The 55700-nt window shown below is 68.8% G+C and carries 54 protein-coding genes and 1 pseudogene (1 of these 55 running past the window's edge); 25 read left to right on the plus strand and 30 right to left on the minus strand.

Annotation, left to right across the window (positions count from 1 at the left end; all coding sequences use genetic code 11):
* Window positions 1–765: 765 nt before the first annotated feature.
* Entirely contained in the window at window positions 766–3228 is a 2463-nt protein-coding gene (locus AQI94_RS33435) for a SpoIIE family protein phosphatase (RefSeq protein WP_062230073.1), read from the plus strand.
* Between the two features lie 68 nt (window positions 3229–3296).
* On the opposite strand, the gene AQI94_RS33440 is transcribed toward AQI94_RS33435, so the two are convergent.
* Window positions 3297–4829 (minus strand): S1 RNA-binding domain-containing protein, encoded by a 1533-nt coding sequence (locus AQI94_RS33440; protein ID WP_225890357.1) that lies wholly within the window; start codon window positions 4827–4829, stop codon window positions 3297–3299.
* Window positions 4830–5245: 416 nt separating this feature from the next.
* Here AQI94_RS33440 and AQI94_RS33445 point away from each other — a divergent pair, with 416 nt between their 5' ends.
* Window positions 5246–6595 (plus strand): hypothetical protein, encoded by a 1350-nt coding sequence (locus AQI94_RS33445; protein ID WP_031055598.1) that lies wholly within the window; start codon window positions 5246–5248, stop codon window positions 6593–6595.
* Between the two features lie 27 nt (window positions 6596–6622).
* On the opposite strand, the gene AQI94_RS33450 is transcribed toward AQI94_RS33445, so the two are convergent.
* On the minus strand, window positions 6623–7528 hold the full coding sequence (locus AQI94_RS33450; protein ID WP_031055599.1) for an alpha/beta fold hydrolase: 906 nt from the start codon (window positions 7526–7528) through the stop codon (window positions 6623–6625).
* A 57-nt stretch (window positions 7529–7585) separates the two neighbouring features.
* Between AQI94_RS33450 and AQI94_RS33455 the strand changes: the two genes are divergently transcribed.
* Window positions 7586–8176 carry a TetR/AcrR family transcriptional regulator gene (locus AQI94_RS33455; protein WP_031055600.1) on the plus strand — a complete coding sequence of 197 codons (591 nt, stop codon included), beginning with the start codon at window positions 7586–7588 and terminating at the stop codon, window positions 8174–8176.
* Window positions 8177–8596: 420 nt separating this feature from the next.
* Window positions 8597–9208 carry a hypothetical protein gene (locus tag AQI94_RS33460; protein WP_051832686.1) on the plus strand — a complete coding sequence of 204 codons (612 nt, stop codon included), beginning with the start codon at window positions 8597–8599 and terminating at the stop codon, window positions 9206–9208.
* 395 nt (window positions 9209–9603) lie between these two features.
* Here the strand turns inward: AQI94_RS33460 and AQI94_RS33465 are convergent, their stop codons facing one another.
* The 4 genes from AQI94_RS33465 to AQI94_RS33480 all read right to left on the minus strand — a co-directional run bounded on the left by AQI94_RS33465 (window position 9604) and on the right by AQI94_RS33480 (window position 13045).
* Complete coding sequence (locus AQI94_RS33465) at window positions 9604–9915, minus strand: SCO5918 family protein (protein ID WP_031055602.1); 312 nt, start codon at window positions 9913–9915, stop codon at window positions 9604–9606.
* Window positions 9916–9957: 42 nt separating this feature from the next.
* Window positions 9958–11472 carry a DEAD/DEAH box helicase gene (locus AQI94_RS33470; RefSeq protein ID WP_031055604.1) on the minus strand — a complete coding sequence of 505 codons (1515 nt, stop codon included), beginning with the start codon at window positions 11470–11472 and terminating at the stop codon, window positions 9958–9960.
* Between the two features lie 301 nt (window positions 11473–11773).
* A complete protein-coding gene (locus AQI94_RS33475) occupies window positions 11774–11977 on the minus strand; it encodes a cold-shock protein (RefSeq protein WP_031055606.1) in 204 nt (67 codons plus the stop codon).
* Between the two features lie 636 nt (window positions 11978–12613).
* Complete coding sequence (locus AQI94_RS33480; protein WP_031055608.1) at window positions 12614–13045, minus strand: hypothetical protein; 432 nt, start codon at window positions 13043–13045, stop codon at window positions 12614–12616.
* Between the two features lie 338 nt (window positions 13046–13383).
* Between AQI94_RS33480 and AQI94_RS33485 the strand changes: the two genes are divergently transcribed.
* The 3 genes from AQI94_RS33485 to AQI94_RS33495 all read left to right on the plus strand — a co-directional run bounded on the left by AQI94_RS33485 (window position 13384) and on the right by AQI94_RS33495 (window position 16220).
* Window positions 13384–13905 carry a mycothiol transferase gene (locus AQI94_RS33485; protein WP_391289763.1) on the plus strand — a complete coding sequence of 174 codons (522 nt, stop codon included), beginning with the start codon at window positions 13384–13386 and terminating at the stop codon, window positions 13903–13905.
* A gap of 224 nt (window positions 13906–14129) precedes the next feature.
* Window positions 14130–14477, plus strand: a complete 348-nt coding sequence (locus AQI94_RS33490) for a VOC family protein (protein ID WP_031055614.1) — start codon at window positions 14130–14132, stop codon at window positions 14475–14477.
* 585 nt (window positions 14478–15062) lie between these two features.
* Complete coding sequence (locus AQI94_RS33495) at window positions 15063–16220, plus strand: serine hydrolase domain-containing protein (RefSeq protein WP_078902882.1); 1158 nt, start codon at window positions 15063–15065, stop codon at window positions 16218–16220.
* Window positions 16221–16535: 315 nt separating this feature from the next.
* Here the strand turns inward: AQI94_RS33495 and AQI94_RS33500 are convergent, their stop codons facing one another.
* The 5 genes from AQI94_RS33500 to AQI94_RS33515 all read right to left on the minus strand — a co-directional run bounded on the left by AQI94_RS33500 (window position 16536) and on the right by AQI94_RS33515 (window position 19293).
* Window positions 16536–16757, minus strand: coding sequence for a hypothetical protein (locus AQI94_RS33500; RefSeq protein ID WP_031055618.1), 222 nt, complete (start codon window positions 16755–16757; stop codon window positions 16536–16538).
* 92 nt (window positions 16758–16849) lie between these two features.
* The gene (locus AQI94_RS33505; RefSeq protein WP_031055619.1) at window positions 16850–17626 is read right to left on the minus strand and encodes an SAM-dependent methyltransferase; all 777 of its coding nucleotides are present in this window, start codon (window positions 17624–17626) and stop codon (window positions 16850–16852) included.
* A gap of 88 nt (window positions 17627–17714) precedes the next feature.
* Window positions 17715–18518: a hypothetical protein gene (locus AQI94_RS33510; protein WP_158806379.1), complete on the minus strand. Its 804-nt coding sequence runs from the start codon at window positions 18516–18518 to the stop codon at window positions 17715–17717.
* 5 nt (window positions 18519–18523) lie between these two features.
* On the minus strand, window positions 18524–18676 hold the full coding sequence (locus tag AQI94_RS44830; protein ID WP_158806381.1) for a hypothetical protein: 153 nt from the start codon (window positions 18674–18676) through the stop codon (window positions 18524–18526).
* Between the two features lie 80 nt (window positions 18677–18756).
* Entirely contained in the window at window positions 18757–19293 is a 537-nt protein-coding gene (locus tag AQI94_RS33515; RefSeq protein WP_063801642.1) for a hypothetical protein, read from the minus strand.
* Window positions 19294–19533: 240 nt separating this feature from the next.
* Here AQI94_RS33515 and AQI94_RS33520 point away from each other — a divergent pair, with 240 nt between their 5' ends.
* On the plus strand, window positions 19534–20592 hold the full coding sequence (locus AQI94_RS33520; protein ID WP_031055627.1) for a PucR family transcriptional regulator: 1059 nt from the start codon (window positions 19534–19536) through the stop codon (window positions 20590–20592).
* Window positions 20593–20786: 194 nt separating this feature from the next.
* On the opposite strand, the gene AQI94_RS33525 is transcribed toward AQI94_RS33520, so the two are convergent.
* Complete coding sequence (locus tag AQI94_RS33525) at window positions 20787–21254, minus strand: MarR family winged helix-turn-helix transcriptional regulator (RefSeq protein ID WP_031055630.1); 468 nt, start codon at window positions 21252–21254, stop codon at window positions 20787–20789.
* 113 nt (window positions 21255–21367) lie between these two features.
* Here AQI94_RS33525 and AQI94_RS33530 point away from each other — a divergent pair, with 113 nt between their 5' ends.
* Together AQI94_RS33530 and AQI94_RS33535 are read left to right on the plus strand one after the other, a co-directional pair.
* Complete coding sequence (locus AQI94_RS33530) at window positions 21368–22348, plus strand: LLM class flavin-dependent oxidoreductase (RefSeq protein WP_051832690.1); 981 nt, start codon at window positions 21368–21370, stop codon at window positions 22346–22348.
* Window positions 22349–22385: 37 nt separating this feature from the next.
* Window positions 22386–23780: a GNAT family N-acetyltransferase gene (locus AQI94_RS33535; protein ID WP_051832724.1), complete on the plus strand. Its 1395-nt coding sequence runs from the start codon at window positions 22386–22388 to the stop codon at window positions 23778–23780.
* Between the two features lie 66 nt (window positions 23781–23846).
* Here the strand turns inward: AQI94_RS33535 and AQI94_RS33540 are convergent, their stop codons facing one another.
* From AQI94_RS33540 to AQI94_RS33560, 5 genes are all read right to left on the minus strand, one after another.
* A complete protein-coding gene (locus AQI94_RS33540; protein WP_031055639.1) occupies window positions 23847–24578 on the minus strand; it encodes a flavodoxin family protein in 732 nt (243 codons plus the stop codon).
* A 282-nt stretch (window positions 24579–24860) separates the two neighbouring features.
* Window positions 24861–26414, minus strand: coding sequence for an alpha/beta hydrolase (locus AQI94_RS33545; protein WP_031055640.1), 1554 nt, complete (start codon window positions 26412–26414; stop codon window positions 24861–24863).
* 281 nt (window positions 26415–26695) lie between these two features.
* The gene (locus AQI94_RS33550; protein WP_031055643.1) at window positions 26696–27187 is read right to left on the minus strand and encodes a hypothetical protein; all 492 of its coding nucleotides are present in this window, start codon (window positions 27185–27187) and stop codon (window positions 26696–26698) included.
* A 69-nt stretch (window positions 27188–27256) separates the two neighbouring features.
* Entirely contained in the window at window positions 27257–28237 is a 981-nt protein-coding gene (locus AQI94_RS33555) for a hypothetical protein (RefSeq protein WP_031055645.1), read from the minus strand.
* Between the two features lie 326 nt (window positions 28238–28563).
* Window positions 28564–29100: a 2'-5' RNA ligase family protein gene (locus AQI94_RS33560; protein ID WP_031055648.1), complete on the minus strand. Its 537-nt coding sequence runs from the start codon at window positions 29098–29100 to the stop codon at window positions 28564–28566.
* 505 nt (window positions 29101–29605) lie between these two features.
* Here AQI94_RS33560 and AQI94_RS33565 point away from each other — a divergent pair.
* Both AQI94_RS33565 and AQI94_RS33570 read left to right on the plus strand, forming a co-directional pair.
* Window positions 29606–30376 carry an NPP1 family protein gene (locus AQI94_RS33565; RefSeq protein ID WP_031055650.1) on the plus strand — a complete coding sequence of 257 codons (771 nt, stop codon included), beginning with the start codon at window positions 29606–29608 and terminating at the stop codon, window positions 30374–30376.
* Between the two features lie 308 nt (window positions 30377–30684).
* Window positions 30685–31614: a L,D-transpeptidase gene (locus AQI94_RS33570; protein WP_225890358.1), complete on the plus strand. Its 930-nt coding sequence runs from the start codon at window positions 30685–30687 to the stop codon at window positions 31612–31614.
* Between the two features lie 239 nt (window positions 31615–31853).
* Here AQI94_RS33570 and AQI94_RS33575 read toward each other — a convergent pair whose 3' ends face one another.
* Both AQI94_RS33575 and AQI94_RS33580 read right to left on the minus strand, forming a co-directional pair.
* Window positions 31854–32666, minus strand: a complete 813-nt coding sequence (locus tag AQI94_RS33575) for a LolA-like protein (RefSeq protein WP_031055656.1) — start codon at window positions 32664–32666, stop codon at window positions 31854–31856.
* Between the two features lie 396 nt (window positions 32667–33062).
* Window positions 33063–33656: a TetR/AcrR family transcriptional regulator gene (locus AQI94_RS33580; protein WP_031055659.1), complete on the minus strand. Its 594-nt coding sequence runs from the start codon at window positions 33654–33656 to the stop codon at window positions 33063–33065.
* A gap of 134 nt (window positions 33657–33790) precedes the next feature.
* Here AQI94_RS33580 and AQI94_RS33585 point away from each other — a divergent pair, with 134 nt between their 5' ends.
* From AQI94_RS33585 to AQI94_RS33595, 3 genes are all read left to right on the plus strand, one after another.
* Window positions 33791–35365: a carboxylesterase/lipase family protein gene (locus AQI94_RS33585; protein ID WP_051832716.1), complete on the plus strand. Its 1575-nt coding sequence runs from the start codon at window positions 33791–33793 to the stop codon at window positions 35363–35365.
* Between the two features lie 59 nt (window positions 35366–35424).
* Window positions 35425–35835 (plus strand): hypothetical protein, encoded by a 411-nt coding sequence (locus AQI94_RS33590; RefSeq protein WP_051832718.1) that lies wholly within the window; start codon window positions 35425–35427, stop codon window positions 35833–35835.
* 138 nt (window positions 35836–35973) lie between these two features.
* On the plus strand, window positions 35974–36825 hold the full coding sequence (locus tag AQI94_RS33595; protein ID WP_031055665.1) for a phosphotransferase enzyme family protein: 852 nt from the start codon (window positions 35974–35976) through the stop codon (window positions 36823–36825).
* A 224-nt stretch (window positions 36826–37049) separates the two neighbouring features.
* Here the strand turns inward: AQI94_RS33595 and AQI94_RS33600 are convergent, their stop codons facing one another.
* From AQI94_RS33600 to AQI94_RS33615, 4 genes are all read right to left on the minus strand, one after another.
* Window positions 37050–37469 (minus strand): hypothetical protein, encoded by a 420-nt coding sequence (locus AQI94_RS33600; protein WP_051832720.1) that lies wholly within the window; start codon window positions 37467–37469, stop codon window positions 37050–37052.
* Window positions 37470–37538: 69 nt separating this feature from the next.
* Window positions 37539–37838, minus strand: a complete 300-nt coding sequence (locus AQI94_RS33605; RefSeq protein WP_031055670.1) for a putative quinol monooxygenase — start codon at window positions 37836–37838, stop codon at window positions 37539–37541.
* Window positions 37839–37928: 90 nt separating this feature from the next.
* Complete coding sequence (locus AQI94_RS33610) at window positions 37929–38348, minus strand: VOC family protein (RefSeq protein WP_031055673.1); 420 nt, start codon at window positions 38346–38348, stop codon at window positions 37929–37931.
* A 175-nt stretch (window positions 38349–38523) separates the two neighbouring features.
* A complete protein-coding gene (locus tag AQI94_RS33615; RefSeq protein ID WP_031055676.1) occupies window positions 38524–39954 on the minus strand; it encodes an endo-1,4-beta-xylanase in 1431 nt (476 codons plus the stop codon).
* Between the two features lie 891 nt (window positions 39955–40845).
* On the opposite strand from AQI94_RS33615, the gene AQI94_RS33620 reads away from it, so the two are divergent.
* On the plus strand, window positions 40846–41979 hold the full coding sequence (locus tag AQI94_RS33620) for a non-reducing end alpha-L-arabinofuranosidase family hydrolase (protein WP_031055679.1): 1134 nt from the start codon (window positions 40846–40848) through the stop codon (window positions 41977–41979).
* A gap of 157 nt (window positions 41980–42136) precedes the next feature.
* Here AQI94_RS33620 and AQI94_RS33625 read toward each other — a convergent pair whose 3' ends face one another.
* A complete protein-coding gene (locus AQI94_RS33625) occupies window positions 42137–43276 on the minus strand; it encodes a PucR family transcriptional regulator (protein ID WP_031055682.1) in 1140 nt (379 codons plus the stop codon).
* A gap of 86 nt (window positions 43277–43362) precedes the next feature.
* On the opposite strand from AQI94_RS33625, the gene AQI94_RS33630 reads away from it, so the two are divergent.
* Together AQI94_RS33630 and AQI94_RS33635 are read left to right on the plus strand one after the other, a co-directional pair.
* A complete protein-coding gene (locus AQI94_RS33630; protein ID WP_031055685.1) occupies window positions 43363–44418 on the plus strand; it encodes a ferredoxin reductase in 1056 nt (351 codons plus the stop codon).
* A 7-nt stretch (window positions 44419–44425) separates the two neighbouring features.
* Window positions 44426–45544 (plus strand): fatty acid desaturase family protein, encoded by a 1119-nt coding sequence (locus AQI94_RS33635; RefSeq protein ID WP_031055688.1) that lies wholly within the window; start codon window positions 44426–44428, stop codon window positions 45542–45544.
* Window positions 45545–45690: 146 nt separating this feature from the next.
* Here the strand turns inward: AQI94_RS33635 and AQI94_RS33640 are convergent, their stop codons facing one another.
* Window positions 45691–46056 carry a VOC family protein gene (locus AQI94_RS33640; RefSeq protein ID WP_031055692.1) on the minus strand — a complete coding sequence of 122 codons (366 nt, stop codon included), beginning with the start codon at window positions 46054–46056 and terminating at the stop codon, window positions 45691–45693.
* 106 nt (window positions 46057–46162) lie between these two features.
* Here AQI94_RS33640 and AQI94_RS33645 point away from each other — a divergent pair, with 106 nt between their 5' ends.
* From AQI94_RS33645 to bdeA, 3 genes are all read left to right on the plus strand, one after another.
* On the plus strand, window positions 46163–47125 hold the full coding sequence (locus AQI94_RS33645; RefSeq protein WP_031055696.1) for a helix-turn-helix transcriptional regulator: 963 nt from the start codon (window positions 46163–46165) through the stop codon (window positions 47123–47125).
* 161 nt (window positions 47126–47286) lie between these two features.
* On the plus strand, window positions 47287–48819 hold the full coding sequence (locus AQI94_RS33650; protein WP_158806383.1) for a helix-turn-helix transcriptional regulator: 1533 nt from the start codon (window positions 47287–47289) through the stop codon (window positions 48817–48819).
* 208 nt (window positions 48820–49027) lie between these two features.
* Complete coding sequence (bdeA, locus tag AQI94_RS33655; protein ID WP_031055702.1) at window positions 49028–49960, plus strand: bis(hydroxyethyl) terephthalate hydrolase; 933 nt, start codon at window positions 49028–49030, stop codon at window positions 49958–49960.
* 176 nt (window positions 49961–50136) lie between these two features.
* On the opposite strand, the gene AQI94_RS33660 is transcribed toward bdeA, so the two are convergent.
* The gene (locus AQI94_RS33660) at window positions 50137–50715 is read right to left on the minus strand and encodes a GNAT family N-acetyltransferase (RefSeq protein ID WP_031055704.1); all 579 of its coding nucleotides are present in this window, start codon (window positions 50713–50715) and stop codon (window positions 50137–50139) included.
* Entirely contained in the window at window positions 50708–51394 is a 687-nt protein-coding gene (locus AQI94_RS33665) for an alpha/beta fold hydrolase (RefSeq protein WP_031055708.1), read from the minus strand. Before AQI94_RS33665 ends, AQI94_RS33660 begins: the two co-directional genes overlap by 8 nt.
* A gap of 133 nt (window positions 51395–51527) precedes the next feature.
* On the opposite strand from AQI94_RS33665, the gene AQI94_RS33670 reads away from it, so the two are divergent.
* Window positions 51528–52499, plus strand: a complete 972-nt coding sequence (locus tag AQI94_RS33670; RefSeq protein ID WP_031055710.1) for a helix-turn-helix transcriptional regulator — start codon at window positions 51528–51530, stop codon at window positions 52497–52499.
* Window positions 52500–52620: 121 nt separating this feature from the next.
* On the opposite strand, the gene ykgO is transcribed toward AQI94_RS33670, so the two are convergent.
* From ykgO to rpmG, 3 genes are read right to left on the minus strand one after another with little or no spacing between them, the layout of a single operon-like run.
* Complete coding sequence (gene ykgO / locus AQI94_RS33675; protein WP_014669332.1) at window positions 52621–52743, minus strand: type B 50S ribosomal protein L36; 123 nt, start codon at window positions 52741–52743, stop codon at window positions 52621–52623.
* 55 nt (window positions 52744–52798) lie between these two features.
* Window positions 52799–53059, minus strand: coding sequence for a type B 50S ribosomal protein L31 (locus AQI94_RS33680; RefSeq protein ID WP_031055712.1), 261 nt, complete (start codon window positions 53057–53059; stop codon window positions 52799–52801).
* Between the two features lie 46 nt (window positions 53060–53105).
* On the minus strand, window positions 53106–53270 hold the full coding sequence (gene rpmG, locus AQI94_RS33685) for a 50S ribosomal protein L33 (protein WP_031055715.1): 165 nt from the start codon (window positions 53268–53270) through the stop codon (window positions 53106–53108).
* A gap of 260 nt (window positions 53271–53530) precedes the next feature.
* Here rpmG and AQI94_RS46310 point away from each other — a divergent pair, with 260 nt between their 5' ends.
* The 3 genes and pseudogenes from AQI94_RS46310 to AQI94_RS33695 form a co-directional block, all read left to right on the plus strand.
* Entirely contained in the window at window positions 53531–55054 is a 1524-nt protein-coding gene (locus tag AQI94_RS46310) for a hypothetical protein (protein ID WP_263973323.1), read from the plus strand.
* 40 nt (window positions 55055–55094) lie between these two features.
* Window positions 55095–55190 (plus strand): annotated as a pseudogene (locus tag AQI94_RS46760) (IS5/IS1182 family transposase); the annotation flags it as partial.
* A 175-nt stretch (window positions 55191–55365) separates the two neighbouring features.
* Window positions 55366–55700, plus strand: partial view of a LysR family transcriptional regulator gene (locus AQI94_RS33695; protein WP_031055719.1) — the beginning only. It continues 565 nt past the right edge of the window; the window shows 335 of its 900 coding nt (coding positions 1–335); the start codon lies at window positions 55366–55368; its stop codon lies off the right edge, out of view.

The following is a 55700-nucleotide window of genomic DNA, read 5'->3' on the forward strand; positions in this document are numbered from 1 at the left end:
CAACCCACCAAGGCAGCGCGTCCTGTGGGCCCCGGACACGTCCGGGGCCCACAGACATGTCTCGGCCCGCCCACAACATCTCCCGTCGAACGTTCGCACCGACCCGAAGCGCGCGCCCCCGCCGTGCTGACCGGGCGTCCGCCACGAGGCGAGCTGGTCATGATCGGCAAGACCAAGGACACCCGGTCCCGTGACGTCCTCTAGCCGATGCCGCAAGAGCCTCCACGACTCGGTGACCACGCCCGCGCTCGGCCCTCGGGCTACGTCCTTCACCCCTCACACGCCTGGGCGACGACGACCGCAGTCAGACGCGGTACGGGGCACCCGCAGCCGCCGACGCGCCGTCGATGCCCGCCGGACCGGCCCCGAACAAGCCTGTGCAGTGCGCACCCGCCGATGGGCTGCCCGGTCGGCGCGTTCCCTAGCTGCAGGCCGCCGCCGTCCCACACGACCAGGTCCAGCGCGTTCACCCGTCAGGACGGTGGACGGGCGACAGTGTCGTCGGCCGCGAGCAGCCCTCCGTCGGGGCGGAGAGCCGGACCGTGCGACGGGCCGGTCCGACCCGAACCGGGACCAGTGACAGACCTGTGCCCCTGAAGCCCCGCACCGGCGCGTGTGCCCGTCTCGGCGTGACGACCGAGGCGCCGGGCCCGGCGCCCCCGGACGCGCCAGTCGGCACGCCTCGTAGCGGTGGCGGTTCTAGGCTGGAAAGGCAGCTGGCAACCAGCCCCGGCAGGCACCGATGTCCGGACGGAGGTGTGGCGCGTGGCAACGGCCGACAACCAGGACGCTCCGCCCGCCGTCGTCGTGGTCGGTCCGGACGGCCGGGTCAGCGGCTGGAGCGAGGGAGGGTGTCGGCTGCTGGGCTGGACGGCGGACGACGTCGTCGGGCGGCCCGTGACCGACCTGCTGGCCGCGCCACCGCCGCCCGGGTTCCCCGAGAGCGACGACACCGCCCCCTCCGGGCCCGTAGCCCTGCGGCACCGGGACGGGCACACGGTGGACGCCGTGGTGACGACACAAGCGTTGCGCGGCCCCCACGGACTCGTACAGGGTCACGTGGTGACCGTCCAGCGCTGGGACCGCCGGCCGGTCATCGCCGACCGGGCCTTCGAGCAGTGTCCCTTCGCACTGGGCGTCTACGACCCCGAACTGCGATTCCTGTGGATCAACGCCTCCTCGGGCCGGGTCATCGCACACACCGAGGAGCAGGTGCTGGGCAGGCACTACCGCGAGGTGCTGCCCGAGTTCGACCGCTCGCTGTTCCCCGAACGGGACGACAAGCCCTACACCGACCAGCTCGCCGAGGTGGCGAGGACCGGTCGGCCCGCGCGTCTCATCACCGTCTTCCGCCCGCTGGGCAGCAACTACGCCAACGCCTGGGCCACCAGCATCTGGCCCGTCCGCGACGCCGAGGGCAAGGTCCGCGCCGTCGCCAACTGGGGTTTCGACATGAGCGCCGAGTACTGGGCCCGGCAGCGGCTGCTCATCCTCAACGAGGCGGGCCGAGACATCGGCCGGACGCTCGACGTCATCGGAACGTCCCGGGAGCTGGCCATGAGTGCCGTGCCCGGGTTCACCGACCTCGTCACCGTGGATCTGTGGGAGGAGGTGCTGCGCGGCGAGGAACCGCCCTCGCCGTCGACTCTCACGGGCGGGGACGCCCTCAGGCTCAGCCGCGCCGCTCGGCACAGCGCCGACGAGGACACGGGCGGAGGCGCTGGGCAGCCGGTCACGTTCGCCGCCGACTCCGTCGCCGCTCGCTGCATGGCCACGGGCACCTCCATGGTCCAGCTCGCCGAGGAGCCCGGACCCGGTGGTGAATGGGCCTTCGGCCCCGGGCTCGCCGCTGATCCCGCGCACTGGCCGCCGGGCAATCCGCTGATCGACGCCTCCCTCGCCGCGGACGGGCTGACCGGCCGCATCACCGTGCCGCTGCGCGCACGCGGGGCGCTGCTGGGAGTGGTGGCCTTCTCCCGCACCGAGCGGCCCGAGGCGTTCACCGCGGACGACCTGATCCTGGCCGAGGAACTGACGGCCAAGGCCGCCGTAGCCATCGACAATGCCCGCCGGTACTCCCGCGAGCGCACCACCGCGCTGACCCTGCAGCGCAGCCTGCTGCTGCAGAGCCTGCCGAACCAGGAGGCGGTCGAGGTCGCCACCCGCTATCTGCCCGCGGGCACCGGCGCCGAGGTCGGCGGCGACTGGTTCGACGTCATTCCCCTGTCCGGCGCGCGGGTGGCACTGATCGTCGGCGACGTCGTCGGCCACGGACTGCACGCCTCGGCCAGCATGGGCCGGCTGCGCACCGCGGTCCGTACGCTCGCCGACGTCGATCTGCCGCCGGACGAGCTGCTGACCCACCTGGACGACCTGGTCCTCCACCTCGCCAGCGACCTGCAGCCGACCGACGCGTCCCACCCCACCACCGTGCAGACGATCGGGGAGACGGGCGCCACCTGCCTGTACGCGGTCTACGACCCGGTCAGCCGGCGCCTGACGCTGGCGAGCGCGGGACATCCGCTTCCGCTGGTCCTCTCCCCGGACGGCTCCCGGACCCCGCTCCCCGCGCAGCCGGGACCGCCCCTGGGCATCGGGGGGCTGCCGTTCGAGGCGACCGAGATCGAGCTGCCCGAGGGAAGCCTGCTCGCCCTCTTCACCGACGGCCTGATCGAGAGCCGTGAGCGCGATCTCGACGAGGGGATCGCCGAACTGCTGCGCGTCCTGGACCCGGCGGCCGACTCCCTGGAGGTCCTGTGCGACACGGTGACGGACGCCACGCTCCCCGAACGCCGCACCGACGACGCGGCCCTGCTCCTCGCCCGCACGCGCGCACTGGACCCCCAGCACGTGGCCGACTGGGACGTCGAACCGGACTTCGCACAGGTGCCGCGTGTCAGGAAGGCCGCCGTCGACCAGGTGGAGGCCTGGGGGCTGGCGGAGGCGGCATTCGTCACCGAACTGGTCGTCAGCGAGCTGGTCACCAACGCCATCCGCTACGGCGATCCCCCGATCCGACTCCGGCTCGTTCGCGACACCGCCCTGATCTGCGAGGTCTCCGACGCCAGCAACACCGCCCCGCACCTGCGCCGGGCACGCGCCTTCGACGAAGGCGGCCGCGGCCTGCTGCTCGTCGCCCAGCTCACCCAGGGCTGGGGCACCCGGCACACCACCCACGGCAAGACCATCTGGTGCGCCCAGTCCCTCCCTCAGCCCGGTGCGGGCTGAGACCCCACTCGGAATCGGCGGCGAGGGCCAACCCTCTGCGCGGCACCCGGATCGGCAGTATGTGTGCGTCAGGCTCCCTGTTCGTCCCGGCGGGCGAAGTTCGCCTGCCGGTGTGAGAGCGTGATGCGGCGCTGGATCGGGTCGATGTCCAGGATCTTGGCTGCGAGTGCGTCTCCGACCTGGACGGCCTGCGGTGCATGGTCCGGAGGCATCTCGCCCAGTTCAGCGTTGTGCACCAGGCCCTCGAAACCGTTCTCTATCTCTTCAATGCGTACGAATACGCCGAACGGTACGAGCTTGGTGACGCGACCGACGATGGTCCGGCCGATCAGTCCGGTCAGCAGCCGCATCGGATCTTCGTGCAGGGCTTTGAGTGACAGTGACACGCGCTCGCGGGTCGGATCAACGTCGAGGACTTCGGCGCTGATCTCCTGACCGACGGCAACTACGTCGGAGGGGTAGTTGATGGGACGCCACGACAACTCAGGGATGTTGATCAGCGCCTCAAAGCCACCGATGTCTACGAAGGTGACTCCAAAACTGGCGATATGGGTCACGGTGCCCGTGACGACCTCACCCCGGGCAAGGGTCTTGAGGAAGGACCAGTTCCGGTCGCTCGGCGTCGAGTCGGTCCGCCAGCGAGCCCGTACCACCCCGTCGTGGTCTGGCATGACCGCGGTGAACAGAGGCACGCGATCTTCGGCGGACACAGGGAGAAGCGTTGCAGCGCTGGCGCCGGAAATCCGGGTGGTGGCCAGCGCCGGGAACTCGTCCGCGCCGGCTATGGCGCTGTGCAGCCGACCCGCCTCGTCCTGCCACACGCATTCGACCAAGCCCCCGGCCGGGAGGGCTCCGAGGACCGCGTCGATGTCGGAGGACAGGTCTGGCCAGACGGCCAACCGAGCGCGGGGAGCGAGGCCGGCCCGCACGGTGTCGATGGTGTCGCGGGTGAGGCGGTGCCAGCGCGAAGCCCCTTCGACATATACCTCCTCCAGGATTCCCGCACGGCCTGAGGCCACGGCCCAGTGCAGGCCGGTCCAGAACTCGTCGTCGCCGGGCCGCTGAATGTCATCGCCATCGGCTTCCACGTCGTACGGCGACGCGTCCACGCGTTCCGGGAACAGGCCGAGCGCACGAGTCCGGGCCAGAGCGTCTTCGCAAGGCTGGCTGCTGCCGATGTAGAGGTACTGGTCCCGTCCCACGTGCACCCGGAAGGCCTCCCCCGCCTCCAACCGACACCAGGCTCCGCCGTCACGGAGCATGATCCGAACCAGTTCCAGTGAGATGCCGAGCGGCATCTCTGCCCCGTCGTGGAAGCCAGACGGGCCGGTCGGGAAGAGTCCGTCCAGCCCAGATCCCCCCAGCGGCTCCTCGGCACCGAAGTGCACGAGGGACGAGACCTGCGGCTCACGAACGGTCAGGTGATCGATTCCGGTACTCACCGCGAAGGCCTCGACCGCTTGAAGGTACGCCGCCTCGACCTGGCCGTGATCGCTGTACGTGTCTTCGGGGCCGATGTAGTGGCCGTCCTCGTCACGGTCGGCGGGGTCGTACTTGGTGACGCGATAGACGTAGGGGAGCACAACCTCATCTTCCAGCATGTGGCGGGCGCAGCCCCAGGAAATGCAAGGGGAGTTGGGGCTCAAGCGCCGGTAGGTGTGTCACGGTGCTCCATGATCTCGACGGCTGAGCGGCAACTGGTCGTGGTACGCAACGGCGACCGCGTGGAGCACTACGGGCCGAGGCGCTTGGGCGACCCAGATCGTGGTGAGCAGCACAGTAACAACGCATCAGAAGTGATCGTCAATATTCAGATATAGTTCACAATTTATCTCTCCGCCTTCGACGAACGCCTGCCGGGATATCGTCGGCACAGGCCGATCCGGAACGGCAGTCGGATAGGCATGACGGGGGGCAGAACGCAATGGCCGAAGAAATTCCACAGCCCCGACGGGCCACGGAACATTTTAATCGTGCGACACGGGACGCCTGCACGATCCCTCATTTCAATGAGTTCATGTGCGAGTTGTTCATCGAGCGGCTATTGCGTGACAATTTGCATGCTGTCGTCCCATCGGTGGGAATCGACTTCGTCCCTGTGCTGCAGAACTGTCTGGACGCGAGATGTCGCCGCCAGGCCCGGGATCTCAGGCTCTTTCTCGTCACCCTCTGCGGTTCGGCCGTCTCTCTGGCATTGTTCGGTGCCGTCGGTTCACTCCCGGGATTAGCATTCCTGGTCGTCGTCGCTCTCACGGCTTACTGCATCGTGCACAAAGATCTGGTCGACCGCCGAACGGCAGTTCAGCGTCTGGGGGGAAACCGGCCCACCCGCCTGGCATCGGAGTGGGCGAGTCGATGGGTAGCGTCCCGCGTCGCCGTGATCCAGCAAACACAGGGAGGGAATTTATCAGTCTACAAGGACTACAGCCCGTTTCAGGGGTTCGGGTCCAGCCTGTCGGCATGGTCCCTCACCACGCCCCTTAGGCCCGAGCAGAATGATTCCGCCAAGCCGACCACTGAATTCACAGCGGAGGAACTCACCGAGCACGTCAAAGGCGACCTGGAGGGGCTGCACCACTCCGGGCACCGAGCGGAGGACACCAGGATCGAGGACAGGGTCTTCGTCAACGGAAAGAATCTTCCTGCCACGTGGCTGCATCGTGACGAAGCCGGCCTGAAGCGCTCAAGGAGGCCCGTTGCCAGGATTGGAGAGACGGAACTCCAGGGAATTATGGACAGCCCGGGGGGAACTGTGCGTCATTACCTTTGCGCACACACGTCGTCGTGGGAAGGTGAAGTCGTCACGAGCACCTTCCTGCATGTGTCTGTAGAGTCGAAAACGCTCTACATCGACTGCCGACAGACCATCCTCGGCCCCGTACGACTTCACCCGATGGCCCGCGAAATCCTCAACGGCACCTTCCCCAGAACAACCGAGATCATCGGCGAGGCGGCGCTGCTGACGCTGCCCTGGCTTCTTCTCGCTCCTTTCCGGGCTTTCAATCGCTGGCACACCGACCACCGCTTGGAGAAGAAGCGCGAGCGAGAGCTGAGAGAAGCGGACCGAGACCCAGCCTACGACTACAGCTCCTGGTTCAGCCTTCGGGAGTTGGTCGACACCGGTACCTTCAGTAATTTCTTCCAGAACCTGGATGCCGACCGGCAGAGCAAAACCGCACAGCGGAACATTCTGGTCAGCATCGTCGACTTCCTCGATTCCCATGGAGTGGACACTTCAGAGTTTCGAAAGCAGCAGACGAGCATCCTCAATCACGGGGTTCTCCAGCTCGGTGGCGTGAGCAACGTCAACAACCAGGCTGTCGGGCCCGGATCCAAAGCCCTCTCCGTCGACTTGCCGACAGAGTAGATACCCTCAGGGCGAAGGCCTGTTCGACTACGCAGCGGAGTGGACCGCGAGGAAGTCCTCCAGGATCTCGACAAACCGCGTCGGCTGCTCCTCGGCCGGGTAGTGGCCGCAGTCGTCGAGGACGACCCCGGTGACGTCGTCGGCCGCCAGTCGCATCGTCTGGGCGGCACTCGCGCCGCTCCACAGCGCGCCGCCGACGGCGAGTACCGGCAGCGTCAGCCGGGTTTTGCTGCGCTGCTCGTTCTGCGCGATCGTCTCGTCCAGTGCTCGGTAGTACGCGAAGCTCGCCCGCAGCGCGCGGGGATCCGCAGTGATCGCGTCGACGTAGACGTCGACGGCGTAGGCGGGGATCGCGGCGGGGGTGGCGGCTTTGGTGGCGAACTGCCAGCCGAAGAAGAGCCGTTCCCGTCCCCGGACCAGTTCCTCGTTGAGGTCGGTGAGCCGGTTGAAGCCGAACTGCCAGAGCTTGAGGTTGGCCGCGGCCGGGCCGAAGAACGGCGGCGACGGCGTGAGGCCGGGGATCACTGCTTCGATGATGGCGAGCCGTCCCACCCGCTCGGGGTGATCGGCGGCGAGGGCGTACGCGGTCCAGGTGCCGATGTCGTGGCCGGCCACGTCGAACCGGTCGTGGCCGAGCGCGGCCATCAACGCGACGAGATCGGTGGCCAGCGTGCCGGCGTCGTAGCCGTCGTCGGGCTTGTCGGAGAGCCCGGCGCCGCGTGAGTCGACGGCGACGACGGTGTGGTGGCGGGCGAGCGCGGGCATTACTTCCCGCCAGGCGTACCAGGTCTGGGGCCAGCCGCCGATCAGCAGCAGGGCCGGGCCCTCCCCGCCGGTGACCGTGTGCAGCCGGAGCCCGTTCACCTCCACGAGCCGGCTGGTGAAGACGTCGAGGAATCCGTCGGGCAGTCGCAGCGAACGTAAGCGTGTCATGCCGGTGACCCTACCCATCTTTGAACGATCGGTACAAGATGTGTAGGCTCATGGACCATGGCAGGCCGCAAGCAGTTCGACGTGGATGAGGCGCTGCGACGTGCGATGCACGTCTTCTGGCGCTGGGGTTATTCGGAGGCGTCGATCGATCGCCTGACCGAGGGCACGGGGCTGGGCCGGGGCTCGCTCTACGGCGCCTTCGGCGACAAGAGCGCCCTGTTCCGCAAAAGCCTCCAGCGGTACGCGCAGACCTACCACCCGCTGTACGAGCAGGCACTGTCCGGCCCCCACACGAGCCCGAGCGACGTTGTGGCCGCCTACCTGCAGGTCGCCCTGAACCGCATCGCCGACCCGGCGGTCCCGGACGGCTGCTTGCTCACTGTGTCGGCAGCGCAGTTCCCGGCCCTCGACGCGGAGGGCCAGGAGATGGTCCGCGCCATGATCGACGATCTGCGGGCGAGGCTGGAGCAGGCGTTGCTGGCGGCGGGGGCCGGTGAGCAGGAGGTGGCAGAGCTGGCCTTGTGCACGCTGGCGACGAACCAATCTCTCGCCGTGCTCAGCCGTACCGGCTTCTCGGGCGAAGACCTGGCAACCGTCGCGGCAGCCGCCGCCACGAATGCCCAGGCTGTGCCGAATCGACCGGCCTGACCATCGGGCCGCGATAGGCGGGAACGACTCCGTCGCCAACGATGCGCAGAGACCTTGAGGCAGTCGGCAGCTCGGCAGAAGTGACTCGGCACAGCCCTCACGGGGGCCACCGAGCGGGCCCGGGCGACAAGATCACCCCACCGAGCTGAGCCTCCGCCCTGCAATTGAGGACGTCGGCCAGGACAGTACGGGCGGCGCGGGCTGAGCACAAAGGTTGAGGCCGAGTCGCTGGGCCGCGGCACGCCGAAGTTCACTGTCCGGGCAGCGAGTTGGGCGGGTTGGACGGCCTTCGGATACTCGCGTGCGGCCGCCTGCCGGGGTCGGCCGGTGATCGTCCGGGCCAGCCGGGTGGCAGAGGCAGGATCTTACGAACCCCTTACGCGGCCACCTCAAGCTCCGTCGCACTCCTACGCTCGCAGCGTGTCGACCATCCGAAACATCGCTCTCGTCACCACCGCGCCCCTCGTACTGGCCGCGGCCGGCGTCACACACCCGCACGGCCTGTCCAGATCGACAGCACCGCACTGGACACACCTGCACGTCGCGTTGTTGCCGGTCTTTCCTCTGCTTGCCGTCGGTCTGCTCGTCCCCCTCTGGCACCGCCCCCGGCCGGACCTCACGGGCTTCGCCACGGTGACGGCCTGGACGGGCGCGTTCCTCTACGCGGCGTTCTACACCGGGCTCGACGCGGTGGCCGGCATCGCGGCGGGAACCGCGGTCGAGCACGCCCCCCGCACGGCGAACCTGGGACCGATCAAGCATCCGCTCTACGACATAGGGGAATCCCTGGGACAAGTCGGCGCCTACGCCCTCATCGGCGCTGTCGCGGCAACGGCGGTCGCGCTCTTCCCGAAGCACGGCGCGCGGGTGGTGCCCGGCACGCTTGTGCTTCTCGCGGCCGGCTGGTCCTTCATCGACAGCCACATCTTCTGGCCCCGTGGCGTATGGACCATGCTCGGATTCGCCCTGGGCTTCGCGCTGCTCGCGGTCGGGACGAGCAGGAACGAACAGTCTGGCGCGCGCGGCGCCTGAGGGCAGCCGAGTCCCGTCTGGATCAACGCCGTCCGCGCTGGGTCGTTTCCCTCGTCACCGCTTGGTCGCCCTGCACTTAGTTGCGCGACACGGAACGTACCGCGCTCGCCGGGGCCTGGCAGACGTCCCTCGGCCTGCGCGGTCGCCCGGCAACGAGCCAAGGGACATCGTTGTAGGCCCGGTTGACGTAGGCGGCACGGTCCGGCGGTCAGAGACGAAGGGCACGTCACTGCGCCTTCGCCATATCCACGTTTTCGTGGGCCAGGCAGGCCAGTACCTGCCGCCGGATGCGCTCTGCGGCCGGACCGCACATCGTGCGGCGCAATGCCCGGCCGCGATGCTCAGCTGCTGCGCCGCCGGCTCGCGCCCACATGCCACCTACGCCCGCACGGCGGTCAGACTGTCGCGGGGGACCCGAGCATCGCGGAAGCCACCTGAACCGCGCTCTGCGGACGCGCGGGTGCAGCGGCTGAGGAAAGCTCGCGGCAGGTGAAGCCGAGCCGGGTCATGGCCCGCAGCACCTCGGCGGCGCTGAAGTCGCGGCGGTCCTGGCCGGTGACGACCTGCCCGACCTGCTTGACGGGGTAAGTGCGACGACCGACGATCACGGACGCCCCGAAGACTTCTTCCGGCTTGACACCCTTCATCGATTCCAGGACGCCGCTCTTGCTGAGGTCGAAGGGGAAGCGGGCGATGACACAGCGCATGATGCCTCACAAAGTGAAGGACGGGAGGAGTTTCTGCCGCGGTTACGCCGCCGCGTTGAAGGACGACTGCCGCCCGGTCCTGCGTCGGGCAGCGGAGGCGGGGCTGCGACGGCCGCGCGACGACGACGTACTACGCGGACGCCGCTCGGGGACGGGCGCGGTGATCGTCACGGGAATTCCGGAGGGGGTCTGGGCGCCGGTGATCCGGCCGAGCGCCTCTTCGCCGGAGCGGACCTGGGTGGTCTCGGGCACGATGCCGGCGGCGGTCATGAGGCGGCTCATGTCGCGGCGCTGGTTGGGGGTGACCAGGGTGACGACCTTGCCGGACTCACCGGCACGCGCGGTACGACCGCCGCGGTGCAGATAGTCCTTGTGGTCCGTCGGCGGGTCGACGTTGACGACCAGGTCGAGGTTGTCGACGTGGATGCCACGGGCGGCGACGTTCGTGGCGACGAGCACGGTGACGTGCCCGGTCTTGAACTGGGTCAGTGTGCGGGTGCGTTGCGGCTGCGACTTGCCGCCATGCAGGGCCGCGGCCCGGACACCACTGTTCAGCAGATCCTGCGTCAACCGGTCGACGGCGTGCTTGGTGTCCAGGAACATGATCACCCGGCCATCGCGCGCCGCGATCTGCGTCGTCGTCCAGTGCTTGTCCGTGCCGTGGACGTGCAGCACGTGGTGTTCCATCGTGCTGACCGCACCCGCGGCCGGGTCGACGGAGTGGACGACCGGGTCGGTGAGGTAGCGGCGGACCAGACGGTCGACGTTGCGGTCCAGGGTGGCGGAGAACAGCATTCGCTGGCCCTCGGGGCGGACCTGGTCCAGAAGCGCGGTGACCTGGGGCATGAAGCCCATGTCGGCCATCTGGTCCGCTTCGTCCAGAACGGTGATCGCCACCTGGTTCAGCTGGCAGTCGCCGCGGTCGATGAGGTCCTTCAGCCGTCCCGGCGTCGCCACGACGACCTCGGCTCCGCTGCGCAGTGCATTGGCCTGGCCGCTGATCGACATTCCTCCGACGACCGTGGTGAGGCGCAGTTGTACCGAGCGGGCGTAGGGGGTGAGTGCGTCGGTCACCTGCTGGGCCAGCTCGCGTGTCGGCACGAGCACCAGGGCCAGCGGCCGGCGGGGCTCGGCGCGCTGTCCGGCGGTGCGCGCCAGCAGGGCCAGGCCGAAGGCGAGGGTCTTGCCGGAGCCGGTGCGCCCACGTCCCAAGGCATCACGGCCCGCAAGGGTGTTGGGCAGGGTCGCGCCCTGGATCGGGAACGGGATGCTCACGCCTTGCGCGGTCAGCGCGGCCAGCAACTGCTTGGGCATGTCGAGGTCGGCGAACGCCTCGACCGCGGGCAGTGCGGGAGTGATCGTCTCCGGCAGGGCGAATTCGCCCTGGACCACTGCGGGCCGTCGGCCGTAGCCGCCCGAACGGCTCGACCCCCCTGAACGGCTCGGGGCGGACGGTCCGGAACGGCTGCCCCGCCTCGAACCGGCGCTGGAGCCGAAAGCGGAACCGTCGTCACGGTTACGGCGGGCAGAGCGGTCATTGGTACGTGCGTAGTTCATTGAAAACCTTCCTTGATACGGCACATATCAAGGAATTCCCGCAGCGGAAGCAGCGCGGGGAACTTCAAGAACGGACCGAATGGGATGCAACAGGGAATCTGGAGAGTGCAGCGGATCGAGCGTGGGTGGCATCGACGGATTTCCCTGCGCCAAAGTGACGTGAAATCCCGGATGCCGGATGCCCACGGGCTGCGCCTTGGGTGTGGCGTGTGTCCCCGGACGAGGGACAGCGGGTGCATGTCCGCAGCTGGGGCCCGCACCCCGAGGGATGCGGGCCCCAGCTACGACGTGCGCGTCAGCGTCAGGCGAGGACGATGTTCTCGGCCGTCGGGCCTTTCTGACCCGACGCGATGTCGAAGGTGACCTTCTGTCCTTCGAGCAGCTCGCGGAAGCCCTGGGCGGCGATGTTCGAGAAGTGGGCGAACACGTCAGCTCCCCCACCGTCTTGCTCGATGAAGCCGAAGCCCTTGGCCGCGTTGAACCACTTCACTGTGCCTGAAGCCATGTCATATCTCCTCTTGGGCAGTACACCGGAAGCCGCGATGCACGGATACCGGGTCGCCGCGATGATGCCCCGTCTGGAAAACGACCAGCCATACGAAAACGCCGCCAACGGCTGACAATACCGGGGGACGCTTGAAGTTCTTGGGAACCACAACTGCAACTGAGATCGACAGTAGCACGGTGTGGCGGGCACGGTACGGAAAATGACTCCGTCCTGTCGATTACGGCAAAAACACTTTCCGCGCGACGTGCCAAACCCTGACCTCGCGACAGTAGATATTGCCCCACCCCGGCGCAGCTTTAAAAAAATGAGCCTCCGCCCATAGAGCTCGTGACGCGATCTTGTCGAGGTGCTCTGGTCGGGCGTGACTGATGCGCCGATTCGGGTTTTCGACGGCGTGCGGACTGCGCCGTGGATCGTGGATGACGACTTGCCAGAGCGGTCGCCTGGGCCGCGCGAGCATCACCCACCGAATGCGACGCCCGTACACCCCAGTTTTGTTCGGCCCGGCGGGCGACACAGGGCGAGCACGGCCAGGACGGCCGCCGGCTCCAGCCGTTCGTCGGGATACTCCATCGCCTATAGGTCCACGGCCCGGGACGTTCAGGCGGGCAACCGGTCCGGGCCGCCGACCACTCAGTCGGTCAGTGGTGCGCAATGCACGTTGTTCGCTCCGCCGCTCTGGCCGGCGATCCGTCCCCAGTAGCTGACGCAGTGCCCGGGGTGGCCGATGTAGACCGGACCGGCGTAGGTCGTGTAGGAACCGTCATCGAACTCGGGGTCGACGTCCTGGGCGTCCGTGAGCGCTGCCAGCATGGACACGGCGGTGCCGGGACGGGCGCGCACGGTGACCACGCAGTCCTGTCCGGTCGACGGGTTGTAGGTGAGGTAGACCGTGCCCGCCGTACCGACCGGTGCCGAGTCGACCACCGTGTAGCCCGCCCCGCAGACACCGTTGTACTTGGCCACCGGCGTCGCCGCCCCTGCCTGCGGTGCTACGGCCCCCAGGGCGCCGACAACCGCGGCCGTGACCGCTCCGACCGCCGCGGCACGCTGAATGATGTTCATGTGAATCCCCCGTTTCGTCGACCGCCCCAACGGCTGTCGACTTCGGAGGCTTTGACCGTCGTCACTCGACCAGCGTTGTAGGCCACCGGCACCGGTTACCGAACCCGGACACGGAGTGAACGGGTCCGTCGACGTCTTCTTCGTAAGTGCGTAAGCGCAGGAAGTTCCTGGCCCACACGGTCACAGCCCACGCAGGTTTGGTCTCGCCTCTTGAACAATCCGGCCCATCAGTGCGAGCCCGCCGCGCTCGTCCAGGGCAAACTGTCGGTCGCGCGCATGTCCCCGGATAGTGCACAACTCCCTGCGCGGCCGCAGAGATTCGGCGATCCTGGGTGACCGTGACCGGAAATCTGAGCGATACAGCACCGGGCAATGAGGTAAGGGCGCTTCTTCGGGTCCTGAACGGACAGCGGCGCCACGTATTCGGCATCCTTGACGGGCTCGACGCGAAGGATCTTCGACGGCCCGTACTGCCTTCCGGATGGCACTGCCTGGGGATGGTCCAGCACCTGGCGCTCGATGTGGAGCGGTTCTGGTTCCGCGCGGTCGTCGCCGGGGACGAGGAGGTCATCCACGGTCTGACGAGCGGCGACGAAGCATGGAAGGTGCCTCCGGACGTGCCGGTCATGGAAGTGCTCCACCGATATCGGCGGGAGGCAGAACTCGCCGACGCCGTCATCACCGCCGCCCCTGCCGACGCCGCGTTGGCCTGGTGGCCCCACGACCTGTTCGGCGAACCGCACCTGCACACGCTGCGCGACGTCCTGCTGCATGTCATCACCGAGACTGCGTGCCATGCCGGCCACCTCGACGCCGCCCGAGAGCTGATCGACGGCAGCCGCTGGCTGGTCCTCACCTGAAGCCTGGTCTTGTCGGCGCCAGGGGGACCAGTGCAGCAACCTTCCGCCTCCGTATCGATCAGGCGACGGCCATCCCGTAGCCGGTCCTGCGCGGTCACCCACTCCCAGTGCATCTCAGCCGACGACCGATGACTTCTACCTGTCGACGGAGTCTGACCTCTGAGAGACGCAGTCGCGTCGCAGTCGCATGACCAGGATTGATCTTGAGAGGGTGGTGGTCGGTCGTGGCGGTAGGGATCTTTGCGGGCATCGCTGTGCGCAACTACGAGAACGCATTGGAGTGGTACAAGCGACTGCTCGGTGCGGAGCCAAGCTTCTACCCCAACGACGTCGAAGCGGTATGGCAGCTGGCCGAGGACCGCTATGTGTACATCATCGAGGACACCCGGCGTGCCGGCGGCGCGGTGGGCATGATCTGGGTGGACGAACCCCGTACCGCGGTCGCACGCATCGCCGAGCGAGGGCTGCAGCCCGTAGGTGTGGAGGAGCACGGCACCGTGTGCAAGTGGGTGTTTCACGACCCGGACGGCAACGAGACAGGGATCGGCGGCGAGGTCTCACCCCCGAAGTAGTCCTCGAACCCCGGCTCCACGGCAGGTATCCGGTGGTCCTCGAAGGTCAGGACCGGCCGGCTCCGGGAATTTTGACTGTCAACACCCCGGTGCGGGAAGTGCTCGTCGCGCGCGTGCGCCGTCCCTCCCGGAGCAAGAGGCACGTCGTTGACGCTGCCCGTCCCCGACGAGTCCCTGCCCCGACAGGCATGCGCGGCGGCCTCGGACTGCCGGCTGACTTGCCCGCAGCATCGACATGAGCGAACGCACCCCGGCCCGGCCGTTCAGGAGCGAGTCCGGCACGACCTCTCCACACTGGAGGACCCACGTTCGGGTGTTTCACGCCATGGCGCTGCTGGCGGAAAGTCGATCATCTAGTGCGCCAGAGCGACCCGCGCCGTGCTGAACGGGTGGTCTCCGGTGGAGGCGGTCACGCGAAAGGGTCGCGCCGCAAGCACGGATGGTGAAGTAGCTGCCTCGCCCCACACCTGGAAGAGGCACCGAGACGTGAGACGCCGTATCTCCGCCCGCCGTATCCCCGCCCGCCGTGTCCCCGCCCGCCGTGTCCTCGCCGCAGCACTGCTCGCGGCATCTGTGTTGGCCCCGATGGCAGCCACTCCGGCAGCCGTTGCCCAGGCCGGCGTGTTCCACCGGTCCGTCGACGAAGACTGCCCACCCCGTGAACTGGACCGTGCGCTGACGTCACGGCTGGACAAGGCCGTCGAGAAGGTCCGTCAGCAGGCCGGCGTTCCCGGTGTCGTCGTCGGTCTGTGGATGCCGGGCAAGGGAAGCTACGTCCGTGCGACCGGCGTCGCCGACAAAGTCACCGGTGAGCCCATGCGCTCCGATGTCTTCGTCCGTATCGGCAGTGAGACCAAGACCTTCACGGCCACCGCGCTGCTGAAGCTCGTCGACGACGGCCGGGTCTCACTCGACGACCCCATCTCCGACTACGTCCGCCATGTCCCCAACGGTCACCGGATCACGTTGCGCCACCTCGCCGAGATGCGCAGCGGCCTCTTCCCGTACACGGAGGACGCGGACTTCCAGCACGATCTGCTGTCCGACCCGCAACGGTCGTTCACTCCGCAGGAGGTACTGGCGTACGGCTTCAAGCACAAGAACACCTTCGCGCCGGGCACGCAGTTCCAGTACTCCAACACCAACTTCACGCTGCTCGGTCTCGTGGTCGAGAAGGTCAGCGGGCGTCGTCTCGCCGACTTCATCGACACGCGGGTACTGCGCCCGGCCCGCCTCCCCCACACGTTGCTGCCGAGCGGGTCCGAGTTTCCCCAGCCGCACCCGCGCGGCTACACCAACCAGACGCTGAGCGGTGAGGTCACCGACAGCACGGACTGGAACCCCAGTTGGGCCTGGGCGGCCGGAGCGATGATCTCCGACCTGCACGACCTGCGCCGATGGGCGAGGATCGTCGCCACCGGCACTCTGCTGAAGCCGCAGACCCAGGCGCAGCGGCTCAAGATGCTGCCCACGGGCCACCCTGGCACGAGTTACGGCCTCGGCATCTTCGACAGCGACGGCTGGATCGGGCACAACGGCTCCATCCCCGGCTACGAGACCGTGACCGTCTACCTGCCCTCGAAGAAGGCCACCCTGGTGCTGATGATCAACACCGACATCACGTACCAGGGTCAGGAGCCGTCCTCCCTGCTCGCGCGTGCGATCACCGAGATCGTCACGCCGGACAACGTCTACGACCGCCCGGCCCCCACGCGTCGGACCGGGTCAGCCCTGCTGCCGTAGACGGTGACCTCCACGCCCGGCCCGATCGGGCTGCCCCGACGGAAGCCGGGCGTGTTCCATGATCAAGGGGGCCGGAGCGAAGGGCGGGCAGCAGCGCCCGAGCACGCCCGCCGACTCCGGCTCCGACTCCGTTCCGGTGTCCGCCGGCGCAGAATCGGGGCAACACGGCCGAGCGCTGCATCAACCGCCTCAAGTGCCGGCCCGGCCTGGCCACTCGCTTTCAGACGACCGCCACCGTCTTCCAGGCGGGACTCCACATCGCGCGCACCTTCGTCCGGTCCACTCGCTGATGAGAGAGAAGCCATCCGAGGAGCGTCAGTTCCACGGTTCCCGGCAGGGGTTTTCGCCCGACAGCTTCGCTGCGGCCACGCAGAGGTCTTCGCCGAAGAGCTGGTTGCTGCCCCATTCGGAGCCCCACAGGTCGGACGCGGCCTGGGCCACAGCGCGCCAGGAGTAGTCCTCATCGCATCGCCACGTGCGGATCTGTGCAGCCATCTCCGGCGTGATCGTCGTCGGCTCAACAGGGTTTCGTGTCACCCCAGCGACCCTAGGGACAAGGCTCACCCCCATCACACCGTCAGGCAACCCAGGGTCGCCGCTCCTCAATGCGCTGATTTCACTCACCTCACTCACTTCACGGGAACGAGGGTCAAGTAGGCCAGGCCCATGACGCCGCGATACCCCCGGAGCCACATCTTGCGATGGCGATCCACACGGTCGCGGGTCTCCTTCGCCAGAGGATGATCGGGATGGACGGCGAGCCATTCCTCGACGTCGGACTGGTAGGCGGACTCGAAGTGATCCCATTCGTCGGGGTTGGCGGACTCGATCCAGGCAGGGCGAAAGCCCGCGTCGATGGCGAGGTCGACGAGTTCGGAGAGGTCATGGAACTCGGAGGCCGAGGCTCCCGGCCACATGGCCGACAACTCGTTCGGGGCAGGTGGACGCTGCCAGAAACCCTCGCCGAGCAGGACCCGGCCGCCGGGCTTCACCAGGCGACGAAGCGCGTGCAGTGCAGCTGTGGTGTGCTCCGGTGGCCGGACGTCACTGAGCGCGTGGCTGGCGCCGAAGCAGAGAACGATGTCGGCGGGGTCTCGGGCGGTGTCGACTGCGGAATCACGCACGAACTCGACTCGTTCGGCCAGTCCGCGCATCTCGGCGTTGACGCGTCCGCGGGCGAGGTCGTCCTCATTGAGGTCGATACCGACGCCGGTCGCACCGGGCATGGCCTCGATGAGACGGAGCATGAACTCGCCCCAGCCACAACCTATGTCGAGCACCGTGGCCGGGGCGGCAGAGCCGACGACGTCGGTGAGCCGACGGATCAGGCCGGCGGCCCGTTCCTCCGAGAGAGGGCCGTGGAAGGTGAGTCGGGTCAGCCGCGGCGGGCCGATGGTGTCATCCATGAGCTGGACAGTAGGTACGAGCAGTTGTCGATGCCACCGGATTACCGTCGGGCCGGACCCCTGAGGAGCGCGTGACGCGGGGGAGAAGTCAGGCCTGTTCCTCCTCACGCGGGACGGGCTGCACTCGGTCCCCATGCTGGTGGAGCAACCAGGCCGTCCATGCAACGACCGGAACAGCGACGGTGGGTACGACCCATGACGGGATGCCGAGCCACACGGCAGGCAACCCGACGGCGGCGCAGGTGATCATCATCGTGATGAGCAGCGGTCTGCCGTACGGGCGCCAGGTGTAGGGCTCATGATCACGGGGCCTGGCCATCCGCAGCGCACCCAACCCGAGCCCCATGGCCGCCAGAAGGCCCAGGAACGTGCCGATGGCGACCGTCATCTGTGGTTCGTCACGGGGCTCGTCGGAAGTGCTCTGCCGAACACCTCGGGCGCCGACTGTCATGACGTCGCCACGCCAGACCGTTGCGGTGACCTGGTCTCCCGGCCGGAGTTGCTCCAACAGCGGATCCGGATCACCGAAGGCCACAGTCCCGTTCCAGAAGGGCGCGCCGGACAACGTTGCCTTGTAACTGCCGGATCTGCTCCGGTTGTTCTTCGTGCTCTCGACGGTGAAGGAGACCGTACGCAGGCAGTTCTCCCACTCCTGCACCGTGGCGTCGGCGGGGCACGGCTCGGCCCTCACGTAGTCCTGGTGCCGACCCAAGTCGGAGGGCAGCCACGCGGTGAACACGAAATAGCAGCCCAGCGCCGGGATGAGGGAAAACATGATCAACGCCGCGCCTACGAGCCGTGAGCGGCCCTGAGAACGCCGTGCAGGTCGGTCGGCGCCCGGCGGAGGCAGCAACGGCCCGCCCGGCCCGTGAGTTGTGTCCGTGCCCGGCACCGTCCTCACTCCCCTCTCGACGTCACGTCGGCCCCACGCGTCCTGGAGACGATCAGCGCCTTGCCCTGCTCCACCTTGCGGAACGACTGTGCGCGGACAGGTGCGGCAACGCGACAGACGGCGACGAGGTCGCCGTCGCCCACGATCATGGCAGTCATGGCATACGTCCTTGAGGCGTAAGGGAGTTGAGCGTGAGGAGGAGAGGGCCGGAGGTGCGATCAGGCGGCGGTGTCGGGGCTCAGACGGCGTGATGCCGCGCGCCAGCACGGGGTGCGCCCCCGTAAGAATCGGGGCCCCCGTACGGATCGGGGCCCCCGTACGGATCGCGGCTCCCGTAGGACTCGCGGCGCCCGGTGCCTCGTAGCCCAGTGTCGGCGCCCGTGAGAGCCTCACGCAGCGCAGTGGGCGCTGGTTCATCCGGGAAGAGGCTGTGCAACGGCCGCACGATCAGGCAGGTCGCGGCCCAAGCGACCAGCAGAGCGCCCGCAGGCGCGATCAGGTGCAGCAGCCAGGTGACAGGCCCGGAGGGGCCGAACACGGCCAGCGCAGCCGCCGCGCCGACGCTCAAGGACCAGGCGAGCACCGTCAGCACAGAGAAGGCGACCGCTACGGGCACCCCGCCCATATGCCATGCCCGCAGGTCCACGTCGGTGTCGAAGCTGTCGGTGCGGACGGCGCCCAGAGCGGCCAGGAGCCAGAAGCAGACGACCACGACGAGGGCCGCGGTGAGCAGGATCGTGGGCAGGCCCGTGGCCGCTCTCACAAATGTCCCCATCTCCTGATCTCCCCCTCCGCCCGCGGCGCGCGTCAGCCGACGGCGCACGGACGTTCCGGGCCTCGGTGCCGGACACCTGCCGGTGTCCGGCATCGAAACCCTCCGTCGTGCTCCCCGCGAGCCATCCTGCACGACCCGATCCCGGTCGCGCATTGCCGGTTTCCGGCAGTGTTCATTAGGGTCTGCATGCCGGTGGCCGCTAAGAAACCGTCACCGACGCGTCAAAATCCGGGGGAAGACGTGACAGACCGGGAACTTCCCGAGCAGTACCTGGACGGCTACGCCGAGATCCTGGCCCAGGTGTCAACCACCGGCCGGCGCCTCACCCGGGACGAGCTCGCCTCCCGCCGCGCCCTGGGCGAACAGGCCGCCGAGGCAGGCCACGGACTGCGCGCCCTCGTCAGCGCACACCTGGCCGCCGCCCGCACGGCCTGGCCCGGTTCGCCCGGCTCCGCGGATGGCGCGCTGGCCACCGTGCATCAGATCATCGACGCCTTCGCCGAGGGCTACGAACGCGCCCAACTCCTCGCCGTACGCCAGGAGGAAGCCGCCCGCAGGGAGTTCATCGACGACCTCCTCTACGGACGCAGCGACCTGGGCCGCCTCGCCGAACGCGCCGAACGTTTCGGCCTGCGGCTGTCCCACGCGCACGCCGTCGCCGTCGCGCAGGGCCCCGCCGCCTACGACGAAGGCGACCCCGTGCCCCGGCATGTGGAACGGGCACTCATCTCCCGTTTCGGCGACCGCAACGTCCTGCTCACCACCAAGGACGGCCGCCTGCTGTGCATCGCCCCAGGACACCAGGAGGACGTACTCGCTTACTTCGCCGAACAGGCCCACGTCGCCACCGACGGCGGCCAGGTCGCCATCGGACGACCCCAACCGGGGCCGGGAGGCGTCGTCCAGTCCTACGAAGAGGCTCTGGGCGTCCTCGAACTCGCTGAGCGACTCGAACTCGCCGACCCCGTCCTGCGCGCTGCCGACCTGCTGGTCTACCCCGTCCTCACTCGCGACCGCCAGGCCATGGCCGACCTCGTCGCCGGCACGCTCGGCCCGCTCACCTCAGCCCGTGGCGGTGCCCAGCCCCTCCTCGACACGCTCACGGCATACTTCGATTCCGGCTGCGTCTCCGCCGAGGCCGCCCGCCGCCTCACCCTCAGCGTGCGCGCCCTGACCTACCGCCTTGAGCGCATCCACAAGCTCACCGGCGCCAACCCCGCCGACCCGGCCCACCGCTACATGCTCCAGACGGCAGTGATCGGCGCCCGACTTCTGGCCTGGCCCGCCAAGGATCTCTGACACAGCGCAGCGATTCCCGGACGGCGGAGTTCCGTACCGACGACGCCGTCCCGCGGACCAGTTCTCCTCCTCGGCGTCGTCAGCCGGCAGAAGCCCCGCGACTGGGCGAGCGCCTCATCGCGTTCGGTCGCGAAGGTCCAGGCGGTGCCGGCCGCCGCGCTGGAGCCGAAGTCCACCACCGTGGCCGGGAGTCGTCATGTCGAGTCAGGCGCCTGGCCGGCACCGCTCGGGGCGCCGACGAGGGACTGCAGGGTGCGGACCAAGCCCGTGGCGTCTGTGCTGGAGAGCGGGGCGAGGAAGCGGCGTTCCATCTCCTTGCGCGCCGATTCGGCTTCCTGCAGGCGCTCTTGGCCGGCCGGCGTCAGCTGCACGATGTTCTTGCGTCGGTCCCGGGGGCTGCGGCGCCGTTCGACGAGTTCCTTGTCCTCCAGAGCGTCGACGAGAGAGACCATCGTGGTGCGGTCGACGCCCAGTTTGCCCGCCGCGTCCAGTTGAGACAGCTCGTCATGTGCGTCGAGGACGGCGAGAACGGCCAGTTCGCGGCCGTCGATCCCGTACGGAGCCAAAGCCAGTGAGGACTCCTCGGTCAGCCGCAGGTACGCGTGCTTGAGCAGATAGCCAAGGCGGGACCTGAGGACCTCGGGCGGGGCGTCGCGCGTCATGACCGCAGCGTATCCAGAGTCTGACAGTCAGCGTTACTGACGATCCGCTACGGTGACGGTAATGTGCCGTCGCCGTACCGGTGACGCGTCGACGCGAAGGGCGCGTGGCAACCATGTCCGACCAGCACATCCCCTCCGATCGCCCCGTGACGTTCGGAATCAAGACCACCCCGATGCGGGTCCCCTACCAGGACATCCTGCGCGTGTGGGAGGAGGCAGACGACCTGCCCGAGATCGCGGACGCCTGGCTGTGGGACCACCTCATGCCGATCGTCGGCCCCAAGGACGGGCAGATCCTCGAAGGGTGGACCCTGCTGAGCGCCCTGGCCGCCCGAACCCGGCGACTGCGCCTTGGCCTGCTCGTGACGAGCAATCGGATCCGGCCGCCCGCCGTCCTCGGCAAAATCGCCACCACCGTCGATGTGATCTCCGGCGGCCGGCTGATCATGGGCCTCGGCGTGGGCGGCACCGTACAGCCGCCCGACGCGGGCGGCATCGCCGGGGAGAATCCGGCCGCCGCCGAGTACGCCGCCTACGGCCTCACGCTCGTCCCGCCCGCCGAAGGCATCGCCCGCCTGGAGGAGACCATCGCCATCCTCCGCGGCATGTGGACGCGGGACGTCTTCGACTTCCACGGGCGCCACTACACCCTGACCGGCAACCGCAACGAGCCCAAACCCGTCCAGCAGTCAGGCCCGCCCCTGCTGATCGGAGGCTGGGGAAACCGAACGCTCCGCCTGGTCGCCGAGCACGCCGACATCTGGAACATCCCCGGCCCACCGCACAACACCATCGACTGCATCACCGACCGCAGCGCCGTTCTGGACGACCATTGCGAGGCCATCGGCCGTGATCCGCGAACGATCACCCGCTCCGTGCAGTACATCGTCTCGTACGACGACCCGGCCGCCGACCGCAAGGCCATCACGGAACTCATCGCCGCCGGCGTGACGCACGTCGTGCTGAGCCTACGGAGCCCCTATCCCCCACGGGCCGCGCGATGGCTCACCGACGAGATCATCAAACCCGTGCGCAGCACGACCGGAGAACTCCATCAGCCCCGCCCCGGCTCGGCGGCTAGCCTCGGGGCATGAGCGTCGAAACGAGATACGGAACGTTGTGCGGGCGAACATGAATCGAGGACCGCTCTTCTGCGACGTCGCCCTGGCGCGGCGCATCGAACGCGCCGAAGCCCAGCTGATGGCCGCGGCAGCCGAAGCCGCTCGCCTGCGCCGGGGAGGCGACGCCGGATTCGTGATGCGAGTGGCCGACGGTGTGGCCACGTTCGCCGAGGACGGCTCGCCGTTCAACAAGATCGCCGGTCTGGGATTCGACGGCGTGCCCGATACGGCCGCGCTCGATGAGATCGAGCGCGCCTTCGCCGCCCAAGGCGCTCCCGTGCAGGCCGAGGTGTCCACGTTGGCCGACCCGGCGGTCGGCGCCCTGCTCACGGCTCGCGGGTATCGGCTGGAGTCGTTCGAGAACGTGCTCGGACTCGCCCTCGACGGCGTGTACGAGCGGGTGACTCCGCCTGGCATCGACGTCCGGGTGGCTCGTCACGAGGAGTTGGACGCGTGGCTCGACGTGGTGGCCGACGGATTCGCTCACCCCGACGGGCAGGGGGTTCCCTCGCACGAGGACTTCCCGCGTGACGTACTCGTCAACGCCGAACGGGACTTCGCGACGGCCGGTGTGGTCCCCTACATCGCGCTCCACGACGGAACCGTCGCCGGAGGCGGCAGCCTTCGCGTCGCGGACGGCATCGCACAGCTCACGGGCGCGGCGACCGCCCCCGCCCACCGCCGACGCGGTGTGCAGACGGCCCTGCTCTCGGCCCGGCTCGCGGACGCCGCTGCCGCCGGCTGCGACATCGCCGTCGTGACCACTCAACCGGGTTCCCGGTCCCAGCAGAACGTGCAGCGCCAGGGATTCCACCTCCTGTACACCCGCGCCGTGCTGGTGAGGGGCGTTCCACCGAGGGGAGCCGTGCCCCACCTGGAGGCGTCGGTCGAAAGCCCGGACGAGGTGAGCGTGGTGGTGTACGACGGCCCGCGGGAAGCCCTCAGACCGCTGTTCGAACTGGCCGAGGACTCCCCCACGCAGCTCGACTCCTACCTCGCGGACGGGCAGGTGCTCGTCGCACTGCGCGGCACGGACGTGGTCGGTCATCTGCAACTACTGGAGACCAGCGAAGCCGACACCTTCGAAATCAAGAACATGGCCGTACGGCCGGACGTTCAGCGCTCCGGCGTGGGCAGCCGTCTGGTGCGCAGGGCCATCGAACTGGTCTCGCGCGAGTCGGGACGACGCCTGCTGGTCGCCACCGCCGCGGCCGACACCGACAACCTGCGCTTCTATCAGCGCCAGGGATTCCGTATGCGAACAATCGAACGGGACGCCTTCACGACCCGCACCGGCTACGAACCCGACACCCTCATCGACGGTATTGAACTGCGCGACCGGGTCTGGCTCGACCACCCGCTCTCTCCGCAGTCCGCCTCGGACCACAGTTCTCAGGGAACGTGAACAACCCGCCTCCGCCTGCTGCACGTCGGCAAGGGCATCGTCCACGCAACCGTGGTGTCCGGTCGCTCAACGGTGTTCCGGGTTCGGTGCGTCGTGGCGGCACCCCGCGTCCCACTCGGAGCGCTGGTTGCCGTGCGCCGGGATGCCCTTGGCGCGCTTGAGCATGGCGGCCAGGTGCATCAGGTTCCACGTCATGAAGGCGGTGTTGCGGTTGGTGAAGTCGTTCTCCGGGCCGCCCGAGCCAGGGTCCAGGTATGAGGGTCCGGGGCCGGCCGGTCCGATCCAACCGGCGTCGGCCTGCGGCGGAATGGTGTAGCCCAGGTGCTGGAGGCTGTAGAGGATGTTCATCGCACAGTGCTTCACGCCGTCCTCGTTGCCGGTGATCAGACAGCCGCCGACACGGCCGTAATAGGCGTACTGGCCCTGTGAGTTGAGGAGGCTGGAGCAGGCGTAGAGCCGCTCGATGACCTTCTTCGTCACCGAGCTGTTGTCGCCGAGCCAGATCGGGCCGGCGATGACCAGGATGTCCGCGGCCATCACCCGCTCGTACAGTGTCGGCCACTCGTCTGTCGCGAAGCCGTGCTCGGTCATGTCCGGGTACACACCAGGAGCGAGGTCATGGTCGACGGCACGGACCTCGGACGTCGTGACCCCGCGCGACATCATGATCTCCGCGCTTTTGTCGATCAGCCCCTGGGTGTGGCTCCGCTGGGGCGACGGCTTGAGGGTGCAGTTGATGAACAGGGCCGTGAGGTCGTCGAATCGGTAGGCGTCGTCGGTGGAGGGCGTCGAGGTCATGGGCAGCGTTCCTTCGTGCGGGACCACCGGTCGGCTCCCCGGCCGGATCTGAGCCGAGGCTCACCAGCAGCCTCTCTCCCGGACGGCGTTTTGTCCCGCCGCGACGCACCGACGTAAGGAACCCGTCACCGTCCCGGCGGCACGTGCCGACAGGCGGATCGCGAGAACCCGGCGGTTGCATCGGAGTGATCGGGCGGTATCCGTCGGCGGCTCCGCACCAGGCCTTCGACCTGGCGACAAGGATTCCGGCGGCTCCGTGGAAACCGAGGGCCATTACGAGCCTCAGGACATGCTGCCCCGGCACACCGTCCCCGGGGCTGGAGTGCGGCCCGTGCGGAGGTACTGGTCGACCGTCTCCGAGACGCAGCGGTTCTGCGGGTAGGTGCCGTGGCCCTCCTCCTCGGCCGTCAGGAGCACGCCGACACGGTCGCCCAGGGCGCGGGCCATGTGGCGGGCGCCGGGGTAGGGAGTCGTCGGGTCACCGGTGCCGCCGACCACCAGGACAGGGGCCGCGCCCTCGGCGTTCACCTGGAGCGTGGGGCGCTCGCCGTCGAACGGCCAGTCGTAACACAGGTAGACGCCGGTGGACCAGGCCGCGCCGAAGACGGGTGAGGCGGCCTTGACCCGGGCCGCGTCCTTGGCGAGGCGTTCGAAGCCGGGGCGCAGGCTGGAGTCCGCGCAGGTGATCGCGGTCAGGGCGGCGCGGCTGTTGTCGCGCGGGGGCGCCGCGCGGTCGGCGGAGCCGATGTTGTCCGCGCCCTCGCTCAGCGGACGGCCGTCGTTGTGGTCGATCAGCGCGGTGAGAGCCTTGGCGAGCGTCGGCCAGCCGTCTGTGCCAAGGGCGAGATGGTCGCTGACGGCGTACGCGAGGTCGTCGGCGTCGAGGGTCCTACCGCCGCCGGCCGGGGCGGGCTTCTTCTCCAGGCGGCCGGCCAGGCGCGCCATGCGTCGGGCGGCCTCCTCGGGCCCATCGCCGGTCGCACAGTGGCGGATACGAGCCGCGCAGTGCGCAGCGAACCGGTCGAACGCCGCCTGGACCGCCTTGACCTGCGACTCCTGCTCCTCGTCGAGGTCCTCGGTCGGATCGACGGACGCTTCGAGGACGAGCCGTCCGACGTTCGACGGGTGCAGGTGGGCGTAGACCGCGCCGAGCGCCGTTCCGTACGAGACGCCGAAGTAGTGGAGCCGCTCGTCGCCGAGGAGGTAGCGCATCAGGTCGAGGTCGCGCGCGGTGTGCGCGGTGGAGATGTAAGGCAGGACCGCCCCGGAGTGCTCGGCGCAGGCGTCGGCCCCGTCGAAACCGGTGTCGTCCGCGGTCTTCCCGCAGCGGACGGGGATGGTCGCGCCAACGCCGCGTGGGTCGAAGGAGACCAGGTCGTAGCGGTCGAGGAGCGGCCTGTACTGGTTGAGGCGTTGGGGCAGTCCGCTCACGCCGGACACGCCTGGTCCGCCGAAGTTGAGGACGAGCGAGCCGATACGCCGGGCGTTCGGGCCGGTGGCCTTGCGGCGGATCAGGGCGACGTCAATTGTCCTGCCGCGTGGTTTCCGGTAGTCGAGGGGGGCCTTCATGACGGCACAGTCGTAACCCGTGCGCGCGATGGGCGGCGAGGTGCAGCGCGACCAGTGGAGGTGCTGGCCGACGGTGAGCGCGGTGGGCAGACCGGCGGGCGGGTTGTTCGCGGTGAACTCCGTACGCGGTTCCGCACTCGGCCCGTGAGCGTCGTACTGGAGCCAGGCGTAGACGCCCCCGAACACGGCGAGGACGAACACGGCGAGGATACGTGCACCGACCGAGAAGCCCTGCCTACGGCTTCGTATCGGATGTGCGTCACTCATTGAAGTCCCCGCGCTCCCGCCCCCGGACGCCCGCCCCGTGCCCGCATGCCCGAACTCGCGATCGTCCGATTGTCGAATGAATGCAGGGTACAAGCCGCCTCGGACAGCTCGGCTTCGACGTAGTGGAGGCGGATGAGGGCCGTGCAAGGTCCTTGAGCGAAGGGGCTGGGACGACGCCGTCGGCGAGGCGCGCCGGTCTGCACGGCATGGTCCGCCGAGCGCCGACGGCCCGGGGGCGGTGGCCGCCCCCGGGCGTGAGTTACATGTCAGGCCAGGTCAGATCAGGTGAGCCAGGAGTTGGAGGCGCAGGCGGAGGCGGTGACCCACACGTGGGACATGATGTTGTCGTCGACGGGGCCGACGTTGCTGCCATCACGCCTCTGGAAGACGTTGTCCCGCAGGTTGTCCGCGTACTTCTCGCCCGGTGCGAGGCAGGTGTACCCGCTCACGTCGCTCTGGCCGGGATACATGTAGAAGGCCACGACATCCTTGCCGCCGATCGTGCCGCTGTTCATGACGGACGAGGCCTTGTTCTGGTCACCGTTGGTGAACGGGCCGGCGTTGTCCGACCAGTCGGCGTCGTTACCCGTGGTCGCACCGAGCAGCGTGCCCTGGCAGTCGGGGTCGGCCCAGGCACGGACGTACCCGTCCCGGCCCGGCCACTTGGCGTTGCAACCGGCTCCCTGGACCGAGGCCTGAGCGGAGGTGGCCGGGATGGCGAGGCCGAGTGCGGCCAGGCCGATGACCGCGGCGGCTGAAGCGAACTTTCGCATGATTCTCCCTTTTGTATGCCTCGTTCGAGGCGCACTGATCCGCTGTCGGACCAGCGCAGATCTGTGGGGTCAGGCCCGGGGGCCGACGATGCCCGCGGCCCGGACGTATGCCTCGTGCTCGATACGGCGGCTCGTGTCCAGCGCCTGGCCGTAGCGGTCGCGCAAGGCGTTCACGTAGTGCGTCTCGCGTTCCTTGCCGATGGCTCTCAGCGAGGCGGTGCGGGCGCAGGTGGCATCGGCGACGGCGAGCTGCCGCTCGGCTGCGAACGTCTTGTCGGATGTGCTGCGCAAGGCCCGTTCCTTCGCGGCCTGACGTGCGGCTCCCGGGTCCTTGTAGGGGTGGCCGGCCCGTTGCATGCACGTCGACCAGACGTGCAGCGCCGCGACGAACTTCTTGTCGCGCATCACCTGGGGGACGTAGAGCGGCTGCAGATTCGAGGCGATCTTGTTGGCCCGGAACCACACCACCGGGTCCCCGTACAGCCGTTTCTCTGCCTCGGCCACGCATCCGCCCATCTGTCTGCGGATGGTGGCACCGTTCGGGAGCTCCGCCGCGATCTCCGGCGCCTCGATCCCGCCGTCCAGAGCGTCGTCGTACGCCTTGCGCCGCTCTTCCGAAAGGCCTTTGCGGTAGACGAGGTTGGGGTTGGCGAGCCGCGCGCGGTCCTCCTTGGCGTCGATACGGCTGCCGTACCCGTACTTACGGGCCCAGGCCACATCGTCCGCCACATAGCCGAGCGTCCGGCTCTCCTCCAGACTCGGCCGCTCCGCCTCCCAATACGTGAAGCCTTGCCGGTTCAGACACCGTTTGATCAGCCGCTGCTCGGCATCCGCGATCCGCAGCTCCTGCGCGTCGGTGAGCGCTTCGCCGGCCGTGGCGGCCTTGGCCTTTGCGGCCGGTGCGGTGCGGTGGGCCGCATCGGTGTCCGCCGAGCAGCCGGTCAGGACGAGAGAGGCCAGTGCGGCGATCACACCCACCGCGGTGGTCGCTCGTGCTGTGGTGCGTCCACTCGGCACCACCGTCCAGCGTGAGGCGTCGGCGCGCTTCATCGGCATCCTCTCCGGCCTCTCCGGGCGAAGTCGAACTGGCTTGCTCTTACGAACCGTTGACGCCCTGAACGGCACATCCGTATGACCTGGACCGTGGATTTGTTTTCTTGCGCTTTGAGTCATACGAGAACGGCGCGAGCCCCGTCTTTCAGTACCCCCCTCGCCTCCCGCGAATGAATCAAGAAGAGTGAGCTGCTCTGCCTGATCGGTGACTCAGGGACCGGCCAGTCTCACCTACTGATCGCGGCCATTGCTTCGAACGAGTCGATCGGAGGCTGGACGAAGACCTTCACCGACCTCCGGCTCTGAGCGATCTGCAATCGGGGCTACCCCAGAGGGAAAGAGGCCCGATGCCGCCACCGCGTCCCGTCGTGGACCAGCAAGTCGACCGCCGAGATCTGCGCGACGACGGGAAGGCCGGTGAGCAGGTCGGCCTCGGCCTTATCCGCGACAGCCTCGTCCTGGCCCTGGACGACGGTCAGATGCGGGACAACGTCGTCGAACTGCCCGCCGAACGGCGGATTTTCCGGCCACCGCTCTGCGATCGCCTCGGTGAGGCGCTTGAAGTGGGTGTCCGGTTTGGGGGCGAGATAAAGCACTCCGGGGAACCGGCCGCAGTGATCGAACCGTGCTGTGAAGGACGGATGGCGACCGAGCACGTCGCCGATCGCGGCGCAGACCCCCTGGTCGATCCGGCTCGCGTGGAGAAAGGGGAAGAGCACCGTGACATGGGCCGGAACTCCAGCGCGGGCCGAAGGGTCAAGCCGGTCACGCCAAGCTCGTACCAAAGGCTCCGCCTCCGGAACCCTCACGATCAGTCCCGACTGCCCTGCCTGAAACTCACTTGAGTCGCTGTCCGCCACCGCACCTGTCTATCAGCGGGGCCGGATCACCGGCGACCCGATTAGCACCGCCGTGCCAACCAGAGCGAGGCACCACCCAAGCACACAGGTGGTGCCATCTCACACCGGCGAAGCCACCCCTTCGCGCTCGACATCGCGCATCTCCCCCGGAGCCGCTGAGCCCTCCTCCGGGTATCCCGGACCAGCAGGCTGAAGCGCGGAACGCCGAGGCGCCACCTGCCCTGCTCTCGCAAGGGCGCAAAATATCCGGCTGTTCATCGTCGCCTCGTGCCAGAACCTTCGGGCCGGTCCGCTGACCGCCCTCGCCCTCGCCCTCGCCCTCGCCCTCGCCCTCGCCCTCGCCCTCGCCCTCGCCCACCCGATGGTCGACCGGCGTCGATCGGTTCGCCGAAATGCCGCCACGAGTTTGGCAGAAAGCCCTTCCAGGAGCCTCTGGGCTTGCCACTCTCTGTCTGCACAGGCCGGATGTCATGTCCGCGATCGTCACGTCGTCATGGAGACCCGCATGCCTCGAACCACCAGCAGAACCTTCCGGCTTGTCAGAGCCGCCACCGTCGCAGGTAGCGGTGCCGCTCTCGCCGTCACCCTGACGGGCAGCGCCTCCGCGGGCGTGCTGCAGAACCTGCCCGAGAACGCCACCGCGTTCCAGAAGAACTTCGAGCCCGTGTACGACTACGACACGGACTCCTGCTACCCGGCTGCCGCCATCGACGCGAACGGGACCCTCAACGGCGGCCTGAAGCCCACCGGTTCCGTCACCGGCCAGTGCCGCGGTGACCACCTCAACCACGCCAACACCTACTCGCGAGCCAAGTGCAACAACGGCTGGTGCGGCATCATCTACGCCAGCTACTTCGAGAAGGACGAGGCCTCACCGGGCATCGGCCACCGCCACGACTGGGAGTGCATGGTCGTGTGGGTACGGCAAGGGGCGGGCACTCCCTCGTATCTGTCCGCCTCCCGGCACGGCGGCTTCAGCACTCACCCGACAGCCGATGTCCCGATGAGCGGCCAGCGGGTCATGGCCGTCTACCACAAGGACGGCGCCAGCACCCACGCCTTCCGCTTCGCCAAGTGGGGCGAGACGGCGGAGAACGACACCGGCGCCTGGCACCAGGAGAACCTCCTCACCTGGGACAACCTCGCCCCCAACCTCCGCGCCGTCCTGAACGGCTCCGACTGGGGCGACGCCAATCTCCCGCTCCAGGACTCCAAGTTCAACGACACGCTCAACAAGGCCAAGCCGGGCGACATCCCCTTCGACCCGTACGCCTGACGCGCAGACCGGCGCTGCGCCGAGACCGTAGACAAGGAAGGCCGCCGCCCCGCATCCCGGGGCGGCGGCCGTGCTCGAGCACCGGATCGGGACCGACGCCTGGCGCCACGCCACCCCGCCTCGCCCCCGTCGGCACCGGGCGCCGAGCCTTGGCACACGTTTTACGCAGCAAGGGCAACTGCGACCCACTCTCCCTCTGTCTGACAAGGAGACGGGTCCGTCAGGGCCGAAGACCGAGTAGACCGGGGCAGTTCGTGGGACGGCGCAAGACCAGCATATGGATCGCATTCGTCACGGGTGTGACACTGATGGCCACGAGCGCCTGCGGCGGCGGCAGCGACAAGGCGAGCGGGGACGACGCGAAGGCGTCGGCACAGCCTTCCGTGAGCGGCTCTCCGTCACCGACGAAACCCGCAGGTCCGCCGATGCTGCTGGAGACGATCACTCCGCAGACCGGAACCACCGTGGGTGTGGCCATGCCCATCTCGGTGATCTTCACGAACCCCGTGGCGGCCAAGGCGCGGGCCACAGTGGAGAAGCACATGAAGGTGAGTGCCTCGCAGCCGGTGGCCGGCGCCTGGCACTGGATGGGCGACAAGCGCGCCGACTGGCGCCCGAAGGCGTACTGGCCCTCCGGTACGACCGTGAAGATCGACGCCGACATGACGGGCGTCAGCAACGGCAACGGCCGCTACGGCGTGCACAGTTACACCCACACCTTCAAGATCGGTGACGACGTACGTGCGGACGTCTCGGTGACCGGCCACACCATGAAGGTGACGCGGAACGGCGCTCCGGTGCGCACCCTGTCGATCAACGCGGGCAGTGCCCAGTACCCGACATGGGACGGCACGATGGCCGTCATCGACAAGCAGGAGAAGGTCCACATGACCTCCTGCAGCGTCGGGATCAGCTGCGACAAGGGCAGTCCCAACTACTACGACCTGACGTTGCCCTGGGACATCCACCTCACCCAGTCCGGCACCTACGTGCACTACTCGACCGGCGACCCGAACCCGGGCAGCGGCAGCGCCCGCGGCTCGCACGGCTGCGTCCACCTCTCCCTGTCGGACGCCAAGTGGTTCTACGGCCAGGTAAAGCAGGGCGACCCCATCACCATCACCGGCTCACCCCGCGGCAAGGCCCCGGCCGACAACGGCTACGCCGACTTCAACCTGGGATGGGACCAGTGGCTCGCGGGCAGCGCCTCCGGCGAGGCGACCACCGCCACCCTCTGACGTGTGTCGGTGCCTGGTGTGCGAGCGGTCCACGGTCGTGGACACGACCTGGTGACCGCTCGCCTGCACCGACCGCGGCGTGGCACAGCCGAAGGCCGAATGCCGAGGTGGTCTGCGAGCGCGGGAACCGGCGAAGATGCCGCAGGAGCAGCGGCAGGGCACGAAAGAAGGCACCAACCGACATCCCGCTGCTTTTACGGGCAGGGCACCGATACTGACGGCATCGTCGGCTGGCCGGCTCAGCCGTTCAGGATGCCGCCGACCTTGGTGACGGGGATCGAGTCCGCAGCCCGGGGAACCGTCACGCGGACCGGCTCACCGATGTCCGACAGGGCCATGGTCAGCGTCACCCGCGCACCGGACATGTTGAGGCTCATACGGGTCTGCACCAGGCGCCCCCGGCCGTCGACCCACGCGTCCGCGAAAACCGGAAGGTCGCCGCCCAGAGCCTCGCGGGCCTGGTTCGTCTTCGTGCGGACGTCCGGAGTCATCCGCAGAGTGACGGTCCGGTGGTCGAGGATGCCGCGGTAGCGCACTGTGCGCACCCCCTTGACGTTCTCCTCGCCCTGTCGGGAGACCTTCCGCATTGCGGCGATCTGCTGCAGGACGTGCTCGGGATCGTTGAGCGGGGCCCGCAGCAGGTAGTGAGCCTGCGCCTTGTCCCGGGGGACAACCCCCCAGTTGCCCTCACCGATCTCCTGGCCGCCGCTGATGTAGATCTTGCCGTCCGCGAAGACCTGATCGGTGTGGTCGATGGCCCCCTCGGGGAAGTCGACCGCGAGGTGGCCCCTGTCCGCGGCGAAGTCGAAGCCGCCGGTGACGGTGAGGCCGTACACCTGACCCTCACCCTCCAGTTCGATCTCCTGACGGAACACGGCACTGTCCTCACGGAGCGCCGCGACGGCTCCTCGCACGGCGGACCGGGCGTCGGACGACGATGCGGAGGAAGACGGTGACGTGGCCGCGGACTTGTCACCGCTTCCGGCGTCGGCCGTGGAGCAGCCGGCACACAGCAGCGCGGCGACAGCGGTGAGCACGAGAGAACGGCGCATGGGATTCTCCGAAGGTCGTGGCGAGCACTCGGCCTTTTCCGAACCGCCTCGCGCGGAGATCCTATGAAAATACGTACAGCCGTGCGAACTTGCTGTCCAACGCGACGGCTCGCAGAGGGTGCGGCAACTCATGGCACCCCAGATGCCGAGGCAGGGACGGCATGTCCCCACGCCGACACACTGACGAACGGAAAGCAGCGAAGCCAAGGCTGCCCGCGACCGGGCGCCGAGGCAGCACCTCGCCGGCGCAAACCATTCAGGCGAGTCAGTCGACTCCCCGACCGCAGTCGCCCCCCAGGGTCGGCCTGACGATCGGGGCCGGCCTCCGACCTGGCCGGAGCCGGCTGCCACGACACAGGGTCGCCGTGGTCTCCCCCGACGCCCCGCCGTCGGCGGTCACTGGAACAGATGGTCAAGGTAGTAGTCGATGGCCGCGGCGGCCTGTTCGGGGGAACGCAGGCCCAGGACGACGGGTGGACCCTGTGAGTCGGCGAGGCCGAAGAGCAGTTCCGCTTCCATGCCGGGATCGCGGTCCGGCGCGATGTCGCCGGCTTCCTGGGCCATACGGACGAGGTCGGCGAGGAGTTGGTAGAGGCGGGGCAACCCGTCGACGTACAGGGCTCGCAGTTTGGGGTTGGCGAGCATGCGGATGAGGTAGGCGACGCCGACGAGCCACTCGCGGCGGCGCCGGTCGTCCCCGGGGATCGTCTCCAGCAGCACCCAGCGCAGCGCCTCCCGGGGGGTGGGCTCGCCCTCGGGCCATGTCTGCTCGTTCCATCGCTGCTGGACCAGCCAGTCCTGGTACTCGATCGCGTAGGCGAGCAGTTCGTCCTTGTTGGCGAAGTAGTGCTGGATGCGTCCGGCCGAGACGCCCGCCTGTGCCGCCACGGCCCGCACGGAGATCGCTTCCAGACCCTGGCTGGCGACGATGTCCAGCAGCGCCTCGGCGATCTGGTCCCGGCGGGCCTTGTGGTCTACCTGTCTCGGCACGTGGACGGGCACCTCCCTACCTCGTGATTGCCTTCCTGGGCGGGTCAGCCTAATGTCGTTTTACCAATACGAACGTATTGGAAAAAGTGATGGGCCGCCGCGCACCGCGGCGGCAAGGACGAGGGGACCGGTTCATGCCGAAGCGACGCTCCACCGCCGGCGCCGCACTTGGCGCGGCCCTCCTCCTGACGGTGATGGGCACAGCGGATGCGGTGCAGACCTCGCCGACGACGGCCGCGCAGCATCCGCACCGGCAGCATGCCCAAGGTCAGCACTCCGAGGCCCGGCCGGACACCGCTCGCACTCGCCAGGGCCTCCTGGAGGGGTTAACCGCCGGCGGCGTCACCATCTATCAAGGCATTCCCTACGCGGCGCCTCCGGTCGGCCCGCTGCGCTGGCAACCCCCGGCCGCGCCGCCCACTTGGACCAGCACGCGGACGGCGGCCGAGCCCGGACCGGCCTGCGCGCAGCCCGAGGTGGCGGACTCCGCGGAGGACTGCCTGTACCTCAACGTCACCACGCCCGCTGATGGAGCGGACCGCAAGGCCCCGCGGCCGGTTGTGGTCTGGTTGCACGGCGGGGCCTTCAGCTCGGGCTCCGGCGATCAGTACGACGCCACCCGGATGGCCCGACAGGGCGACGTCACGGTCGTGACGGTCAACTCACGCCTGGGTGCCCTGGGTTTCTTCGCCCATCCGGACCTGCCCGACTCCGGGGCCTTCGGCCTGCAGGACCAGCAGGCGGCGCTGCGCTGGGTACGGGACAACGCTGCCGCGTTCGGCGGTGATCCCGGCAATGTCACGCTTATGGGCGAGTCCTCCGGAGGCGCGAGCGTGTGCGCCCAGCTCGCCTCGCCCAAGGCCGCCGGACTCTTCCACCGCGCGGTCATCCAAAGCGGCTCCTGCCTGCAGAACTGGCCCAAGAACACGCTCGCACCCGGCGACCCGGCCGCCACCTACTTCGCCCCGCAGGGCGAGCTGGCCGCCAAGGGCCGCGGCGCTCTGGGCTGCCGCAGCCTGAAGTGCCTGCGCGCCAAGCCCGTCAAGGACGTGCTGTCCCTCAACGGGCGCTTCCACCAGCCCGCCTACGGGACGAGCGTGCTGCCCCAATCGCCGGCCCGCGCGCTCGCCGCCGGCCACGTCCACCGCGTGCCCGTCCTGCAGGGCAACACCCGTGACGAACACCGCCTGTTCACCGCCTTGTTCACGCTGGACGGCCCGATGACGGCAGCGGACTACCGCCGCCTGCTCACCGAGACCTACGGCCGACGGCAAGCGGCCCGCATCGCCCGCGTGTACCCGCCCGGCGCCATGCCCGCACTGGCCTGGGCCGAGGTCGGCACCGACCGCAGCTGGGTTTGCCCCACGCTGGCCGCCGACCGGTTGCTGGCCAGGCACGTTCCGGTCTACAGCTACGAGTTCGCCGACCGCCACCCACCCGCGCCCGACCTCCACCCCGACTTCCCGCTGGGCGCCTACCACAGCGCGGAGCTGCCCTACCTCTTCGGCATGGGCGACCTCCAGCTCAATGGCGGGCAGTCCGCCCTGTCCCGACGCATGATCGCCGCGTGGACGACGTTCGCCAGAACCGGCACACCCGGCGACAACTGGCCGTCCTTCCCGTACACCCAGCAGCTGGCCCGCAACGCACTCTCCGGCGTGGACGCGGCGGCCGAACACCACTGCGCCTTCTGGTCGCGCACCCCCTGACGCCCGTGATCCGCACACCTCCCACGGACCGTACGAACGAACCCCTCCGGAGGATCTCCATGCACGACACCGGCACACCGCTCGCCGAGGCCGACTATATCGGCGCCACCGCCCACGAGTTGAGCGAGAAGCGAGCAGCGGCGAAGATCGCCGCAGGCATCGACCAGAAGACTCTCTTCCAGCGCCGCGGCCGAATCATCCTGCGCCCCGGCCTCCTCGTCCTCACCGGCTGGTCCGACAACGGCGATCTCGCCCTCACCCGCGCGGACATCACCGCGGCAGAAACCCGCTTCACTCCCCTCTACGGCCGCTTCCTCGGCGGTCTGCTGAACGCCGGACAGCCCCTCATCCTCACCACCACCAAGACCTCGGCCGACGAGGTGTACCTGCTCGTCAACCACCGCGGATTCCTGGAGACCACGGACGATCGGGCCTGGGAGAAGCGCATCGAGCGATGGCGCCGCGGCTGAAGCGTCGGAGGGCCGATTTCATGGCGCCATTTCCTGCCCGTCGCAACATCGCGGATCATCATTGATAAGTTGGCATGGCCTCCAGGGTGCATCACTTGCAGACGTGTGGGGATCGCAATCGAAAGGGGCCAGGCGACTATGCAGGCGTCCGAGGCCTCGCGTGCGGTGGCCGCGGCGATGTCGATCGCCTCGTCACTTGGCCTGACCGCCGATGACGCGATCGTTCTTCACGACTCGAACAAGCTCACTCTGCGCCTCTTGCCGTGTGACGTCCTGGCACGGGTGGCACCGGTGGCCGATCAGGTCGCAGAGTTCGAAGTCGAGCTTGCCCAACGGCTCGCCGAATCCGGATGCCCGGTGGCCGCTCTTGAGCCTCGCGTGGAGCCACGCGTCCATGAGCGTGACGGCTTCGTGGTCACACTGTGGACCTACTACGCACCGGTGACGCCAGGAGAGATCTCGCCGGGCGACTACGCCAATGCCCTCGCGCGGCTGCATGTCGGCATGCGCGAACTCGATGCCCCGACGCCGCACTTCACTGATCGAGTCGAGCAGGCCCAACGACTCGTGGCGAACCGCGACCGGTCTCCGGCGCTCTCCGAAGCGGACCGGGAACTGCTCGCCGACACGTTGCGAAGCCTGAGACGAGCGATCGTCGAGCGCGGCGGCGCCGAGCAGCTGCTGCACGGCGAGCCGCATCCTGGCAACCTGCTCACCACGAAGAACGGGCTGCTCTTCATAGACCTTGAGACGTGTTGCCGTGGGCCCGTCGAATTTGACCTCGCACATGCGCCTGAAGAAGTGGGCGAGCAATATCCGGGTGTCGACCAGGACTTGCTGCGCGAGTGCCGGATCCTCGTGCTGGCGATGATCACAACGTGGCGTTGGGAGCGAGGCGACCAACTCCCCAACGGGCGCCGACTGGCCGCGGAGTGGCTCAACCAGATCCGCGCGGCACTCGGTCCCGATGGCTCGGACGCCCGTGGCTGATCGCGGAACGCCGCGGTCGTAGGCGGTAGGCAGTAGGCGCAACAGCCTCGCCAGCGACACCAGTCCTGGTCTGGGTCGAAGCCGGGGGCTGAACGCCGAACTCAGCGTCCAGAGAGGCTGAGTCGGGTGCCTGTTGTCCGACACCCGCCGGGATGCCCTGCAGGGTCGTGCGGACTGCGGCTTTGCCCGCGTCCACGAGCATGTCCTCGACGATGACCTGGATGTCAATCCTTCCAGTCCAGCTGCGGTTCGGGGATCCCGACGGAACGAGCGTAGTCCTGCGCCCTCCGGCGCCCTTCCACTTGCCCCCGCGGACAGCGGAAGACCTTGTCGGCGAAGACCACGAACGCCTCTGCCATGGTGTTGTAGTTGACATACCAGCCCCCCGTCGGGGCCAGGCATGCAGACAACTGCTCAGCGAGACGCTCGGCGTCGCCTTCCTCGGCGGCGAAGTCCAGAAGGGTCCACTGCTGCGGCTGTTCGGCCGCCGCGCTGTCCACCTCCAACCTCACGATCTTGGTGACCTGCAGCGGGACGTCGACCAGCTCGGCTCCGACGCGGAGACTCTCCGCGATCAGCACACCTTCAAGCACCAATTCCTCCTCGATCTCGACGCGTCGAGGCACCCCGAAGTGCTCGTCCATCCCCCCGGACCACTGGATCGCCTCGACCCTGCGCTACGCGCCCTTCGCGATCACTGCCCTCGTCCGCGGTCAGATTCCGAGACCGCCCGCGACGCGTGTCTCCTGGCTGGTGAACTCACCTGTCAGCAGCGGCATGACCTTGCCGATGGCAGCCTTCGCCTCGGGCAGCTGGAGCGATGCGTCGTGATGTTCTTTGCTGACCCACACCTCGCTCACCCACACGGTGTCTTCGTCGGTGGCCGATTCGGTCACGACATAGAGGTCACATCCCGCCTTGCGCAGTCCGTCAGCGCCGGCGACCAGTACGGCGACCACCTCCGCGCGGTGACCGGGTTTGACCTTCATCGAACCGATGTAGCCGTACCGCATGGCACTCCTCCTGGTCACTGACGAGACGCGCACGCGAGCCTATCGGATCCATGTTCGAACGCGGGGCGCTCTCGCCGAGCGGCTCACCCGCTACGCGCCCTGGTCGCGCTTGGGCCAGACGGGGCCCTGCTCGGTCCAGGTGACACCCTTGTTGCGGCACAGGCAGAAGGGGTGACCGATGGGGTCGGTGTAGACGCGGAAGCCGTAGCCCTCGGGGCCGGTGCAGTCCCGTTGCAGGGTCGCGCCGAGGGCCAGGACGCGGTGCTCCTCGGCCTCGATGTCGTCGACTTCGAAGTCGAGGTGGAACTGCTTGGGATGCTCGCTGTCCGGCCACTGCGGGGCGCGGTAGTCCTCTACCTGGATGAAGGCCAGCTCGATCTCGCCGAACCGGATACCGGCCCAGTTCTCGTCACTGCCCTCCTTGACCGGGAGCCCCGTCACTTCGGAGTAGAAGGCTGCCAGCTTCATCGTGTCCGGGCAGTCGATGATGAAGTCGGTTAGTCGTAGCATCCCGCGATCTTGCCACAAGATCAATGAGTCGGACTTGAGGCAGGACGGACCTGACTGGTCGCCAGTCGTGAGCGTGCCTTGAGCACCGCTGCTCGCCGAAACGTCCGGTACAGGCGAGACGTGATTCGGCGCAACGTGGCGGCCACGTCACCGTGGCCGCCAGTCGCAGGGCTCGTCAGGTGCGGGTCCAGCGCTGGTTGCTGCCGTTCGAGCAGGAGTAGAGCTGGACCAGAGTGCCGTTGGCGGTGCCGGCCGAGGCGGCGTCGAGGCAGAGGCCGGACTGGACGCCGACGATGGATCCGTCGGAGTTGAGGCGCCACTTCTGGTTGTCGCCGCCCCAGCAGCTGTAGATCTGGACTTTGGTGCCGTTGGCGGTGCCGGCCGCGTCCAGGCACTTGTTGCCGTAGACCCTGAGTTCACCGGCGGCGGTGTAGGTCCACTGCTGGTTGGTGCCGTTGTGGCAGTCCCACAGCTGGAGCTGAGTCCCGTCGGTGGTGCTGCTGTTGGGGACGTCCAGGCAGCGACCCGAACCGACGCCCTTGATCGTCCCGCCGTCCGAAGGAGGCGTGGAGGTGCCGCCGTTGAGGGCGTTGAGGACGGCGGTGTAGGCCGCCTTCTTGCTGCCGTCGCCGCTGAAGAGCAGCGGCGTCTGGTCCGCTCGCCAGGAGTCGGTGTCGCGCACACCCCAGACGGTGATGCCGAGGCAGCGCGGGACGGCCAGGCAGTCGTTGGTCACGTTGGCGTAGGTCGTGGCCGAGGCCCCCTGGATGTCGAGTTCGGTGATGGCCACGTCGACGCCGAGGGCGGCGAAGTTCTGCAGCGTGGTGCGGAAGTTGCTGTTGTAGGGGCTCCCGCTGTTGAAGTGCGACTGGAAGCCGACGCAGTCGATCGGCACGCCGCGCTGCTTGAAGTCACGGACCATGGCGTACATGGCCTGGGTCTTGGCCCAGGTCCAGTCCTCGACGTTGTAGTCGTTGTAGCAGAGCTTGGCGGCGGGGTCCGCGGCGCGTGCGGTGCGGAAGGCGACCTCGATCCAGTCGTTGCCGGTGCGCTGCAGGTTGGAATCGCGACGGGCTCCCGAACTGCCGTCGGCGAAGGCCTCGTTCACCACGTCCCATTGGGCGATCTTGCCCTTGTAGTGGCTCATCACGCCGTTGATGTGGTCGATCATCGCCTGGCGCAGGGTGCTGCCGCTGAGGCTCTGCATCCAGCCGGGCTGCTGCGAGTGCCAGGCCAGGGTGTGTCCGCGGACCTTCTTGCCGTTCTGCACGGCCCAGTTGTAGACGCGGTCACCGGCGGTGAAGTTGAACTGGCCCCGCTGCGGCTCGGTGGCGTCGATCTTCATCTCGTTCTCGGGCGTCACCATGTTGAACTCACGGGCCGCGATCGTCGTGTAGGCCGAGTCCCCCAGCCTGCCTGAGGCGATGGCGGTGCCGAAGTAGCGACCGCTCTGCGCAGCCGCAGCGCCGAGCGTGCTCTCGGCGCCTTGTGCGGTCGGCGGCGTGGCCACTGCGAGGACCATGCCGAGGGCGCCTGTCAGCAGCACCATCAGCACACTATGGATCTTCCGGCGTTCAACGGCTCTGGGAAGGGCATTCACGCCCATGGCTGTGCCTCCTACATAGACATCACGGAATGACTGGAGCGCGGGGAGAAACCTCGGCCGCTTCCCTCGGCGGACGGACGGAAGCTCGGGCAGGCCCGGCACCCGGGCAGCACCGAACCGCCGGAGGCCGCGGACGTGCCGCCGGGACTGTCCCGACCCGCGCGTACGACACCCGGCCGTCCACCGGGTGCCGTACGGCGGGTGACAGCCTTCCTTCGACAGAGGCAGGGCAGGTGCTGCGCCGCGGTTCAGACAGGGCCGTCACGCGGCGCCGCACACCTCTCCAACTGCACGAAGGGCCAGCTGCCCTGGTGCGGACATCAGGGGGATCGAAAAGGGTGGCGCAGGTGCTGTGGTGCGTGGAAAAGCCGGACAGCGGGGATGCCGCACGGCCGGCGCGGTTCGATCCATCGAACGTTTGCCGACCCTCGGGAGGGATGATTGAGGCGTTGACGGTGGATCGTCAATAGATTCAGCAAAGAAAGTTTCCCTGCACTCTTCGAAACATTCGTAGAGTTGTCAGGCTGAGCAATGCGCCCCCCGTGCCGCCGCACATGGACACCGTGAGGCCCTGATGGCGACCTGAGCATGTGCGCGAACGCCGCCACCTCACCGTCCCGGGCCTGCTCAAGGCCCTCGGAGGAGCGTGCCGCACCCCCAGTCCGAAGAGTGCCACCCACCGGTGCGGGGGCTCGCCACATCCCAAGCGCGAGCAACTGATTGCAGACAGAACAGTGACAGGCCTTGACCAAGAGGCCGCTGATTTCTACGTTGTGGCGTCGAAGCTTCCATGAAGTTCTCGAATGTTTCGAACGATTCGAGGGTGTCCGCCTGCCCCACAGGGCGGCCCCGCAGTTCACCGACGTCACCTCGCCCCCAGGAGGCCCGCAGATGCGGTTACGCCACCCCTCACCAGTGCCGCTCAGTCGCTTGCTCGGCGTCCTTTCGCCGCTGCTGCTGGTGGCCACGCTGCTCGGCGCTCAATCCGCCGGCGCGGCGAGCGCCGACCCGAACGCCTCGTATCCGCCGGCCGCCCGCAACAGTGGCAGCACGCTGGAGGTCGATCAGAACCTGCAGCAGCGGCAGTTCACCAAGACCGGCGCCGACACCGCGCTCGCGTGCGATCTTCCGTCGACGTACCGCTGGTCATCAACGGCGGCGCTGGCACAGCCCAAGCCTGGGTGGGTCTCGCTCAAGGACTTCACCGTCGTCCCCTACAACGGCCGGCAACTCGTGTACGCGACGACCCACGACACGGGGACGAGCTGGGGTTCGATGAACTTCAACCTGTTCACCAACTGGTCGGAGATGGCCTCGGCCGGCCAGAACAAGATGTCAGCCTCCACCGTCGCGCCCACGCTCTTCTACTTCGCCCCGAAGAACATCTGGGTCCTCACCTACCAGTGGGGCGGGACCGCCTTCTCCTACCGGACGTCGAGCGACCCCACCAACCCGAACGGCTGGTCGTCCCAGAAGGTGCTCTTCTCCGGAAGCATCGCCAACTCGGGAACAGGGCCCATCGACCAGACGCTCATCGGGGACGGGACGAACATGTACCTGTTCTTCGCCGGTGACAACGGCAAGATCTACCGGGCCAGCATGCCGATCGGGAACTTCCCGGGCAGCTTCGGCACGAGCTCGACCGTGGTCATGAGCGATACGACGAACAACCTGTTCGAAGCACCGCAGGTCTACAAGCTGCAGGGCCAGAACCGCTACCTCATGATCGTGGAGGCCATCGGTTCACGGGGCCGGTACTTCCGTTCGTTCACGGCCACCAGCCTGAACGGGTCCTGGACCCCGCAGGCCGCGACCGAGAGCAATCCCTTCGCCGGCAAGGCCAACAGCGGCGCCACCTGGACGAACGACATCAGCCACGGCGAACTGCTCCGCACCAGCCCGGACCAGACCATGACCGTCGACCCCTGCAATCTGCAGTTGCTCTACCAGGGTCGCAGCCCCAACTCCGGCGGCGACTACGGCCTCCTGCCCTACCGCCCGGGTCTGCTGACACTGCAGCGTTGACGGCACGGGAGAGCTCCGACTCTCGTGGGGAACCGGCCTGGGCGGGCTCGACGCAATGACGCAATTCCGAACCCGCCCGGGCCGGGAGACGGCATCCCTGCTCACCCCCGGAGCGCTGACGGCAGGCAGTGGGCCAGCGACGGAACTGGAGAACGCGTCAGCCGGCCCGAAGGCCGACCGCCAGGGTCAGTTCGAGGACCCGCTGCGGTGATGCGAGATCCGGGAACAGCTCCCGCACCTGCGCCATCCGGTAGCGGACGGTCTGGGGATGGACGAACAACTCCGCGGCCACCTCGTCCCGTCTGCCCTGGTGCAGCAGCCACGCCCGCAACGTCTCCTCCAGCCGCCGCGCGGTCGCGACGGGCAAGGTCCGCAACGGTGCGAGGGCTCGGGCGCGCAGGTCCGCGAACGCCTCCACGTCGGCGCTCAGCACCAGCTCGGGCAGGTGGTCCTCGGTGTCGCGAATATCGGAGGAGAGGGAGCGCGCGCGTACGGCTCGTTCGTACGAGGCGGACGCGCGAGTCCATGGCCGGGCAGGGCCGACCACGGCGGTGCGGTCGGTCAACTGCCGCAAGAGGCGTGACCGGTCGGCATCGGGGACGAGCAGCACACCCAAGGCGTCCGGCAGATCGTCGAGGACGAGGGTGCTCGGGTCGAGCGCGCGGTAGGCGGGCCGGGCCTGGGCGGCAGGCAGCAGGACCGCGGTCAGCGACACCGGAGGCTGCCACCCGGCCCGTTGAGCGGAAACGAGCAGCACGTCCGGGCTCGCGCCGGCCAGGAGGTCGCGGGCCAGATGCTCCAGGTGGCGCTCGTGGTCCCGGCCCCGGGCGGCGAGTTCGTCGGCGTGGCCCGCGGCGCTCGCAGCGGAGAGTTCGTCGATGTAGGCGAAGGTCAGCTCGGCGAACTTGGCGACCTCGGCGGCGGGCAGACCCGCGGGTACGGCACCCGCTGCCAGGCATCGCCAGGCCACACGGGCGCCGACCCGGTAGGCGCTGAGCAGCGCGTCCATCGAACGGCCGTCCCGGACCTCCCCGCGGCCCAGCTCGTAGGCCGCGTCACCGGCGTCGCCGCCGGTCGCGTTCCCGCTCGCGAGGTCCAGGTAATGCCCCAGGGCGGTGCGGACGGCTCTGCGGATGGTGCCGCCCATGCTGCCCGAAAGGGCGTTGGCGTAGGGAGGGACCTCGTCGATGATCGCCTGGACCACCTCGTCGGCGGTGGTCCGCAGCTCGGCCCGCAGCGCGGTGACCGTCGTCTCGTCCAGGGCCAGTTCGCTGGCCCTTTGGATTGCATGGCTCATGTTTTGTTCCCTGCGAACAATTCAGCCGACCAGATTTATGTCTTCCGGTCAGGACTTTACGCCCTGCGGCACAGCAAGCTGGAGTCATGACGAGTGCAGCCCTCCGCAGTAGGGCATGGAAACTGCTGGAGATGGCCACGACACCACTGCTGCCGTCGGACTACCTCGACCTGGTCAGCCCGCTGCGTGCGGGCGCTGACCTGCGGGGGCGCATCGAGGCCGTGCACCCCGAGACGAGTGACGCCGCGACCATCGTGATCAGGCCGGGACGGGGCTGGCGCGGCCACAAGGCCGGCCAGTACGTGCGGATCGGCGTCGACGTCGACGGGGTGCGCCTGTGGCGTGCCTACTCGGTCACCTCACCGGCAAACCGCCGGGACGGCCGCGTCACGATCACCGTGAAGGCGATCCCGGACGGCAAGGTCAGCAACCACCTGGTCCGCAGGGCGAAACCGGGCACGCTGATCCAGCTCGACCAGGCGACCGGTGACTTCGTACTGCCGGAGGCCAGGCCCGCCAAGGTGCTCTACCTCACGGCCGGCAGCGGCATCACGCCCGTGATGGGCATGCTGCGCGACACCGAGTTCAACGACGTCGCCATGGTCCACTGCGCGCCGAAGCCGCAGGACGTGATCTTCCGCAACGAACTGCACGAGCTGGTCGCGGACAAGAAGCTGCAGCTCACCGAGGTGCACACCGAGACCGACGGCGTGCTCGACATCGCCCGTCTCGACGAACTCGTGCCCGACTGGGCCGAGCGCGAGACCTGGGCGTGCGGGCCCACGGGCCTGCTCGACGCCGCCGAAAAGCACTGGAGCGAGCACGGCGTACCGGAGCGCCTGCACATCGAACGCTTCCGCCCCAGCATCGTCGTCGCCGGTGACGGCGGCGAGGTCACGTTCAGCACCACCGGCAAGACCGTCGACGCCGACGGCGCCACGCCGTTGCTGGACGTCGGCGAGGAGGCGGGCGTACTCATGCCCTCCGGGTGCCGTATGGGCATCTGCTTCGGCTGCGTCTCGCCGCTCAAGGCGGGCGCCGTCCGCGACCTGCGCACCGGCGAGATCACCGAGGCCGAGCCGGGCGTCCTCATCCAGACCTGCGTGTCCGCCGCTGCGGGCCCCTGCGACATCGAACGGTAGGAGCACTTTGACCGCCATCGACCCCACTGCCCACCTGACCGCGGAGCAGATCGAGGAGCTCGGCCGCGAGCTCGACGCCATCCGTGACGAGGTGATCGCCGGCCGCGGCGAGCAGGACGCCGCCTACATCCGCAAGGTCATCTCGGCGCAGCGCAAGCTCGAACTGGTCAGCAGGGGTGTGCTGCTGTTCTCGATGTTCCCGCCCGCGTGGCTGATCGGCACCGCCGGTCTGTCCGTGGCGAAGATCATGGACAACATGGAGATCGGTCACAACATCCTGCACGGCCAGTGGGACTGGATGCGGGACCCGAAGATCCACTCCACCACCTGGGAGTGGGACCACGTCTCGCCGTCCGAGCAGTGGAAGCACTCGCACAACGAGCTGCACCACACGTACACCAACGTGATCGGCAAGGACAACGACCTCGGCTACGGCATCATGCGCGTCGACGAGGACCAGAAGTGGCACCCGTTCCACCTCGGCCAGCCGCTGTGGAACTTCATCAACGCGTGCTTCTTCGAGTACGGCATCGCAGCGTACGACCTGGAGCTCGGCAAGAACCTGAACAAGCGCCGCCGCAAGAACCCGGAGTTCCGCGCGCAGGCCAGGGCCGTCGGCCGCAAGATCCGCAAGCAGGTGCTCAAGGACTACGTGATCCACCCGCTGCTGTCGGGCCCGTCGTTCCTCCCCACGCTCGCCGCCACGTTCACCGCGAACCTGGTCCGCAACATCTGGTCCCACTCGGTGATCATGTGCGGGCACTTCCCCGAGGGCGTCCAGGTCTTCGAGCGCCGGTCGATCAAGGGCGAGACGCGCGGCCAGTGGTACCTGCGCCAGATGATGGGCTCGGCGAACATCAGCGGCAGCAAGGCCATGCACTTCATGACCGGCAACCTGTCGCACCAGATCGAGCACCACCTGTTCCCGGACCTGCCGAGCAACCGGTACGCCGAGGTCGCCGTGAAGGTGCGCGCGCTGTTCGAGAAGTACGAGCTGGAGTACGTGACCGGGCCGCTGCCCAAGCAGGTCTTCTCCGCCTGGCACAAGGTCTTCCGGCTCTCCCTGCCGAACAAGAAGCCCAAGGTCGAAACGCCGGTCCGCGAGAAGGAGCTCCTCGCGGCCTGAGCCGCCTACGGCCCTCTACCGCGCTCTACCGCCCCCTACCGCCCTCTGCGCTCAGGCGCGCATCGTGTGGGGCACTCGTCACCCTCCCGAAGTCAGCGGGCGGCGGGCGCGACACCCACCGTGCGCGCCTGCCGCATCGTGGCCCTTCAGCCCCGCGGTGCCACGCGGATACGGTTCCCGTCAGGATCGGCTGCGAGGAAGGTCAGGCCGAAGCCCAGGTCATGGGGCTCGCGCAGGATCGTGACGCCCTTGGACTGCCACCGCGTGAAGATCGCGTCGAGCTCGTCGGGTCCGTCGTCGATGGCCAGGCACACCTCACTGGTACGCGGGACGTCCGGTGACAGATCCTCGAACTGGCCGGACCACAGACCGAGGTCGGCGCTTGGCCCGAGGTCGAAGGTGATGTATCCCGGAGTCTCGAACGAGGGGCTCATGCCGAGGAGATCGCCGTAGAAGCGAGCTGCGGCTGGAGCGTCGCTCACATAGACGATGGACACGACGGATGTGGTCATGGTTGTTCCTTCTCGCAGGTCGTAGGCCTAAGCCGTAGGTACGCAGCCGCCAGCCTGACCGGGATATACGACGCATCGTGTCGCAATTTCCTGGAAAACTTGCCGGGTGACCCCAGACCGCTTCTTCTCCCTGATGCTGCTCCTCGCCTCAAGGGACGCCGTGACCACACAGGAGCTCGCCTCGGCGCTCGGGGTGTCCCTCCGGACCGTCACCCGGGACCTCAACTGGCTCCGCGACGCCGGTCTGCCGGTGACCGCACAGCGGGGCCGCCTCGGTGGAGTGACCATGCTTCCCGGGTCCGGGCCCGACCTCACACGCCTGACACCGGGCGAGCGTGATCATCTGTCGCTCACCGGTCTGGATGAGAAGCAACGTACGGAGCTCGACGCATCCGTCGAAAGCCGGCGCGCGCTCTCCAAGATCGGCGCCGCACGGCCACGTCAGCATCATGAGCTCCTGCCGCTCACCGAAGTGGTGCACGTGGACAGCCGTCCCTGGCTCCAGGCCCGTGCTTCCGGCACGACTCCGGCTGATCTGATCGACCCGGTGCGGCGGAGGCGCCGGCTTCGGATCGAGTACGACAGCCCACGCGAGCCCTGCCCACGCGACCTGGTCGTGGATCCCTACGGGCTGTTCGCCAAGGCCGGCATCTGGTACCTCGTCGCCGACCGTGCGGGGGTGCCACGGCTGTACCGACTCGAACGGATCACGGCGTGGAAAGAAGTCGACCGGCCCCGACGGATCCGCGAGACCGAGACCCTGGCCACCGTCGCTGCGGCGCTCGTTGATCAGTGGGAACACGACCATGCGCTGGAGGTCAGCGCCACCATCGACCGGACCCAGATCGAGCGAGCGCGACGGATCTTCGGTCAACGACTCGTCCTGGCCGAGCATCAGGATTCCGCCACCGGCCACAGGGTGACGATCCGCTTCCCGCACCTGGAGGACGTGCGAGCACTGCTGCCGTTCGGGAGCGCCATCACTGTGCACGGCCCCACCGAAGCCAGGGCTCACCTCCACGACCTCGTCACCAGCCTTGCCCGCCACTATGCGCCGCCGGCAGCGTGAGCCGTACGCCGAACAGGTCCGCCTGACAGCAGAGGTGGCGGCAACCGTCCCGCCACGAAACCTTGCGCCGAAGGTCGACGGGCGAGCCGTTGTTGGACATTCTTTCAACAAGGATGTCCCCAGCGACGCAAGGGACAGCTGCATCCGGGGTGGTGATCGGTGTGAACGACGACGGCACCCGCGCCGAGCCGCCCGGAGCCACCGGAGCCACGGTGTCGTGCGCGTCCGACGCCGCGTCCCGGCGTGCCCTGGCCCATGGGCAGGAACTGCTGCGCGACGGCCCCGTGGCGGATGCCTGCTCGGCGCTGCTCCGCGCCGCCGCCGGGCTGCGTGAGACGGACCCCGTCGCGACCCGCCGCGCCCTGCTGGCAGCGGCGTCGGCGGCCTGGTCGGCCGGTGACCATGACAGCTACCGGCGTATCTTCGCGGTGGGTCCCTGTCCCGTGTGCGGTGCGGGCCGCGCATGCACGCCGTGCGCGCCGGGGTGTCCCGAGGCCGCGTGGAGGGACCACCGGATCGGGATGAGCGCGGTGGCGGAGGGTGACTTCCAACGGGCCGTCGCGGTCCTGGAGCCCCGGTTGCACCGGATCACGCCCCGGGCGGAGACGGACGAGCTCTGCGACGCCGGCAGTGTGGCCCTCCTGCTGGGCCGACTCCCCCTCGCACGACGGCTCCTGAGCCTCGCCCTGGCGTCCGCGCGCTCAGCGGGAGCGGAGACCGCGGTGCCGGGCATCATCGCGCACCTGGCCTGCGCCGAGCTGCGGGAAGGCCGCCACCTACAGGCCCGCGCCCACGCGGAGGAAGGGCTGGTGCTCGCGCGCAGGCTCGGGCAGCGCAACGTCGCCGCCGACCTGTCGGCCGTACGCGCGCTCGTGGTGTCCATCGCGGGTGACCTGCCCGCGGTCCGTGACCAGGTCGCGGAGGTCCTGGCCGTCGCTCAGCCGCATGGGCTGGCCCAGGCCGTGTTTCTCGCCGAATGGGCCCAGGCGCGTGCCGAGTTGGGGGCGGGCAAGGTCGAGCGGGCGGCCGCCCGGCTGGCCCCGCTGGTCCAACCCGGCGCCCGGCAGGGCCATTTCGGGCTGTGGTTCCTGGCCGTGCCGTGCTTCGTCGAGGCCTGTGTCCTGTCCGACCGGGCCCTCGACGCGCCGGAGATGGTCGACCTGTTCGCCGTCTGGGCGGATCTCGGCGCCGACCCGCAGGCCCCGGCACAGCTGGCGCGCTGCCGCGCACTTCTCGCGCCCGCGGACCGCAGCGAGGAGCTCTACCGCACCGCGCTCGCCCACCATGAGCAGGCGCCAGGTCCGTACGAGCACGCGCGCACCCATCTGGCTTTCGGGATGTGGCTACGGCGCCGGCGGCGGCCCACCGAGGCGCGGGCCCAGTTGCGTGCCGCGCTGATGGGCTTCGAACACTGCGGCGCGCTGCTGTGGACCAGACGGGCCGGCGCGGAACTGCGGGCGGCCGGCGAGGTGACCGGGACCGGAGAGGCGGGACTGTTGTCCGCGCTCACACCGCAGCAGGTGCGCATAGCGCGGGATGTGGCGCGCGGCGCGACGAACAAGGAGATCGCCGCTGAGCTGTCCATCAGCATCCGGACCGTCGAGTACCACCTGCGCAACGTCTTCGCGCAGCTGGGCGTCCGGTCGCGCACCGGCCTCGCGCACCTGCTGACCAACATCGACGTACACCGCTGAGACCGGTGATCCTCCCGTGCGGGGTGGTGCGTGTGGAGCCGGCCTGGCGCATGACTGGTGATTCCACGGATGACTGACTTTTGGTCAGCTCCTACGTTGTTGCCCGCCGGATGACTCGTGTCACGTCCACGGGCTCGACGCCGCCCCTCCCCCGGCGGTCCCCGTCAGGCCCGAAGGCGCCGGAACCCTCACACCCGAAGGAGCCGCGATGAACGACGCCCCAGAGACCTCCCGTCCCACGCGCACCCCGCACCGTCACCGGCGCCGCCGTTTCGGACGCCTCGGCTCCGGCCTCGCCACGGCCGCCGCACTCGTCGGCCTGCTGACCTCGCTGACCGGCGGAGCCCAGGCGGCCGACAACCCGTACGAGCGGGGCCCCGCGCCGACCACGGCGAGCATCGAGGCCGCCAGAGGCCCCTACGCCGTGTCGCAGACCAGCGTGTCGCGACTCGCGGTGAGCGGGTTCGGCGGCGGCACCGTCTACTACCCCACGAGTACTGCCGACGGGACGTTCGGGGCGGTCGCGGTGTCACCGGGGTTCACCGCCTATCAGTCCTCGATCGCCTGGCTCGGCCCACGGCTCGCCTCCCAGGGCTTCGTCGTCTTCACGATCGACACGCTGACCACCTCCGACCAACCGGACAGTCGCGGAACGCAGTTGCTGGCCGCACTGGACTATCTGGTGGAGCGCAGCACGGTCCGCAGCCGCATCGACGCCGGACGCCTCGGAGTGATGGGCCACTCCATGGGTGGCGGCGGCACCCTCGAAGCGGCCAAGTCCCGCCCCTCGCTTCAGGCCGCCATCCCGCTGACCGGCTGGAACCTGGACAAGACCTGGCCGGAGATCACGACTCCCACCCTGGTCATCGGCGCCGACGGTGACACCGTCGCGCCCGTGGCCACGCACTCCGAACCGTTCTACGCGAGCCTGCCCTCCTCCACCGACCGCGCCTACGTCGAACTGCGGGGCGCGACCCACTTCACGCCGAACTCGTCCAACACGACGATCGCGAAGTACAGCATTTCCTGGCTGAAGCGGTTCATCGACAACGACACCCGCTACGAGCAGTTCCTCTGCCCGCTCCCGGCCGTCAGCCTCACGATCGCCGAGTCCCGGGGCAACTGCCCGCACACCTCCTGACACCGCCCCGGCCGGCCGGGGTCATCGCTCGGAACGCTGACGCCGTCGTACGGCCTCCCCTGGCCGCGCGGCGGCGGCAGCGCGCACGTGCCCGGGCACGACGGGTTCGGACTGGAGAGGCAGCCGCCAAGCCCTTTACGAAACAGGTCGGTTGACCCGCGGCGCGCGTGCCGGCCTCACGCCGGATCGACCACCCTGCTCATGATCCACGCATGCTTGCCGACCTGACGACCGCGAGTGAACCCGAAGTCCTGGAGGAGTTCGACGGTCGCGCTGAACAGGAAGCGGCCCTGCGCCTCGCGCCCGTCGGTCACCTCCGAGATGGCTTCGACCAGGCCTCCTCCGGCTTGGGCGATCTGGTCGAGGGCGCCTTCCAGCGCTGCGCGCGCGATGCCCCGTCCGCGGTGCTTCCTGTCGACGTAGACGCAGGTGATCCGCCAGTCCGGCCGCGGCGGTGCGTCCTTGTCGTACGCCCGCCGGTGCTTGATGTCGGAGAGTTCCTCGGGGCTGCCGTACTGGCACCATCCCTGTGCGGTGCCGTGCTCGTCGAGGACGAGCGCGGCGTGGGCGCGGCCGGTCCGTACGAGGTCCTCTTTGGCCTCGCGGCGGCTGATCCCGTGCTGGCGGCACTCCGGGTGGTAGCTCATGCACCAACACCCGCCGTAGACACCGTTGTTGCGCTCGACGAGCTCGGCGAAGGCGTCCCAGGTGGAGGCGTCCAGAGGACGGACCCCGTACGGCCGGGGCTCAGGCATCGGTGGCCGCCGCGGCCAGCAACCGGGCGAGTTCGACCGGCTTGGTGATCATCGGCCAGTGGCCCGAGTCGATGTCGACGAAGTCCACGTGCTCGGCGCGGGCGACCTCGGGCACGTCACCGGCGTCGATCCAGTCCCGGGCCTGGGCGGGGGTGAACTCGGGGCACACGAGCAGCATCGGGACGTCGAACCTCCGCTCGTCCTTCAGCCGCACCGTCCCCTTGGCCACCCGCTCGGGCACGGGGATCGCCGCCGAGGCGAAGCGGCTGCGCGCCTCCTCGTCGAGGTCGGCGGAGTCCGGTCCCTCGAACGGTTCCCAGCCGGGAAAGGGCATCACGCCGTCCTTCGCCTCGAAGAAGTCGGCGTACGGCTGCCCGTCGGCGGACGGGAAGCCTCCGATGAGGGCCACCCCGGCGATCCGCTCCGGCCGCGCGTCGGCGGCGAGCCAGGCCAGGGTGGTGGCGGCGGAGTGCCCGACCACCAGGGGCTTGTCGGGCGCCGCGTCCACGGCGGCGAGCACCGTCGCCACCTGGTCCTCCAGGGTGGCGGATCCGGCTCCGTCACCCTGACCGGGCAGGGTGAGCGCCATAGGGCGATGGCCGAGTTCCTTGAGCACGGGCACGACGTCGTCCCAGGCGGATGCGTCGAGCCACAGGCCGGCGATGAGCAGGATGTCCATGGATCAGTTCTCTTTCCCGTGAAGCCCGTGAGGTCGAGGGGATCGTGAGATCGGTGAGATCGCTGGCATCACGCTACGACTGGTTCCGGACAATCCACTTCCGGTACTTCCGGTGACCACCTAATCTGCTCGGGTGCCCACCGAGCTCAGCCCCACCGCGCGAGCCCTGCGCACCCTCGAGATCCTCCAGTCCCGTCCCGCGGGGGTGACGGCAGACGAGCTCGCCGCCTCTCTGGGGGTCACGGAACGGGCCGCGCGCCGCTATGTCGGGATTCTCCGCGAGGCGGGCATCCCCGTGCACTCGGCCCGGGGCCCCTACGGCGGGTACCGACTCGGGCGCGGGGCGCGGCTGCCGCCGGTCGTCTTCACCGAGCCCGAGGCCCTGGGCCTGGTGATGGCGGTCCTCGACGGTCAGCCGGCGGCCGCCGACCCCGATGCCGACGACCTCGTCGGTACGGCCCTGGGCAAGGTCATCCGCGCGTTGCCCGAGAGCGTCGGCCGGCAGGCGGCAGCCCTGCGCGAGCACGCGTCGGCGGCGCCCGACCGGCACGCGTCCCGTCCGGATCCCGCGCTCACGAGCAGACTCGTCGCGGCGAGCGCGGTACGACGCCGCGTGCTGGTCACGTACCGCAGCGAGTCCGGCGACGAGTGGGAGGCCGAGGTGGACCCCTGGGCGGTCGTCGTCCGCTACGGCCGCTGGTACCTGCTGTGCCACTCGCACCGCGCGGACGCGATCCGCACCTACCGGATCGACCGTGTCCGCGCGGTCCGGGAGACCGCCCACGCGTTCGAGACGCCCGACGGCCTCGACCCGGTGGCAGCGCTGGAGGAGAACCTGGGCCAGGGGTGGGCGTTTCCGACGCGGGTCGTGTTCGACGCCCCGATGGCCGAGGTGCTGCCGTTGATCCGCCCGCCCATGGGGCGGCTGGAACCGTCGGGAGAGGGGTGCGCGCTCGTCGGCAGCACGAGGAATCCGACGATGTACGCGCAGGAGTGGCTGGCGCAGCTGCCGCTCGCCTTCCGTGTCGAGGGCGGGCAGGAACTGCGCGCGGCGGTGGAAGTGCTCGCCACGCGTTTCACCGCCGCCGTGACGGACGAGCCCTGAGCGCGGTCCCGCGACCACGAACCGAGGGCGTCCGCCGCACCTGCCGATCGACCGCATGTCCGGCATCGGCCCGGCACCGCGAGGGCGGTGCCGGGCCGCTGAGGTGTGCTGCGCGGTGGCGTCAGCCTTGGCGGGCCTTGAAGCGGGGGTCCTTCTTGTTGATCACAAAGGTCACGCCACGCCTGCGCACCACCTGAGCGCCGGGCTTGGCCTTCAGCGAGCGCAGGGAATTGCGTACCTTCATAACGGCCTCCTTGTCGGGCTTGTCGCGCCTTGCAGGGGTCGGACGGCTCGGGCCGTCAGGGACGGACGGGCGCGGTACGGCCGTAGCGTCGCTCGAAGCGCTCCACTCGACCCGCGGTGTCCACGACCCGCGACGTGCCGGTGTAGAACGGATGACTCGCGGACGAGATGTCCACGTCGACGACGGGGTACGTGGTGCCGTCCTCCCACTCCACGGTGTGCTGTGCGTCGAGGGTGGAGCGGGTGAGGAGTTGGAAGCCCGCCGCGCGGTCGCGGAAGACGACGGGGCGGGAGACGGGGTGAATGGTGGACCTCATGGGTGCTGCCTCCTTGCGGGACCTCGGTCGAGGACCGAGGCGGGTGTCAACGTTCCTCGCGGAACAGAACGTGCTTGTCGGCCACCGGGTCGTACTTGCGCACGACCAGCCGGTCGGGGTGGGCCAGACGGTTCTTGCGTGTCACGTAGGTGACTCCGGTGCCGGCCGTCGACCTGAGCGTGACGACGGGCCGCGTGGTGCTGCGTGCCATGAGGACTCCTTCCGCCACCACCGAGCACTTTGACTCGGTCATGTCATGCAGTGGTCACAACAAGTCCCCCCGTCGCATCATTCCCGACGGTCGGCCACCGCTGGTGCGAGTGACCCGGCGAGGTTCCCCGGGCGGAACATGTACGTCAGCTGTCGGACGCTCGGGCGCAACCTTCCGGTGTTCTGACGTGTCCACGTAGCGTGCTGACGATACGCAGAACCTGTCAGAAAGCGGCGGCCGCCGCTTTCATGATCGCCGCCATGGCGGTCTCCGTCCCGGCCGCGCACGCCGCCGGAACGACGCTCGTCCTGGACGCCCAGGAGACCTACACCCTCCCGACCGAGGGCGAGGGCCCGAACCTGGGCCTCGGCATCACCGCCTCGGGCGGGGACGCCCATGACGTATCGGTCGTGGTCGACGCGTCGTCCCTCGCCGGAAAGGCGACGATGGTGGTCACGGGGGACTGCGCGAGCACGGGCGCCCTCAAGGTGAGGTGTGACGTGGGCCCGCTGTCGGGCAAGGAGTCGATCGACCCGTTCCTCCTGAAGCCCACCGCGGCCGCCGAGGCGGGCGACACCGGCGCCATCACCTACACCGCCACCGCCTCCGACGCGCCCACCGTGACGGGGAAGACAGATGTCCTGGTCGGCGGGCCCAAGCTCGACAGCCGGCCCTACCCGGCGCTGACGGACATCGCGCCCGGCGCCGTCTTCGAGCGCACCCCGGCCTTCGCCAACACCGGCAAAGCCCCCGCCGACAAGGGCGTCATGCTGCTGGTGCAGGACTCGGACGGCGTCTCTCTCGCCCGTGACCACTCCAACTGCCACTACTCCGGCCGGCCCAGCGCCGGCGCCTGGTGCCGGTTCGACACCCCGGTCGCGCCCGGCTCGGCCTACGAGACCGACGCGCCGCTGCGCTACAGCGCCACCAAAGACACGATGTACGGCTACAACAGCTACGTCGTGTGGCCGGTCGGCGGCACCGCGCCCGACTCCTTCGACCCGTCCGACTTCCCCGAGACCGGCACCGGCTCGCAGCTCGGTCTGAAGGCCGTCGCCTCCGGCTCCGGCTTCACCGGCTCCGGGTACGGCACCTTCGCCACCACCCAGCACGCGGACTACCAGGCGCTCGGCGACACGGTCGAGGGCAAGGTCGGCGAGACGGTGAGCATCACCGTGGGCGTGCGGAACAACGGCCCGGGCCGGATGGGCTTCCAGTGGATGGACGCCGACAACTCCGGCACCTTCGTGGTCACTCCGCCCGCGGGCACCACCATCACGGGCGCTCCCGGTCCCGGTGAGCAGGGTGACCCCGGGCCGCTGTGGAACTGCACCCCGCGGAAGGCCGGCGCGAAGAGCTACACCTGCGCCATCGGCAGCACGGACTTCCGGCCGGGCGACTCGGTGACCCAGGAGTTCACGGTGCGGATCGACCGGGTCGTCCCCGGCGCCCAGGGCAGCGTGAAGGCGGTGGAGAACCCCGACTACCCCAACCGTGACGAGGACACGGCTAACGACACCACGGCGATCGCGGTGAAGGCCACCGGCTCGGCGACGTCCAGCCCGTCGCCCAGCGCCTCCGCCTCCGCGTCGGCCACGGCCACCGCGAGCCCGTCCGACTCCGGGGCGGGAACAGCGAGCGGCGGGACGGTGACCGGCGGCGGACTCGCCGCGACGGGCGCGGACGGAGTCCTGCTCCGGGCGGGCACCGCAGCCCTGCTGGTGGCGGGTGGCGCGCTGGTGTTCCTGACGGCGCGGAGGACGCGGTCGCACAGCGGTCGATGAGGCCGGATGACAGGCTGATCGGCCGGTCGGCCGATCGGACGTGTCCGTCCGCTCAGTGATCGCCTATATAGCGTGGGACCGGATCCAGCCGCTGATGCGGGCGGATCCGGTCCGTTGCCGGCGATGGGCCCGCCACCTCGGCAAAAGGCCGGTAGGCAGGCAGGCACAGTGATCGTCATACGTGATTCTCCCGTGCGGCGGTCCCGACCCGGCCGGGCACGGCGACGACGGCCCCGGCAAGCAGTTCCTGGCCCATGGGATGCTCCTGAAGTTGATCGAAGTGGATCTGCGTCGTGTGAGGATTTACTGCCATGCAGTTGGACTTGAACCTGCTGACCGTGCTGGACGCCTTGCTCGAAGAGGGCAGCGTGATGGGCGCGGCCGAGCGGCTGCACCTGTCCTCGCCCGCGGTCAGTCGCACTCTCGGCCGGATTCGCGCCGTCACGGGGGACGACATCCTGGTGCGCACCGGCCACTCGATGACCCCCACCCCGTATGCGCTGTCGGTGCGGGAGGACGTGCACCGGCTGGTCAGGCAGGCGCGTGAAGTGCTGTCGCCGATACGGGAGTTGGATCTGGCCGCGATGGAGCGCACGTTCACCGTCCAGTGCCACGACGCGATGGCCTCGTCGCTGGTGCCGGTACT

The sequence above is a fragment of the Streptomyces pseudovenezuelae genome, assembly GCF_001513955.1.
Lineage (GTDB): Bacteria > Actinomycetota > Actinomycetes > Streptomycetales > Streptomycetaceae > Streptomyces > Streptomyces pseudovenezuelae.

Excerpts from the sequence above, each read along its gene's own strand:
- AQI94_RS33585 (WP_051832716.1), top strand. The coding sequence starts at position 33,791 with ATGCCGAAGCGACGCTCCACCGCCGGCGCCGCACTTGGCGCGGCCCTC.
- rpmG (WP_031055715.1), bottom strand. The coding sequence starts at position 53,270 with ATGGCACGCAGCACCACGCGGCCCGTCGTCACGCTCAGGTCGACGGCC.
- ykgO (WP_014669332.1), bottom strand. The coding sequence starts at position 52,743 with ATGAAGGTACGCAATTCCCTGCGCTCGCTGAAGGCCAAGCCCGGCGCT.
- AQI94_RS33605 (WP_031055670.1), bottom strand. The coding sequence starts at position 37,838 with ATGCGGTACGGCTACATCGGTTCGATGAAGGTCAAACCCGGTCACCGC.
- AQI94_RS33575 (WP_031055656.1), bottom strand. The coding sequence starts at position 32,666 with ATGCGCCGTTCTCTCGTGCTCACCGCTGTCGCCGCGCTGCTGTGTGCC.
- AQI94_RS33590 (WP_051832718.1), top strand. The coding sequence starts at position 35,425 with ATGCACGACACCGGCACACCGCTCGCCGAGGCCGACTATATCGGCGCC.
- AQI94_RS33565 (WP_031055650.1), top strand. The coding sequence starts at position 29,606 with ATGCCTCGAACCACCAGCAGAACCTTCCGGCTTGTCAGAGCCGCCACC.
- AQI94_RS33680 (WP_031055712.1), bottom strand. The coding sequence starts at position 53,059 with ATGAGGTCCACCATTCACCCCGTCTCCCGCCCCGTCGTCTTCCGCGAC.
- AQI94_RS33595 (WP_031055665.1), top strand. The coding sequence starts at position 35,974 with ATGCAGGCGTCCGAGGCCTCGCGTGCGGTGGCCGCGGCGATGTCGATC.
- AQI94_RS33525 (WP_031055630.1), bottom strand. The coding sequence starts at position 21,254 with ATGACGCGCGACGCCCCGCCCGAGGTCCTCAGGTCCCGCCTTGGCTAT.
- AQI94_RS46310 (WP_263973323.1), top strand. The coding sequence starts at position 53,531 with ATGGCGGTCTCCGTCCCGGCCGCGCACGCCGCCGGAACGACGCTCGTC.
- AQI94_RS33515 (WP_063801642.1), bottom strand. The coding sequence starts at position 19,293 with ATGGGGACATTTGTGAGAGCGGCCACGGGCCTGCCCACGATCCTGCTC.
- AQI94_RS33555 (WP_031055645.1), bottom strand. The coding sequence starts at position 28,237 with ATGAAGCGCGCCGACGCCTCACGCTGGACGGTGGTGCCGAGTGGACGC.
- AQI94_RS33540 (WP_031055639.1), bottom strand. The coding sequence starts at position 24,578 with ATGACCTCGACGCCCTCCACCGACGACGCCTACCGATTCGACGACCTC.
- AQI94_RS33640 (WP_031055692.1), bottom strand. The coding sequence starts at position 46,056 with ATGACCACATCCGTCGTGTCCATCGTCTATGTGAGCGACGCTCCAGCC.
- AQI94_RS33600 (WP_051832720.1), bottom strand. The coding sequence starts at position 37,469 with ATGGACGAGCACTTCGGGGTGCCTCGACGCGTCGAGATCGAGGAGGAA.
- AQI94_RS33620 (WP_031055679.1), top strand. The coding sequence starts at position 40,846 with ATGCGGTTACGCCACCCCTCACCAGTGCCGCTCAGTCGCTTGCTCGGC.
- AQI94_RS33505 (WP_031055619.1), bottom strand. The coding sequence starts at position 17,626 with ATGGATGACACCATCGGCCCGCCGCGGCTGACCCGACTCACCTTCCAC.
- AQI94_RS33665 (WP_031055708.1), bottom strand. The coding sequence starts at position 51,394 with ATGGACATCCTGCTCATCGCCGGCCTGTGGCTCGACGCATCCGCCTGG.
- AQI94_RS33465 (WP_031055602.1), bottom strand. The coding sequence starts at position 9,915 with ATGCGCTGTGTCATCGCCCGCTTCCCCTTCGACCTCAGCAAGAGCGGC.
- AQI94_RS33530 (WP_051832690.1), top strand. The coding sequence starts at position 21,368 with ATGTCCGACCAGCACATCCCCTCCGATCGCCCCGTGACGTTCGGAATC.
- AQI94_RS33570 (WP_225890358.1), top strand. The coding sequence starts at position 30,685 with ATGGCCACGAGCGCCTGCGGCGGCGGCAGCGACAAGGCGAGCGGGGAC.
- AQI94_RS33660 (WP_031055704.1), bottom strand. The coding sequence starts at position 50,715 with ATGCCTGAGCCCCGGCCGTACGGGGTCCGTCCTCTGGACGCCTCCACC.
- AQI94_RS33545 (WP_031055640.1), bottom strand. The coding sequence starts at position 26,414 with ATGAGTGACGCACATCCGATACGAAGCCGTAGGCAGGGCTTCTCGGTC.
- AQI94_RS33630 (WP_031055685.1), top strand. The coding sequence starts at position 43,363 with ATGACGAGTGCAGCCCTCCGCAGTAGGGCATGGAAACTGCTGGAGATG.
- AQI94_RS33615 (WP_031055676.1), bottom strand. The coding sequence starts at position 39,954 with ATGGGCGTGAATGCCCTTCCCAGAGCCGTTGAACGCCGGAAGATCCAT.
- AQI94_RS33440 (WP_225890357.1), bottom strand. The coding sequence starts at position 4,829 with ATGCTGGAAGATGAGGTTGTGCTCCCCTACGTCTATCGCGTCACCAAG.
- AQI94_RS33495 (WP_078902882.1), top strand. The coding sequence starts at position 15,063 with ATGGCAGCCACTCCGGCAGCCGTTGCCCAGGCCGGCGTGTTCCACCGG.
- AQI94_RS44830 (WP_158806381.1), bottom strand. The coding sequence starts at position 18,676 with ATGACTGCCATGATCGTGGGCGACGGCGACCTCGTCGCCGTCTGTCGC.
- AQI94_RS33475 (WP_031055606.1), bottom strand. The coding sequence starts at position 11,977 with ATGGCTTCAGGCACAGTGAAGTGGTTCAACGCGGCCAAGGGCTTCGGC.
- AQI94_RS33450 (WP_031055599.1), bottom strand. The coding sequence starts at position 7,528 with ATGACACGCTTACGTTCGCTGCGACTGCCCGACGGATTCCTCGACGTC.
- AQI94_RS33455 (WP_031055600.1), top strand. The coding sequence starts at position 7,586 with ATGGCAGGCCGCAAGCAGTTCGACGTGGATGAGGCGCTGCGACGTGCG.
- AQI94_RS33480 (WP_031055608.1), bottom strand. The coding sequence starts at position 13,045 with ATGAACATCATTCAGCGTGCCGCGGCGGTCGGAGCGGTCACGGCCGCG.
- AQI94_RS33470 (WP_031055604.1), bottom strand. The coding sequence starts at position 11,472 with ATGAACTACGCACGTACCAATGACCGCTCTGCCCGCCGTAACCGTGAC.
- AQI94_RS33625 (WP_031055682.1), bottom strand. The coding sequence starts at position 43,276 with ATGAGCCATGCAATCCAAAGGGCCAGCGAACTGGCCCTGGACGAGACG.
- AQI94_RS33550 (WP_031055643.1), bottom strand. The coding sequence starts at position 27,187 with ATGCGAAAGTTCGCTTCAGCCGCCGCGGTCATCGGCCTGGCCGCACTC.
- AQI94_RS33445 (WP_031055598.1), top strand. The coding sequence starts at position 5,246 with ATGTGCGAGTTGTTCATCGAGCGGCTATTGCGTGACAATTTGCATGCT.
- AQI94_RS33535 (WP_051832724.1), top strand. The coding sequence starts at position 22,386 with ATGAATCGAGGACCGCTCTTCTGCGACGTCGCCCTGGCGCGGCGCATC.
- bdeA (WP_031055702.1), top strand. The coding sequence starts at position 49,028 with ATGAACGACGCCCCAGAGACCTCCCGTCCCACGCGCACCCCGCACCGT.
- AQI94_RS33610 (WP_031055673.1), bottom strand. The coding sequence starts at position 38,348 with ATGCTACGACTAACCGACTTCATCATCGACTGCCCGGACACGATGAAG.